52 protein-coding genes and 1 pseudogene are annotated in these 56,443 nt (G+C 67.6%); 15 read left to right on the plus strand and 38 right to left on the minus strand.

What is annotated here, in order from left to right; translation table 11 throughout:
* Both WFK61_RS00005 and WFK61_RS00010 read right to left on the minus strand, forming a co-directional pair.
* The coding region (locus tag WFK61_RS00005; RefSeq protein ID WP_336810077.1) for an ATP-binding cassette domain-containing protein at positions 1-297 on the minus strand (297 nt) is incomplete at its 3' end.
* 91 nt (positions 298-388) lie between these two features.
* A complete protein-coding gene (locus WFK61_RS00010) occupies positions 389-1,579 on the minus strand; it encodes an extracellular solute-binding protein (protein WP_336809395.1) in 1,191 nt (396 codons plus the stop codon).
* Between the two features lie 161 nt (positions 1,580-1,740).
* On the opposite strand from WFK61_RS00010, the gene WFK61_RS00015 reads away from it, so the two are divergent.
* Together WFK61_RS00015 and uxuA are read left to right on the plus strand one after the other, a co-directional pair.
* Positions 1,741-2,436, plus strand: coding sequence for a GntR family transcriptional regulator (locus WFK61_RS00015; protein ID WP_336809397.1), 696 nt, complete (start codon positions 1,741-1,743; stop codon positions 2,434-2,436).
* Positions 2,437-2,482: 46 nt separating this feature from the next.
* Positions 2,483-3,679, plus strand: a complete 1,197-nt coding sequence (gene uxuA, locus WFK61_RS00020; protein ID WP_336809399.1) for a mannonate dehydratase — start codon at positions 2,483-2,485, stop codon at positions 3,677-3,679.
* A gap of 58 nt (positions 3,680-3,737) precedes the next feature.
* Here uxuA and WFK61_RS00025 read toward each other — a convergent pair whose 3' ends face one another.
* The 8 genes from WFK61_RS00025 to WFK61_RS00060 all read right to left on the minus strand — a co-directional run bounded on the left by WFK61_RS00025 (position 3,738) and on the right by WFK61_RS00060 (position 9,227).
* Positions 3,738-4,439: an urease accessory protein UreE gene (locus WFK61_RS00025; protein WP_336809400.1), complete on the minus strand. Its 702-nt coding sequence runs from the start codon at positions 4,437-4,439 to the stop codon at positions 3,738-3,740.
* A gap of 110 nt (positions 4,440-4,549) precedes the next feature.
* Complete coding sequence (locus WFK61_RS00030) at positions 4,550-5,578, minus strand: ABC transporter substrate-binding protein (RefSeq protein ID WP_442896247.1); 1,029 nt, start codon at positions 5,576-5,578, stop codon at positions 4,550-4,552.
* A gap of 73 nt (positions 5,579-5,651) precedes the next feature.
* Positions 5,652-6,539, minus strand: coding sequence for a DUF1003 domain-containing protein (locus tag WFK61_RS00035; RefSeq protein ID WP_336809404.1), 888 nt, complete (start codon positions 6,537-6,539; stop codon positions 5,652-5,654).
* Positions 6,540-6,719: 180 nt separating this feature from the next.
* Positions 6,720-7,052 (minus strand): hypothetical protein, encoded by a 333-nt coding sequence (locus WFK61_RS00040; RefSeq protein ID WP_336809406.1) that lies wholly within the window; start codon positions 7,050-7,052, stop codon positions 6,720-6,722.
* Between the two features lie 103 nt (positions 7,053-7,155).
* On the minus strand, positions 7,156-8,070 hold the full coding sequence (locus WFK61_RS00045) for a PfkB family carbohydrate kinase (RefSeq protein ID WP_336809408.1): 915 nt from the start codon (positions 8,068-8,070) through the stop codon (positions 7,156-7,158).
* A complete protein-coding gene (locus WFK61_RS00050) occupies positions 8,060-8,470 on the minus strand; it encodes a type II toxin-antitoxin system VapC family toxin (RefSeq protein WP_336809410.1) in 411 nt (136 codons plus the stop codon). Before WFK61_RS00050 ends, WFK61_RS00045 begins: the two co-directional genes overlap by 11 nt.
* Positions 8,471-8,728, minus strand: coding sequence for a type II toxin-antitoxin system VapB family antitoxin (locus WFK61_RS00055; protein ID WP_336809412.1), 258 nt, complete (start codon positions 8,726-8,728; stop codon positions 8,471-8,473).
* A gap of 49 nt (positions 8,729-8,777) precedes the next feature.
* Positions 8,778-9,227, minus strand: a complete 450-nt coding sequence (locus WFK61_RS00060) for a VOC family protein (protein WP_336810078.1) — start codon at positions 9,225-9,227, stop codon at positions 8,778-8,780.
* 104 nt (positions 9,228-9,331) lie between these two features.
* Here WFK61_RS00060 and WFK61_RS00065 point away from each other — a divergent pair, with 104 nt between their 5' ends.
* The 3 genes from WFK61_RS00065 to WFK61_RS00075 all read left to right on the plus strand — a co-directional run bounded on the left by WFK61_RS00065 (position 9,332) and on the right by WFK61_RS00075 (position 16,164).
* Positions 9,332-10,780 (plus strand): cation diffusion facilitator family transporter, encoded by a 1,449-nt coding sequence (locus WFK61_RS00065; RefSeq protein WP_336809413.1) that lies wholly within the window; start codon positions 9,332-9,334, stop codon positions 10,778-10,780.
* 79 nt (positions 10,781-10,859) lie between these two features.
* Complete coding sequence (gene pepN, locus WFK61_RS00070; RefSeq protein WP_336809414.1) at positions 10,860-13,505, plus strand: aminopeptidase N; 2,646 nt, start codon at positions 10,860-10,862, stop codon at positions 13,503-13,505.
* 364 nt (positions 13,506-13,869) lie between these two features.
* Positions 13,870-16,164, plus strand: a complete 2,295-nt coding sequence (locus WFK61_RS00075; RefSeq protein ID WP_336809416.1) for a PAS domain-containing sensor histidine kinase — start codon at positions 13,870-13,872, stop codon at positions 16,162-16,164.
* 3 nt (positions 16,165-16,167) lie between these two features.
* Here the strand turns inward: WFK61_RS00075 and WFK61_RS00080 are convergent, their stop codons facing one another.
* The 13 genes and pseudogenes from WFK61_RS00080 to WFK61_RS00140 all read right to left on the minus strand — a co-directional run.
* Positions 16,168-19,122: a bifunctional [glutamine synthetase] adenylyltransferase/[glutamine synthetase]-adenylyl-L-tyrosine phosphorylase gene (locus WFK61_RS00080; protein WP_336809417.1), complete on the minus strand. Its 2,955-nt coding sequence runs from the start codon at positions 19,120-19,122 to the stop codon at positions 16,168-16,170.
* Between the two features lie 197 nt (positions 19,123-19,319).
* Positions 19,320-20,822: a sensor histidine kinase gene (locus WFK61_RS00085; protein ID WP_336809419.1), complete on the minus strand. Its 1,503-nt coding sequence runs from the start codon at positions 20,820-20,822 to the stop codon at positions 19,320-19,322.
* Positions 20,806-21,489, minus strand: a complete 684-nt coding sequence (locus tag WFK61_RS00090; RefSeq protein WP_336809421.1) for a response regulator transcription factor — start codon at positions 21,487-21,489, stop codon at positions 20,806-20,808. Before WFK61_RS00090 ends, WFK61_RS00085 begins: the two co-directional genes overlap by 17 nt.
* 173 nt (positions 21,490-21,662) lie before the next feature.
* Positions 21,663-22,835 (minus strand): trypsin-like peptidase domain-containing protein, encoded by a 1,173-nt coding sequence (locus WFK61_RS00095; protein WP_442896240.1) that lies wholly within the window; start codon positions 22,833-22,835, stop codon positions 21,663-21,665.
* Between the two features lie 115 nt (positions 22,836-22,950).
* Complete coding sequence (locus tag WFK61_RS00100) at positions 22,951-23,421, minus strand: cytochrome c-type biogenesis protein (RefSeq protein WP_336809423.1); 471 nt, start codon at positions 23,419-23,421, stop codon at positions 22,951-22,953.
* Between the two features lie 5 nt (positions 23,422-23,426).
* Entirely contained in the window at positions 23,427-25,403 is a 1,977-nt protein-coding gene (locus tag WFK61_RS00105) for a heme lyase CcmF/NrfE family subunit (RefSeq protein WP_336809425.1), read from the minus strand.
* Positions 25,404-25,410: 7 nt separating this feature from the next.
* A complete protein-coding gene (ccmE, locus tag WFK61_RS00110; protein WP_336809427.1) occupies positions 25,411-25,926 on the minus strand; it encodes a cytochrome c maturation protein CcmE in 516 nt (171 codons plus the stop codon).
* A complete protein-coding gene (gene ccmI / locus WFK61_RS00115; RefSeq protein WP_336809429.1) occupies positions 25,923-27,026 on the minus strand; it encodes a c-type cytochrome biogenesis protein CcmI in 1,104 nt (367 codons plus the stop codon). The genes ccmE and ccmI overlap by 4 nt, the downstream gene beginning before the upstream one ends.
* Before the next feature lie 67 nt (positions 27,027-27,093).
* On the minus strand, positions 27,094-28,473 hold the full coding sequence (locus tag WFK61_RS00120; RefSeq protein ID WP_336809431.1) for a sensor histidine kinase: 1,380 nt from the start codon (positions 28,471-28,473) through the stop codon (positions 27,094-27,096).
* A gap of 9 nt (positions 28,474-28,482) precedes the next feature.
* Entirely contained in the window at positions 28,483-29,151 is a 669-nt protein-coding gene (locus WFK61_RS00125) for a response regulator transcription factor (protein ID WP_336809433.1), read from the minus strand.
* Positions 29,152-29,188: 37 nt separating this feature from the next.
* Positions 29,189-29,512, minus strand: coding sequence for a PepSY domain-containing protein (locus tag WFK61_RS00130; protein ID WP_336809435.1), 324 nt, complete (start codon positions 29,510-29,512; stop codon positions 29,189-29,191).
* 63 nt (positions 29,513-29,575) lie between these two features.
* Complete coding sequence (locus WFK61_RS00135) at positions 29,576-32,140, minus strand: baseplate multidomain protein megatron (RefSeq protein WP_336809437.1); 2,565 nt, start codon at positions 32,138-32,140, stop codon at positions 29,576-29,578.
* A 34-nt stretch (positions 32,141-32,174) separates the two neighbouring features.
* Positions 32,175-32,645: pseudogene (locus WFK61_RS00140) on the minus strand (head-tail connector protein); the annotation flags it as partial.
* Between the two features lie 99 nt (positions 32,646-32,744).
* Here WFK61_RS00140 and WFK61_RS00145 point away from each other — a divergent pair.
* Together WFK61_RS00145 and WFK61_RS00150 are read left to right on the plus strand one after the other, a co-directional pair.
* Positions 32,745-33,521 carry a S1 family peptidase gene (locus WFK61_RS00145; RefSeq protein ID WP_336809438.1) on the plus strand — a complete coding sequence of 259 codons (777 nt, stop codon included), beginning with the start codon at positions 32,745-32,747 and terminating at the stop codon, positions 33,519-33,521.
* A gap of 63 nt (positions 33,522-33,584) precedes the next feature.
* Positions 33,585-34,430: a S1 family peptidase gene (locus WFK61_RS00150; RefSeq protein WP_336809440.1), complete on the plus strand. Its 846-nt coding sequence runs from the start codon at positions 33,585-33,587 to the stop codon at positions 34,428-34,430.
* Positions 34,431-34,436: 6 nt separating this feature from the next.
* Here WFK61_RS00150 and WFK61_RS00155 read toward each other — a convergent pair whose 3' ends face one another.
* The 9 genes from WFK61_RS00155 to WFK61_RS00195 form a co-directional block, all read right to left on the minus strand.
* Positions 34,437-35,681, minus strand: a complete 1,245-nt coding sequence (locus WFK61_RS00155) for a phage major capsid protein (protein WP_336809442.1) — start codon at positions 35,679-35,681, stop codon at positions 34,437-34,439.
* A 23-nt stretch (positions 35,682-35,704) separates the two neighbouring features.
* Positions 35,705-36,205, minus strand: coding sequence for an HK97 family phage prohead protease (locus tag WFK61_RS00160; protein WP_336809444.1), 501 nt, complete (start codon positions 36,203-36,205; stop codon positions 35,705-35,707).
* Positions 36,202-36,381, minus strand: coding sequence for a hypothetical protein (locus WFK61_RS00165; RefSeq protein WP_336809446.1), 180 nt, complete (start codon positions 36,379-36,381; stop codon positions 36,202-36,204). The genes WFK61_RS00160 and WFK61_RS00165 overlap by 4 nt, the downstream gene beginning before the upstream one ends.
* On the minus strand, positions 36,378-36,578 hold the full coding sequence (locus tag WFK61_RS00170; RefSeq protein WP_336809448.1) for a hypothetical protein: 201 nt from the start codon (positions 36,576-36,578) through the stop codon (positions 36,378-36,380). The genes WFK61_RS00165 and WFK61_RS00170 overlap by 4 nt, the downstream gene beginning before the upstream one ends.
* On the minus strand, positions 36,575-37,756 hold the full coding sequence (locus WFK61_RS00175; RefSeq protein ID WP_336809450.1) for a phage portal protein: 1,182 nt from the start codon (positions 37,754-37,756) through the stop codon (positions 36,575-36,577). The genes WFK61_RS00170 and WFK61_RS00175 overlap by 4 nt, the downstream gene beginning before the upstream one ends.
* Before the next feature lie 37 nt (positions 37,757-37,793).
* Complete coding sequence (locus tag WFK61_RS00180; RefSeq protein WP_336809452.1) at positions 37,794-39,056, minus strand: DNA-packaging protein; 1,263 nt, start codon at positions 39,054-39,056, stop codon at positions 37,794-37,796.
* Positions 39,034-39,432, minus strand: a complete 399-nt coding sequence (locus WFK61_RS00185) for a hypothetical protein (protein ID WP_336809454.1) — start codon at positions 39,430-39,432, stop codon at positions 39,034-39,036. Before WFK61_RS00185 ends, WFK61_RS00180 begins: the two co-directional genes overlap by 23 nt.
* 157 nt (positions 39,433-39,589) lie before the next feature.
* Complete coding sequence (locus WFK61_RS00190) at positions 39,590-40,171, minus strand: LOG family protein (protein WP_336809456.1); 582 nt, start codon at positions 40,169-40,171, stop codon at positions 39,590-39,592.
* Positions 40,168-41,550, minus strand: a complete 1,383-nt coding sequence (locus tag WFK61_RS00195; protein ID WP_336809458.1) for a M20/M25/M40 family metallo-hydrolase — start codon at positions 41,548-41,550, stop codon at positions 40,168-40,170. The genes WFK61_RS00190 and WFK61_RS00195 overlap by 4 nt, the downstream gene beginning before the upstream one ends.
* 193 nt (positions 41,551-41,743) lie before the next feature.
* Here WFK61_RS00195 and WFK61_RS00200 point away from each other — a divergent pair, with 193 nt between their 5' ends.
* Positions 41,744-43,087, plus strand: a complete 1,344-nt coding sequence (locus WFK61_RS00200) for an Nramp family divalent metal transporter (protein ID WP_336809460.1) — start codon at positions 41,744-41,746, stop codon at positions 43,085-43,087.
* Positions 43,088-43,217: 130 nt separating this feature from the next.
* Here WFK61_RS00200 and WFK61_RS00205 read toward each other — a convergent pair whose 3' ends face one another.
* Positions 43,218-44,759, minus strand: coding sequence for a helicase HerA-like domain-containing protein (locus tag WFK61_RS00205; RefSeq protein ID WP_336809462.1), 1,542 nt, complete (start codon positions 44,757-44,759; stop codon positions 43,218-43,220).
* A 155-nt stretch (positions 44,760-44,914) separates the two neighbouring features.
* On the opposite strand from WFK61_RS00205, the gene WFK61_RS00210 reads away from it, so the two are divergent.
* The 4 genes from WFK61_RS00210 (at position 44,915) to scpA (ending at position 50,442) form a co-directional block, all read left to right on the plus strand.
* Entirely contained in the window at positions 44,915-45,301 is a 387-nt protein-coding gene (locus tag WFK61_RS00210) for a DUF2267 domain-containing protein (protein ID WP_336809463.1), read from the plus strand.
* 166 nt (positions 45,302-45,467) lie between these two features.
* Entirely contained in the window at positions 45,468-47,441 is a 1,974-nt protein-coding gene (locus WFK61_RS00215; RefSeq protein ID WP_336809465.1) for a methylmalonyl-CoA mutase subunit beta, read from the plus strand.
* A gap of 14 nt (positions 47,442-47,455) precedes the next feature.
* Positions 47,456-48,280: a bifunctional hydroxymethylpyrimidine kinase/phosphomethylpyrimidine kinase gene (thiD, locus tag WFK61_RS00220; protein WP_336809467.1), complete on the plus strand. Its 825-nt coding sequence runs from the start codon at positions 47,456-47,458 to the stop codon at positions 48,278-48,280.
* Positions 48,277-50,442, plus strand: a complete 2,166-nt coding sequence (gene scpA, locus WFK61_RS00225; RefSeq protein WP_336809469.1) for a methylmalonyl-CoA mutase — start codon at positions 48,277-48,279, stop codon at positions 50,440-50,442. Before thiD ends, scpA begins: the two co-directional genes overlap by 4 nt.
* A 62-nt stretch (positions 50,443-50,504) precedes the next feature.
* On the opposite strand, the gene WFK61_RS00230 is transcribed toward scpA, so the two are convergent.
* The 5 genes from WFK61_RS00230 to WFK61_RS00250 form a co-directional block, all read right to left on the minus strand.
* Complete coding sequence (locus WFK61_RS00230; RefSeq protein WP_336809471.1) at positions 50,505-50,774, minus strand: hypothetical protein; 270 nt, start codon at positions 50,772-50,774, stop codon at positions 50,505-50,507.
* Between the two features lie 97 nt (positions 50,775-50,871).
* Positions 50,872-51,660, minus strand: a complete 789-nt coding sequence (locus tag WFK61_RS00235) for an ABC transporter permease (protein ID WP_336809473.1) — start codon at positions 51,658-51,660, stop codon at positions 50,872-50,874.
* Positions 51,657-52,559: an ABC transporter permease subunit gene (locus WFK61_RS00240; protein ID WP_336809475.1), complete on the minus strand. Its 903-nt coding sequence runs from the start codon at positions 52,557-52,559 to the stop codon at positions 51,657-51,659. The genes WFK61_RS00235 and WFK61_RS00240 overlap by 4 nt, the downstream gene beginning before the upstream one ends.
* Positions 52,556-53,725 (minus strand): ABC transporter ATP-binding protein, encoded by a 1,170-nt coding sequence (locus WFK61_RS00245; RefSeq protein ID WP_336810079.1) that lies wholly within the window; start codon positions 53,723-53,725, stop codon positions 52,556-52,558. Before WFK61_RS00245 ends, WFK61_RS00240 begins: the two co-directional genes overlap by 4 nt.
* Positions 53,726-53,751: 26 nt before the next feature.
* Positions 53,752-54,864: a polyamine ABC transporter substrate-binding protein gene (locus tag WFK61_RS00250; RefSeq protein ID WP_336809477.1), complete on the minus strand. Its 1,113-nt coding sequence runs from the start codon at positions 54,862-54,864 to the stop codon at positions 53,752-53,754.
* A gap of 146 nt (positions 54,865-55,010) precedes the next feature.
* On the opposite strand from WFK61_RS00250, the gene WFK61_RS00255 reads away from it, so the two are divergent.
* From WFK61_RS00255 to WFK61_RS00265, 3 genes are all read left to right on the plus strand, one after another.
* Positions 55,011-55,766, plus strand: a complete 756-nt coding sequence (locus tag WFK61_RS00255) for a DUF3750 domain-containing protein (RefSeq protein ID WP_336810080.1) — start codon at positions 55,011-55,013, stop codon at positions 55,764-55,766.
* A gap of 73 nt (positions 55,767-55,839) precedes the next feature.
* On the plus strand, positions 55,840-56,061 hold the full coding sequence (locus tag WFK61_RS00260; protein WP_336809479.1) for an antitoxin MazE family protein: 222 nt from the start codon (positions 55,840-55,842) through the stop codon (positions 56,059-56,061).
* A complete protein-coding gene (locus WFK61_RS00265; protein ID WP_336809481.1) occupies positions 56,058-56,381 on the plus strand; it encodes a type II toxin-antitoxin system PemK/MazF family toxin in 324 nt (107 codons plus the stop codon). The genes WFK61_RS00260 and WFK61_RS00265 overlap by 4 nt, the downstream gene beginning before the upstream one ends.
* Positions 56,382-56,443: the final 62 nt, after the last annotated feature.

Raw genomic sequence — 56,443 nt, forward strand, 5'->3', positions numbered from 1 at the left:
CTTGTTCACGCTCATATGCGGGAAGAGCGCATAGCTCTGGAAGACCATGCCGAAGCCGCGCTCTTCCGGACGCAGCGGGTCGATGCGCTTGTCGTCGAGCCAGATGCCGCCGCCGGTCGCAGGCAGCAGGCCCGCGATCAGGTTCAGCGTCGTCGACTTGCCACAACCCGAAGGGCCCAGCAGCGCGATGAACTCGCCCTTGCCGATCGTCAGCGAGACGTCCTTGAGCGCGTTATGGGTGCCGAAGTCACGGCTCAGACGGTCGAGCCGAAGCTCGCGGAACGAGGCTGCGTTAATGGTCATGGCTTCCGGATGAAACTGAGAAACGGGATCTGAACAGCAGGCGGCGGGCCTCGGACCAAGCCAAGGCCCGCCGCTGCAATCGCAGTTACTTCTTCTTCGCGCCGCCGACCTGCTCGTCCCAGATGCGGAAGGCGATCACCATCTTGTCGGGGTTGAGCGGAGTTTCCATCGGGTTGTCGGCGATCAGCTTCTCGTATTCGGGCCGGCCGAACTCGGCGATCGCCTTCTGGCTGGAGGCCGGGGCCATCGAGAGCGGCACGTCCTTCACCGCCGGGCCCGGATAGAAGTAGCCCTCGTCATAGGTGAAGGCCTGCTGAGCGGGCGTCAGCATGTGGCGGATCAGGTCGAGCAGCACGTTGAGCTTCTCGTCCGAGACGCCCTTCGGGATCATCATGTACTGGGCGTCGGTGACCCAGTGGAAGCCCTTGAGCGCCTGGATCTTGGCTTCCTTCGGCACGATGCCGAGCACGCGCGGGTTGATGTCCCAGCCGGTGGTCGAGACGATGATGTCGCGCGAGCCGTCGCCGAGCTCCTTCATCGTCTGGCCGGTGCCGCCCGGATAGTACTCGATGTTCTCGCCGAGCTCCTTGAGATAGGCCCAGGTCTTGTCCCAACCCTTCTCCGGATCCTTCGGGTCCTTGTCGCCGAGGAGATAGGGCAGGCCCATGATCCAGGTGCGGCCGGGGCCGGAATTGGCCGGGCGGCCGTAGAAGAAGCGGTTCTTGTTCTGCTTGGTCCAGGCCAGCAGCTCTTCCGCCGTGGTCGGCACCTGCTTGACGCGGTCCGGCATGTATTCGAGCAGCGGACCGGAAGGGTAATAGACCATCGCCATGGCCTGGCCCTGCCCGAGATTATGCATGGCGAGCGCCGGCTTGAGGTAGATGTCCTCCGGCTTCGGCAGTTCGGCCTGCAGGCGCGGCAGCAGGTCGACCCAGAGCTTCTGGTCGATGCCGGCCGAAAGCACGTCGAGACCGCCGATGACCATGTCGATGTCGAGGCGGCCGGCATTCTGCTGGGCCTTGATCTTCGCCGGCAATTCCGGCGCCGGGGCCTTGGTGAAGACCATGCGCGAGACGGCCTTGGGATTGGCCTTCGGATAATTCTCCAGCGGCGTCTGGACGAGGGCGAGCGCCCCGCCGACATCGATGATGCTGATCGTCAACGGCGAGGCCGGCAGCTTGAGCTGCTGCGCGAAGACGCCGGGCGCATGCGCAGCGACGCCGAGACCGGCAACGCCACCGATGAAATGACGCCGATTGATGCTGTCGTGAGCCATGATTTCTCCTCCAGATGTGGATGCCCGCTTACGAGCTTTATTATGATGCGCAGGCCCGACCGCCCCGATCCGGCCCCTGCCCCTCGCACCGGGAACCTGCCAAGTTGACGCAGCCCCCGGTTGATCAGTATCCTAGTATACTAGTCGTCGAGAGCTTGGCAATGGCCCACCCTGCAACCCGTCACAGCACGGACCAGATCTACAGCGTCCTGCGCAGCGATGTGATCAGCGGCGCGCTGAAACCGCGCGAATCGATGTCGGAAGCGCGGATGGCTCTGCGCTTCGGCGTCAGCCGCACACCTGTGCGCGAGGCGTTCAAGCGGCTGGTCGACGAGGGCTTCCTCGTCGCCGTGCCGCAGGTCGGCACCTTCGTCGCGCCGATCGACCTCGCAGCCGTCCATGACAGCCAGTTCGTGCGCGAGACGCTGGAATGCCGCACCGTGGTGCTGGCCGCCCAGCGCATCGGCGATGCCGATTGCCGCCGGCTCGCCGCCCAGATCGAGGAACAGGCGGAGGCCGTCAGGCGCGGAGAGCGCTCCGAGATCTTCCGCCTCGACGAGGTGTTCCATGCCGAGATCTCGCGCATCGCCGGCCACCGCGCCGTCTGGAGCATGATCGAGGGCGTGAAGGCCCAGATGGACCGGGTGCGCTGTCTCTCGCTGGAGACGCCGTCTTGGTCCGAGGTGATCCTGAACGAGCACAGGATCATCGCCGCCTGCATCATGAAGCATGACGCCAAAGGCGCGGAGGCCGCGATGCGCGCGCATCTGCGCACCGTCTTCGCGACGATCGACACGATCGCGAAGGACCATGCGGACGCCTTCGACGATTCCCGCCTCGTTCCCGAATCCACCTGACGCCCGTTCTCCGCGCAGCGACATTTCTCACAAGGATAACAAGACCATGGAACAATGCTGGCGCTGGTTCGGGCCGGACGATGTCGTGACTCTGGCGCAGGCCCGGCAGGCCGGCGCGACCGGCATCGTCAACTCGCTGCACCAGATCCCCTACGGCGTCGTCTGGAGCGTCGAGGAGATCGAGAAGCGCCAGGCCATCGTCCGCGCCGACAAGAGCCTCGGCCTCGAATGGAAGGTGGTCGAGAGCCTGCCGATCCACGAGAGCGTCAAGATCGGCGAAGGCGACCTTGAAACCGTCTTCGAGAACTACCGCCAGTCGATGCGCAACCTCGCCGCGTGCGGCCTTGAGGTGATCTGCTACAATTTCATGCCGGTGCTGGACTGGACCCGCACCGAACTCGCCCACAAGCTGCCCGGCGGCGGCACCGCGCTACGCTTCAACCTGCACGAATATGTCGCGCTCGACCATTTCATGCTGAAGCGCAAGGGCGCCGACGAGGGCCATTCCGCCGAGGTGATGGACAAGGCCAGGGCCTGGTTCGAGAAGTCCTCGCAGGCCGATCGCGACCGCCTGCTCTCCAGCGTCATGGCCGGCCTGCCCGGCGCCTTCGACCGCTACGACCTGCCCGGCCTCGCCCGCATCCTCGAGCGCTATGCCGGCATGACCCATGACAAGCTGCGCGCCAACCTGAAGCGCTTCCTGGAGGCGATCATCCCGACCGCCGAAGAAGTCGGCATCCGCATGTGCATCCATCCGGACGACCCGCCGCGCTCGCTGTTCGGCCTGCCGCGCATCTGCTCGACCGAGGACGACATCGCCTACATCCTCGGCTCGGTCGAATCCCCCGCGAACGGCCTGACGCTGTGCTCGGGCTCGCTCGGCGCCAATCCGAAGAACGACGTGCCCGGCATCGCCCGGCGCTTCGCCGACAAGATCTGGTTCGCGCATCTGCGCAACGTCGCCAAGGACCCGGACGGCTCGTTCATGGAGGCCGAGCATCTCGGCGGCGATACCGACATGGTCGCGCTGGTCGATGCGCTGATGGCCGAGGAGCAGCGCCGCAAGGCCGCTGGCCATCCGCATTGGCAGATCCCGATGCGGCCGGACCACGGCCACGAACTGCTCGACGATGTCGGCAAGGGCAGCTTCCCCGGCTACCCGGCCGTCGGGCGCCTGCGTGGACTCGCGGAGTTGCGTGGCGTGATGACCGCGCTGGCGCAGGTCAAGGGCTACGCGGCCTGAGACGTAAAAAGGCGGGCCTTAGGCCCGCCTTTGCAACCGCTCTGTAGCGCTCTCTGCCTCAATGATCGTGGGAGTGGCCCTTGTGGCCATGCGCGGCGCCATGGCCGTGGCCATGGTCGTGGTGACCATGACCGTGATGGTCGTGATCGTGGCCGCAACCACAGCCCTCGCCATGGGCATGCTTGTGACCGTGCTCGTGCTTGTGGCCATGCGCGTGATCATGGCCGTGGTGATCATGATGATGGCCGTGGTCATGGCCATGATGACCGTGATGGTCATGACCATGGTCGTGATGATCGTGCCCGCAGCCGCAATCGTCGCCATGGGCGTGGTGATGGACTTCCGCCTCCGGCTGGAACGGGCGCTCGACCACCGTCATCGAGCAGCCCTGCCCGCGCACCAACTCGCCAAGGGCTGCATCATTCGGAATGTAGAGAGCCTCAGCCGTCATCTCGGCCGGGACATGATGGCCGCCGAGATGCCAGGCGAGGCGCACCAGCCGCAGCGGGTTCTCGGCGCGGATTTCCAGCAGGCTTTCCGGCGCGGCCTTGATCTGGACCAGCGTGCCGTCTTCGAGCTTCAGGGCATCGCCATCGTTCAGCACCGCCGCCTTGTCGAGCGAGATCGCGAATTCCAGCCCGCCCGCGGCGCGAACGCTCACGCCGTTGATCGCGCGATCGCGGTGGCCCAGCGGCAGCGTATCGACGACGCGCTCGGCCTTGACGGCGGCCTTGCGGAGAACGGAGGTGGCGCGAAGCATCGGCGGCGATCCCATGGCTTGAGGCTCAGGCACCACGCGCCCGAGCCCGGATCGCAGCTTAGTAGCACAAACCGGCGGCCGCGCTACCAAGCCTGGATGTCACAGGGGCCTCAGCGCGGCAGCGCCTTGACCTCGGTGTCGAACTTCTTGAGCAGGCGCGAGCGCTCGGCCGGCGAACCCCAGCGCGGGGTGTCGTAGTCGATCAGCTTCATCTCGGCGAATTTCGGCGCATCCGGCGAAAGCAGCGAATTCTTGTTCGACGGGATCGAGTTGATCTTCAGCTTCGCATTGATGTTCTGGGCATCGGGCGAAAGCGTGAAATCGACGAACTTGCGCGCGGCTTCAGGGTTCTTGCCGCCCTTGATGATCGAGACCGAGCCGGTCTCGTAGCCGGTGCCCTCGCAGGGGGCGAAGGTCTCGATCGGCGCACCCTGCAGCTTCTGCGTCAGCATGTCGTGGATGAAGGCGATGCCGACCGCCGTCTCGCCGAGCGCCGCGGCCTTGACCGGGGCGATGCCGGACTTGGTGTACTGGCTGATGTTCTTGTGCAGGCTCTTGAGATACTCGAAGCCCTTCTCCTCGCCGAGGCGCTGCACCGTGGTCGCCAGGAAGACATAGGCCGTGCCCGAGGAACTGGGATCGGCGATCTGGACCTCGTCGCGCAGCTTGGGGTCGAGCAGGTCGGCCCAGCATTTCGGCGCGGCGATGCCCTTCTTCTTCAGGACTTCGGTGTTGTAGCCGACTCCGAGCGCGCCGAGATAGATGCCGTTGGTGCGGAATTTCGACTGCTCGGCATGGCGCTGCGCCCAATCGTGCAATTCCGGCAGCTTCGGCGATTTGTACTCATCGAGCAGGCCTTCGTCGGCCGCCTGGAGATGCGGCTCGCCCGGCCCACCCCACCAGACGTCACCGCGCGGGTTGCTCGCCTCGGCCTTGACCTGCGCATAGACCTCGCCGGTGCTCTTGCGGACCATCGAGACCTTGATGCCGGTCGCCTTCTCGAACATCGCCGCGCCCTCGCGGCACTGCTCCTCGAGGATCGAGCAATAGACCGTGACCTGGCCCTGAGCGAAGGCCGGGGCCGTGAAAGCCAGGCCGACGAAGAGCGCGCCAACCGGCGCAAAGCGCGAAGAAACCATCATCATCCTCCCGATCGGATTCGTTTGCCGACGAAAAGACCGGTGGGAGGATTGGGAGTCAAGCGAAGGGCGGCTAGGCCTCGCCCTCCGGCTTGTCGGGCACGGGAGCTGCCACCGCCTCGGCCGGCTTCGCGCGTTTCTTCTTGGCGACGGGCTTCTTGCGCCGCTTCGCCCGCACCTTCGGCAACTGCGCCTCCTGCAGCATCTCGAGCTGGACCTGCTGGATCTCGGCCAGACGCTGCCATTGCCGGGTGACGAGATGGTCCATCTTCTCGTGCAGATGCCGGATTTCGAGCTCGGCCTTCAGGTTGACCTGATAGTCGTTGAGCGAGCGCAGGCGATCCTTCGATTCCTGCCGCTTCTGGCTCATCATGATGATCGGCGCCTGCACCGCCGCGATGCAGGACAGCACGAGGTTCAGCAGGATGAAGGGATAGGGGTCGAAGGCCTTGACCTCGCCCATCAGGCCGTTGATCCCCATCCAGACGACCAGCACGAGGCCGAAGCTGATCAGGAACGCCCAGGAGCCGCCGAAGCTCGCGAGATTGTCCGAAAAGCGCTCGCCGAGCGTGCGATGCTCCTCGAAATCGTCCTCGGTGTTCTCGGCGATGGTCTCCTGCCGGGCGATGCTTTCGGCGACCTCGCGGTCGAGGTCCGAGTATTCGCCGTGCTCCTCGCGCAGGATTTCCTCGACATAGCGTGTGCGGTAGCGCGCGAGTTCCTTCAGGCTGATCAGCGCGTGGTCGGGCAGATCGGGGAAATCGTTGCGGATATGGTCGGCGAGCGCCGGGCGCAGCGTGCCGATCTCGATCAGGTTCTTGCGCGCCAGCTCCTGCCCGCTGATGGCGCAGATTCCGCGCTTCTTGCTGGCCGCGCCGGCGAGGCTCGCCGGACCGGCCAGGGTCGCGAGAGCGGCCGACGGCGCCTCCGCAACCCGATCATCATCCTGTTCCTGTGTCATTCCCTGCCCGTCATTGCGTCTTTAGCCTTGCGCAGATTGCACCTGATCCCCGGGCCGATACCAGCACCCGAAAAAGCCCGGCCGATGGCAGCCTTCCGAAACGAGATCGCCCGGCGAGGCGGCTGCCTCTCCGGGCTCATGGTCGTCACGGGGCCGCACACGGCCCGTTCGGGCTAGGCCTCAGCCTTTCGGCTTCTCGTCCTTGTCGGCTTCGTCCGAATCCTCGTCATCCTCTTCGGATTCGTCGGCCTCGTCGCCCTCATCCTCGTCGTCTTCCTCGTCCTCTTCGTCGAGGTCGAGATATTCGTAGCCGAAGACGATCTCGCCGGTCTCCGGATCGAAGGCGCTGGCAGACGCATCCTCGAAGGCCTCGATCAGCAATTCGGCGTCCTCGGCCCCCTCGACATCGAAGCGGCGCACGGCCTCCTCGCCATCGGCCCGCAGGACGAGCTCGATCGCCCAACCCTTGCCCGTGGTGTCATAGATGCATTTCAGACCCTGGATCGCCAGCATGATGCTCTCTCCTGAGCGCGGCAGCGCGCGCCGGGTCAGATGCCCGACGCGCGTGACGACTGCGCGACGCTCGAAAGACAGAGGTTAGATAGCGATCGACCCGCTAGCCGCCGGCCTGCGCGAGGAAGCGCTCGACTTCGTCGCGCTGCGGCGCGCCGCTGCGGCCGCCGAAGCGGGTGCATTTGATCGCGGCCGCCGCCGAGGCGAAGCGGATCGCGGCCGGCTCGGTCTGCCCTTCGGCCAGGGCCAGCGCGAAGGCGCCATGCCAGACATCGCCGGCGCCCAGCGTATCGACCGTCTCGACGACGAAGGCCGGGCTGTGCCTGACCTCGCCGCCCTCGACGAAGAGCACGCCCTCCTTGCCGAGCGTGACCGCGAGCCAGGTCGGGACCCCGGACGCAATCTTGGCGAGGCCGATGCGCGGATCCTCCTCGCCGGAAATCTCGCGCAGGGCCTGCTGGCTGAAGGCAACATGGCTCGCCGTATCGACGAGATCGGGATGCGGCGGCTTGCGGTCGCCGTCGAGCACGCCGGGCACGCCGGCGGCGCGGGCGAGCTTGAGAGCAGCGAGCGCCCCCTCTCCCCAGCGCGTATCGGCAAGCACGGCGCCAGCGCCCGCTGGAAGCGCGGCCGGCAGCCAGGCGACATCCTCCGGCATGGCCGGATCGGAATAGGAGATCACCATGCGCTCGCCTTCGGCATCGACCAGAATCGCCGAAACGGGCGAGCGCAGCCCGGCGACGCGACGGGCGAAGCCGGCATCGACACCTTCCGATTCGAGATCGGCGACGATCTGGTCGCCGGTCAGGTCATCGGCGAGGCGCGTCGCCAGCCAGCAGGCGCCGCCGAGGCGCGCGATCGCGGCCGAGGCATTGCCGGCGCAACCGCCACCGACGACGGCGAGCCCGCGCGAGCGGTATTTCTCGCCGCGCGTCGGCATGGTCTCGACGCTGTAGACATAGTCCAGCGTCGCGATGCCCAGGCAGAAGACGCCGGCACTGGCAGGTTCACGAGCCAAAGCGCTGCCCTTCGATATCCGTATGGACGAAATCATCGCCCTTGTAGGCGAGCTTCAGGCCGGCACTGCGGGCGGAAGCATAGGCGAAACAGTCGCCCATGTTGAGGCGGGCAGAGTGGCCGGAGAGATAATGATATCGAGCAGCACACAGGCTGGCCAAGCGACCCGTTTCTGTATCGATGGGCCGTATTTCGACTTGAAGCGATGTCAGAAAATCCATTGCCGCATCATAGGCTTCATCGAAGCCGATCTTGCGTAGCCGTGCGATGCGGGACGACGCTTCGAACACCGCTAGCGGTGACGTCGCCAGCCTCTCGCTTTCGAGGATGGCTGAGTGGATCGCCTCAGCTTCTATCTCACCAGCAAGCACCGCGACCAATACCGAAGCATCGAGAAACATTCAGAGTTCGCCAGACTCACGATCGAAGAATTCCTTATGCGTCATTCCGTCGTCCACGACCGGATGATCGGCAAAGCGCTCGCGGACGCGTCTGAAGGCCTCGTCGACCTGCCGGCGCCGCTCCTCGCGGCGCTTCAACTCGCGCTCGACGGCCATGCCGATCGCTGCCTGCAAGCTGATGCCGTCCCGCTCCGCAAGCTCGCGGACCATGCGATCGATCTTCGGATCGCGGACGAGAATGCCCATCGCAGCCTCCATGATATCATCCAATGATATCATGGAGGCTATCACTGGACAAACGCGGAGCTCACCAGCTCCCGGTGTTCTGCATGCTCGCCCACGGCTCGGCCGGGGCCTTCGGCTCGCCCTTCTGGAGCAGTTCGATCGAGATGTTGTCGGGCGAGCGGATGAAGGCCATGTTGCCGTCGCGCGGCGGGCGGTTGATGGTGACGCCGGCCTTCATCAGCTTGTCGCAGGTCGCGTAGATGTCATCGACCTCATAGGCGAGATGGCCGAAGTTGCGCCCGCCGGTGTAGTTCTCCGGGTCCCAGTTATAGGTCAGCTCCAACGTCGGGCGGCCGCGCGAGGCGCCGGCCTTGGCCTCCGCCAGATCGTCGGAAGCCGCGAGGAAGACCAGCGTGAAACGGCCCTTCTCGTTCTCGATGCGGCGGGTTTCGACCAGCCCGAACTTGTTGACGTAGAAATCGAGCGCCTGATCCAGGTCGGTCACGCGCACCATGGTGTGGAGATAACGCATCATGTTTCCTCGTTGAGGGGCGGCAGGGTTGATCCGTTTCCTAAATCAGGCAAGAGCATCGGCGCTCCAGACAAACTCGCCAAGCCATCTGAACAGGACGCGCCATGACGACAACGCAAGACGGGCCGGCGACGGCACCGGCCGTGCGCGCCACGCCCGCCCAGATCGCGCAGATCAAGCAGCGCGCCGCGATCATCTCGGTGATGGCGACGATCCTCCTCACCGCGGCGAAGATCGTCGGCGCCATCATCTCCGGCTCGCTCGCCCTGCTCACCGACGCCCTGCAGGGGCTGGTCGATGTCGGCTCGACGCTGTTCACCTGGTTCGCCGTCCGCGCCTCCGACAAGCCGGCCGACGACGAACATCACTACGGCCATGGCAAGGTCGAGGCGCTGGCTGCGCTGGTCGAGACCGCGATCCTGTTCACGCTCGCCGGCGCGATCCTCTGGGAGGCCGGCAACCGGCTCTGGACCAATGTCATCGAGCACGTCCAGGTGACGCCGCTCGTCATCGGCGTGCTCGTACTCTCGATGATCGTCGACGCGATCCGCTGGCGTTCGCTGACCAAGGTCGCCCGGGAGACCGGCAGCGAGGCGCTGGCCGGCGAAGCCACGCATTTCTCGGCTGATTTCGTCGGCTCCGGGCTGGTACTCGTCGGCCTCATCGGCGTCTGGTACGGCTTCGAGCGCGCCGACACCGCCGCCGCCTTCGCGATCGCCGCCTATACCGCTTTCTCGGCCTATCGCCTTGCCCGGCGCGTGCTGGACACGCTGATGGACACGGCGCCCGAGGGCGTCAGCGACAAGCTGCGCGAGGTCGCGCGCGGCGCGCCCGGCGTGGTCGGCGTCAACTGGCTCAGGGTGCGCCCGGCCGGAGGGCGCGTCCATGGCGAGATCGGCATCAGCGTCTCGCGCACCCTGCCGCTCGACCGCGTCGTCGCGATCAAGGCCCAGCTCGGCGAGGCGCTTCTGAAAGCCGAGCCCGGCGCCGAGATCACGATCACGGCCGATCCCGTGCAGGTCGATGACGAGACCGCGCTGGAGCGCGTGCTGCTGATCGCGCTCAAGCTCAAGATCCCGGTGCACCACGTCACCGTCCATTCGATCGGCGACAAGCTCTCGGTCAGCCTCGACATGGAAGTCGACCAGAGCCTGCCGCTCGGCGAGGCGCACGAGATCGCCACCCGGCTGGAAAGCGCGATCCGGGCCGAGTTCGGCGGCGAGACCGAGGTCGAGACCCATATCGAGCCGATGGAGACCGGCCAGCCCTCCGGCCATAACGCCGCCTGGGAAACGGTCGAGGATATCGGCAAGGCGCTCGCGGGCGAGGCCGCGAAGGTCGCCGGCCCGATCCACGACATCCACAGCGTGCGCGTGCGCCAGACGGCCAAGGGGCTGGTGGTCAACTACCATTGCCGCGTCGATCCGACGCTGGACGTCGCCGCCGTGCATCATGCCGTCGATGCGATCGAGCGCGCGGTGCGCCTCGCCCGGCCGCAGGTCTGCCGGCTGGTGAGCCATGCGGAGCCGGCGGTTCCGGCAGGAGCAAACTGACCGGACGCGCAAGCGAGGCTTCCGGCCTCGTCCGGCAAAGGCTACACACGCAACCCTGACCTTCGCCATCAGGGATTCCATGCGTACCGACGACGCCCCGCTGATCCGCCTCGAGGATTACCGCCCCAGCGACTGGCTGATCGACACGGTCGATCTCGACGTCGGCTTGCATCCGCAGAAGACGCGGGTACGCGCCCTGCTGGCGCTCAGACCCAACCCGGATGGGCAATCCGGCGCGCCGCTGAAGCTCGACGGCGACGAACTCGTGCTGAAGTCGCTGGCCATCGACGGCAAACTGCTCGACGCCAGCGCCTATATGGCGACGCCGCAGGCGCTGACGATCCCGAACCCGCCGCCGCATGACTTCACGCTGACGATCGAGACCGAGCTCGACCCCTCCGCCAATACCAAGCTGATGGGGCTCTATCGCTCGTCGAAGGTCTATTGCACGCAGTGCGAGGCCGACGGCTTCCGCCGCATCACCTATTTCCTCGACCGGCCGGACGTGATGAGCGTCTACACGGTCAGGCTCGAAGCGGCGAAGGCCGAGGCACCTGTCTTGCTCTCCAACGGCAACCTCGTCGCGGCAGCCGAACTGCCCGGCGGCGACCGGCATTTCGCCGTCTGGCACGATCCGCACCCCAAGCCCGCCTATCTCTTCGCGCTGGTCGGCGGGGCGCTCGACCATGTCCGGCAGGATTACGTCACCGCCGACGGCCACAAGGTCGAGCTCGCCGTCTATGTCGAGCCGGGCAAGGCGGAGCGCGCCGGCTGGGCGCTGGATTCACTGGTGCGCTGCATGCGCTGGGACGAGCAGGTCTTCGGCCGCAACTACGATCTCGACGTGTTCAACGTTGTCGCCGTGTCCGATTTCAACATGGGGGCGATGGAGAACAAGGGCCTCAACATCTTCAACGACAAATACGTCCTCGCCGATCCGCAGACGGCGACCGATGGTGACTACGCCTCGATCGAGGCGATCATCGCGCATGAGTATTTCCATAACTGGACCGGCAACCGCATCACCTGCCGTGACTGGTTCCAGCTCTGCCTGAAGGAAGGCCTCACCGTCTTCCGCGACCAGGAATTCTCCGCCGACGAACGCTCGCGCCCGGTGAAGCGCATCGCCGATGTCCGCACCCTGCGCTCGACGCAATTCTCGGAGGATGCCGGCCCCCTCGCCCATCCGGTGCGGCCGCGCGCCTACAAGGAAATCAACAACTTCTACACGCCGACGGTCTACGAGAAGGGCGCAGAGGTCATCCGCATGCTCAAGGTTCTGATCGGCGACGACGCCTTCAAGCGCGGCATGGACCTCTATTTCGAGCGCTGCGACGGGACGGCCGCGACGATCGAGGAGTTCCTCGCCTGCTTCACTGAGACCTCCGGGCAGAACCTCGACCATTTCGCGAGGTGGTACGAGCAGGCGGGCACGCCGACCATCGTCGCATCCGGCCACTACGACGCCGCGGCGAAACGCTACACGCTCGACCTGGCGCAGAGCACGCCGCCGACGCCCGGCCAGTCCGAAAAGCAGCCCGTCGTCCTGCCGATCAAGCTCGGCCTCGTCGGCGCGAAGGGCGACCTGCCGCTGAAGACGGCTTCGAACGCCTATGCCGGCGAGGGGCTCGTCGTGCTCGACCAGCCCTCGCTGTCCGTGACCTTCGAGGATGTCGCGGAAGCGCCGATCCCCTCGCTGATGCGCGGCTTCTCCGCCCCGGCGCGGCTCGATCTCGATCTTTCGGATGCCGACCTGCTGCGGCTGTTCTCGGCCGATAGCGATTCCTTCAATCGCTGGCAGTCGCTCCAGAGCGTCGCCACCCGCGTGCTCGTGGCCGCCGGCAAGCCCGGCGCCGATGCCGGAGCGCTGACCGTGACCGCCGGCAAGCTCGGCGAGGCTCTGCAAGTCTTCCTCAAGAGCGATGCCCTTGCCGACCCGGCCTTCGCCGCGCAGGTGCTGCGCCTGCCCGCTCCAGCCGACATCGCCCGCGAGATCGGCCGGGACGTCGATCCCGATGCGATCTTCGCCGCCCACCGCAAACTGTCGGGCGCGATCGGCGCGGCCCTGCTTGGCGATCTACCGGGCCTGCGCGGGGCTTTGGCAGCGAGCGGCACCTATCGCCCCGATGCGGCCTCGGCCGGACGACGGGCGCTGCGCAACGAATTGCTCGGGCTCGCGGCGCTTGCCGCGCCGCATGACGCCGCCGATCTCTGCGAGGAGCAGTTCGCAGCCGGCGACAACCTGACCGATCGCCTCGCCGCGCTGGCTGCGATGACGCTGATCCCGGGCGAGCGCCGCGAGGCCCTGATCGCGCGCTTCGCCGAAACCTATGCGAGCGAGCCGCTCGTGCTCGACAAATGGCTGATGGCTCAGGCGCTGATCGCCGAGCCCGGCACGCTGGAGCGCGTCAAGAAGCTGATGCAGCACCCTGCCTTCTCGCTCGGCAATCCGAACCGCGTGCGGGCTCTGATCGGCGGCTTCGCGGCAAACCTGACCCAGTTCAACCGGGCTGACGGCGCGGGCTACGATTTCGTCGCCGATATCGTCGTGGCGCTCGACAAGACCAATCCGCAGGTCGCCTCGCGCCTGCTCGGCTCGTTCAAGAGCTGGCGCATGCTGGAGCCCGGCCGCAAACGCCTCGCACAGGAGGCCCTGAGCACCGTCGCGCGGCTGCCGAACCTGTCGCGGGACGTCGCCGACATCGCCGAAAGAGCGCTCGCCTGAGCGGTTGATAACGAACGACAGCCCTCATCCTGAGGAGCAGCCGCAGGCTGCGTTTCGAAGGATGCTTCAGGAGGCTCCGGAACGATCTGGAACGTCCTTCGAGACGCCGCTTCGCGGCTCCTCAGGATGAGGGCTCACAAGGCGCTCCGGGATGGTTAATGGCGACCTGTCCGAAACGTTAACGTTTCATTACCCGCGCAAGATTCATCGCCATAAGCATTACAACCTAAAGGAGAATTCGACACTCCTGACTCAACTCAGGGCTAGACAAACCGAGTCGCCCGGATTCAACTGACAGTGATTCGCGGGGATGCGGCACGTCTCCCGATCTTACTGACGGTAAAGTTCCGAAGGGGGACCGGGCATGTCGCGTGCCAACGCGGGCTGCGCACCTGTGCGCGCCGATACGATTCTGGGTGTAGCGCGCTCGCTGACGCACCCGTTGTATCATCGCTTCGAAAGCTTCGAGCCCACCTTCCGCACCGCCATCCCGGCGCTTGTCGGGCTGTTCCTGATCATCCTCGGCGCCGGCGCGCTGATCCAGACCTCGGCGATGCGCGAAGACGCCCTCGTCGACGCGACCGGCGACATGGATCTGGTCTCGGCGCTGGTCGCCCGCGAGCTCGACGCCGCCACGCTGGCCGGCAAGGAGCCGGCCGCCGTGCTGGCCGCCCTCACCGCCCGCCATCTCGCTGCCCATGGCCGCATCGTCCATGTCAGCGGCGCCGATGGCCGCATCATCGCCAGCGAGCCGGCGATCGGCCAGACGCAACGCACGTTGGTCGACTTCCTCGGCCCGACCCAGCCGCTGACCATCTTCGGCGACCGCGCCGGGGTGATGCGCATCACCCTGCCGAACGGTGCCGATGTCTTCGCCAGCGTGCGCAACCTCGCCGCCCCGCTCGGGCAGGTCGCCGTGCTCCAGCCGGTCTCCCACGCCCTCTCGACCTGGCAGTTGCGCCGTTCCGGCCTGATCCTGCTGTTCGGCGCCGCCGGCCTCGTGCTCGGCGTCACCACGCTCGCCTTCATGGTCCAGTCGAAGCGGGCGAGCGCCGCCGACCAGGACTGCGACTGCGTCCGCGAGCGCATCGACACCGCCCTCAATCGCGGCCATTGCGGCCTCTGGGACTGGGACCTCGCCCGCGGCCGGATCTACTGGTCGGATTCGATGTATGCCCTGCTCGGCTATGACCGCACCGGCGAGTACATGTCCTTCGGCGAGGTCTCGAGCTTCATCAACCAGGACGATGTCGACCTCTATGCGCTGGCCGACGCGATCAGCCGCGGCGAGGCCGACCATCTCGACCGCGAGTTCCGCGTCCGCTCCGCTTCCGGCGAATGGATCTGGCTCAAGGCCCGCGCCGAGCTGGTGATCGACCGCCGCACCCGCTCGCGCCATCTCGTCGGCATCGTCGTCGACATCTCCGAGCAGCGCCGCATGGCCGAGCGCACCGCCACCGCCGATGCCCGCCTGCGCGACGCCGTCGAGGCGATCTCGGAAGCCTTCGTGCTCTGGGATGCCGACAACCGCCTCGTGCTCTGCAACGCCAAGTACCAGCAGCTCCACCAGCTCCCGCCCGAGGCCCTGCAATCCGGCGCGTCCTATGACGAGATCATGGAGCGCTCCGCCCAGCCACAGATCGACCGCGAGCCGATGCGCGTGCAGCGCGGCGCGGCCGGCGCATCCTACGAGGCCCGCCTTTCGGACGGCCGCTGGCTGCAGATCAACGGCCGCCGCACCAAGGATGGCGGCTCGGTCTCGGTCGGCACCGACATCACCAAGCTCAAGCAGCAGGAAGAGCGGCTGACCCAGTCCGAGCACCAGCTCCTGATGCATGTCACCGACCTCAAGGCTTCCCGCCAGAAGCTCGAAGCCCAGGCCCAGCAGCTCGCCGATCTCGCCGAGCGCTATCTCGAGCAGAAGGCCTCCGCCGAGAGCGCCAACCGCGCCAAGTCCGAATTCCTCGCCAATATGAGCCATGAGCTGCGCACGCCGCTCAACGCCATCATCGGCTTCTCCGAGATCATGGAGAACGGCATGTTCGGCCCGCTCGGCGAGAAATACACCGATTATGTCCGCGACATCCGCTCCAGCGGCGGCTACCTCCTGAGCATCATCGACGACATCCTCGACATGTCGCGCATCGAATCCGGCCGGATGCGGCTGGAGAAGACCGAGATCGCGCTGGGGCCCGTGCTCGACCAGGCGCTGCAGAAGGTCCAGCCGGAGGTGGAGCGCAAGCAGCTCGTACTCGCCATCGAAGGCCCGCTCGACACCCATCTCGAAGCCGACCCGCACGCGCTCTACCAGATCCTCGGCAACCTCCTCGACAACGCTGCCAAGTTCACGCCGGAAGGCGGGCGGATCGCGGTCCGTACCCGCCATGTCCCCGGCGCGCTCAACATCTTCATCGAGGATACCGGCATCGGCATCCCCAAGGAGAAGATCGACCGCGTCGGCCGGCCGTTCGAGCAGGTCGAAGGCGATCTGGTGCGCAGCTACAAGGGCTCGGGGCTCGGCCTCGCCATCGCCCGCTCGCTCACCGAGATGCATGGCGGCTCGCTGCGCCTGCGCTCGGCGATGGGCGCCGGTACCATCGTCATGGTCCACCTGCCGCTCGACGGCGGCGCCAACCGCGTCACCGCGCAGGCTGCGTAAGATTCAGCCGGCCTTCGCCTGGGACAGGATGCGGGTGAAAATCGCCCGCACAGCGCCCCGGACCTCGTCCAGCTCCGCCTTCAGCACCTTCGCATCCGGACGGCCGACCGCCGTCGCGATGCGGCGCAGCACCCGGGGCGGCACGGCCTTGGGATCGAAAGCCTCCTCGACGGTGAAGCGCTGCCAGAGCTGGACATCGCCGATCAGGCGATGAGCTTCCAGCAAAGTCGAGGCGTCCCCGTCCGAAAGAAGGCCCGCCGCCTTGGCCGCCACGAAGACCGAGGCCGTGTCGTTGACGATCAGGCCGGGATACCCGCTGGCATAGGCCAACAGCAGGAACTGGGCGAGAAAATCGAGATCGGTGATGCCGCCGGCCGCTAGCTTCAGGTCCCACGGGTCTTTCTCGCCCTTCTCCTTGGCGATCAGCGCGCGCATCTCGGCGACTGCAGCCGCGACCTTGGCGGGCTCGCGCTTGCGCGAGAGGATCGCGCGGATCGAGGCTTCCGCCCGCCTGGCCAGTCCGGGATCGCCGGCGACGACGCGGGCGCGGGTCAGCGCCATCTCCTCCCAGATCTCGGCCTCTCCGGAATGATAGGCCTCGAAGCCGGCGAACTGGGTCGCGGCCGGGCTCTTGTTGCCGGTCGGGCGCAGGCGCATGTCGACCTGATAGAGCGTGCCGCGCCGCGTCGGCACGGTCAGCGCCGCGACGAGGCGCTGGGTGAAGCGGACATGCCAGGTGACGGGGTCGAGGCTCCTGGCGCCGTCGCTCGAGCCGGCCTCCTCCGGGCGGTCGTAGAGCAGGATCAGATCGAGATCGGACGAGGGCGTCAGCTCGCCCGCGCCGAGCCGGCCAAGGCCAAGCACCACGGTCTCCGCCCCCTCGATCGCGCCGTGATCGTCGACGAAGGACCGGCGCGTATCGGCGAAGGCGACACGCAGGCAGGCTTCCGCCACCGCGCAATAGGCCTGCCCCGCCCCTTGCGCCGGATAGACGCCGGAGAGCAGGCGGGCGCCGACCAGGAAATTCTCCTGCCGGGCGGCATCGCGCAGGCGGTCGAGCCCATCCTCGACGCTGGGCGGGGGCGAGCCGACATAGTTGCGGATGCGGCGCTCCAGCACTTCGACATCGAGCACCGCTTGTCCGAAGGCGGGATCGATGACGCCGTCGAGCACATGCGGGTGCAGGGCCGCGACCTTGGCGAGGCGCGGCGCGCTGCCGAGGATCTCGGCGAAGAGCGTCAGCAGGGAATCATGCGAGCGCAGCAGCGTCAGCAGCTCGACCGCAGCCGGCATGCGGACGAAAGCGTTGTCGAGATGGGCGAGCGCCCCGTCGGGGTCGGCCGTGCGGCCAAGGGCGACGAGCAAGGCCGGCGTCAGTTCCGTGAGAACCTCGCGGGCACGCGCGCTGGTGACAGCGGCGCGGCGGCCGAAATGCCAGCCGCGCACCGTCTCCGCCGCGGTCGCGCCATCGCGGAAGCCGAGCTTGCCGAGCGTCTCGATCGTCTCGGGGTCGGCTTCCGAACCGGTGAAGCTCAGCGTTCCCGCTTCGGAGGCGAGGCTCGGCCCCTCTTCGAAAAGCAGAGCGTAATGGCCCTCGACGCGCCTGGCATGGGCCGTCAGCGCCTTGCCGAAAGCGGCCGTCGAGGGATAGCCGCAAAAGCGGGAGAAGGCTTCGAGCTCGCCTGCCGCCTTGGGCAGCGTCTGCGTCTGCTCGTCGGCCTGCATCTGCAGGCGGTGCTCGATGGTGCGCAGCCAGCGATAGGATTCGGAGAGTTCGTCGCGGGCTTGCGGTGTGATCCAGCCCTCGGTCGTCAATTCGCCGAGCATCTCCAGCGTGCGCGGGCCGCGAAGCGCCGGGCGGCGCCCGCCGAAGACGAGCTGCTGTGTCTGGACGAAGAACTCGATCTCACGGATGCCGCCGCGGCCGAGCTTCACGTTATGGCCGGCGACCGCGATGGTCTCGTGGCCCTTCACGGTCTGGATCTGACGCTTCATCGCGTGGATATCGGCGATGGTCGCGAAGTCGAAATACTTGCGCCAGATGAAGGGGGCGAGGTCCTTGAGGAAGCGCCGGCCCAGTTCGATATCGCCCGCGATGGGCCGCGCCTTGATCATGGCGGCGCGTTCCCAGTTCTGGCCGACCGTCTCGTAATAGGAATAGGCCGAGGGCAGCGAGACCGCGACATGGGTCGAGGCAGGGTCCGGCCGCAGGCGCAGGTCGACGCGGAAGACATAGCCGTCCGGCGTGCGCTCCTGAATGATGCGCGCGATCTGCTGGGTCAGCTTGACGAAGAAGCTTGTGGGCTCGCCGACGCCGGCGGCTTCAGCCGCCTCCGGGTCGAAGAAGACGACGATGTCGATATCCGAGGAATAGTTCAGCTCTCCGGCACCGTGCTTGCCGAGCGCCAGCACGACGAGGCCCGAGCCGAGGCCGGGATCGGCGGGGTCGGCGAGGTTGATCCGGCCGAGATCGGCCGCCTGACGCAGGACATGGTTGGTGGCGAGACGCGTCGCCGTGTCGGCGGTCGCGGTGAGAGCGGCCGTCACGGTCTCGACATCCCAGGCGCCGCCGATATCGGCGAGCGCGATCAGGAGCGCCATGGAGCGGCGGAAGCGACGCAGTTCCCGCATCAGGTCGGGTGTCTCGCACTCGGCAGCGGCGAAAGCCGCGATATCACCAAGCAACGCGTCGCGGCGGGCTTCAGGCGCTTGGGTCAAGGCAGCAAGCAAGCCGGCTGGATCGAAACGCATGATCTGCGTCAGGAAAGGCGAATGGGCGAGAATGCCCGCGACCAGCGCTGCGCTCGGCGGGTGCTCCGCCAGATGCGCCTGGAGCACCCCGGCCGCTTCCTCGTCATGGAGGCGTTCGATCAGCTCGCGCTTCAGCAGCGCCTCGGCCTTGGCCTTCGCCGGCAGGACCGGCGCAGCCTCGAGCCTGTCACAGAGCCGTCCGGTCATCTTGCGCCTCCCACAACTCAGCAAGCTTGATGGGTGCTGCCGAGTTCGCAGGGAAACACATCGTCATCCCGGACAAGCCGCGGAAGCGGCGCCGATCCGGGATCCATCGTAGAGCACAGCGCCCTAGGATGGATCCCGGAGCTCCGCTTCGCTCCGTCCGGGATGACGATGTGTTTCCCTGCGAAACCGGCAGGCCTTCAAAGCGAGGCCACGCCAGCAGGGTTTGGCGCCGCTGTCGAGGCGGCGGGCTCCGTCAGGGCCGGCATGTCCACAGGCTTCGGGCTCCCCGCCGGCAGGAGAATGACCACGCGCAGGCCCGGCTCGTTATCCTCCAGCCTGATCTGGCCACCGTGCAGGCGCACCACGCCCGCCGCCAGCGAGAGGCCGAGGCCGAAGCCCGGCTTGCTGCGGCTGGCATCGAGCCGCACGAAGCGATCGAGCACGCGGCCGCGATCGGCCTCCGGAATGCCGGGTCCATGATCGGCGACGGAGAGCTCGACCTGATCGCCGATCTGCCGGGCCGAGACCGCAACCGTGCCGTCGCCGCCCTGCTCGGAACCGCCATATTTCAGGGCGTTGTCGATCAGGTTGTTGAGGGCCTGCCCGATCAGCTCGCGATTGCCATGCACCTTCAGGCCCGGCTCGACCGTGCAGGCGAGCGACAGGCCGGCCTCTTCGGCCAGGGGTTCGTAGAGTTCGGCGAGGCCCGAGACGACCTCGGAGAGGTCGAGCTCGCTCATGTTCTCGCTGATGCGGCCGGCCTCCAGCCGCGCGATCATCAGGAGCGCGTTGAAGACGCGGATCAGGTTGTCCGCCTCCTCGATCGCGCCATCGAGCGCGGCCCGCAATTCATCCGGCGACTTCGCCGTGCGCAGCGCCTCTTCGGCGCGGTTGCGCAGGCGGGTCAGCGGCGTCTTGAGGTCATGGGCGATGTTGTCGGTGACCTGCTGCATGCCGGCCATCAGCTCGCCGATCCGGTCGAGCATGGCGTTGAGGTTGAGCGCCAGCCGGTCGAGCTCGTCGCCCGTACCGGTGATGGCGAGCCGGCCTTTCAGGTCGCCCGCCATGATGCCATGCGCGGTCTCGGTCATGCCGTCGATGCGCTTTAGCACGCGCCGCGCCACGAACCAGCTGGCGAAGCAGCCGAGGACGAAGACCAGAGCCAGCGACCAACCGGCAGCACGGCGGATGACGATGCCGAGCCTGTCGCGCTCCTCAAGATCGCGGCCGACGAGAAGGCGGAAGCCGGCCGGCAGCATGTAGACCCGCACGAGCGCGCGGCTCGGCGTGTCGACGGTCTCGCTGGAGCGCGCATACTCGATCTCGCTCTCGCCGGTGCGGTCGAGCGTGCCGGGCGGGATCGCCTCGACATTGCCGGCGATGCGCTCGCCGACCGGCGTGGTGACGAGATAGAGCGAGGCACCCGGCGCCCGCGAGCGGCGCTCGATGATGTTGACGAGGCGGCGGATGCCGCCCTGACGCTGCTGCTCGGCCAGGCCCTGGATCTCGGCATCGATGGTCGAGCGGATCTGGTCGGTCAGCAGGCGCTGCGCATTCCAGGCGACATAGCCGAGCGCGAACGCCGCAAAGAGCGCGAAGATGACGAGATAGGCCGCCGTCAGCTTGAAGGCGGTCGTGCGGAACAGCGTCGGCAGGAAGCGCTGGCGCTTGTGCGGGGAGGCGTCAGCGCGCGCTATCACGGACCATGTATCCGGCGCCGCGGATGGTGTGGATCATCGGCTGCTCGAAGCCCTTGTCGACCTTGGCGCGCAGGCGGCTGACATGCACGTCGATGACATTGGTCTGGGGATCGAAGTGATAGTCCCAGACGTTCTCCAGCAGCATGGTGCGGGTCACGACCTGGCCGGCATGCTTCATCAGATATTCGAGCAGGCGGAATTCGCGCGGCTGCAGCACGATCTCCTGGCTCTCGCGGGTGACGCGATGGGCGAGCCGGTCCAGCACCAGTTCGCCGACGCGATAGGTCGTCGGCTCCGAGGCGGGCGCACTGCGCCGGCGAGCCAGCACCTCGACACGAGCCAGAAGCTCCGAGAAGGCATAGGGCTTGGGGAGATAGTCGTCGCCGCCGGCACGCAGGCCCTTCACCCGGTCGTCGACCTGGGCAAGCGCGGAGAGGATCAGCGCGGGGGTGTCGTCCTTCTGCTCGCGCAGCGAGCGGATCAGGGAGAGCCCGTCGAGGCGCGGCAGCATGCGGTCGATGACCAGCACGTCATAGCCGCCGCCTTCGGCCATGGCATAGCCTTCCAGCCCGTCCGCGGCATGGTCGGCGACATGGCCGACCTCGCGGAAAGCCTTGGTCAGATAGGCCGCAGCCTCGGCATCATCTTCGACAATCAGGAGTCGCATGGATCAACCCTAGCCTATCAAACGCGAGAACGGCAGGCCGGATGATACGCATCCGGCCTGCCGCCGCGACGGCAAGGTCCCTCGGCTGGGGCGACAGGAAACCGAAGGGACCCTGCTCAGCATCGGACCGGAAAGCAGGGCAGCTTTCCGGGGAAGCCCGATGCACTTCCGGTTCAGGCCGCCGGCTGGCGGCCGACCTCGAAGGTCACGTCCCGCGACTTACCTTCGCGGAAGAGCGTGATCGTGGCCTTGGCGCCCGGCGCGAAGGTCGCGATCTTGCGCGACAGCTCGCGGGCGTCCTTGATCGCCTCGCCGTTGACCGCGGTGATGGTGTCGCCGCGGCGGATGCCGGCCTTGGCGGCGGGGCCGTTGCCCTGCGCCTCGGCGACGAGCGCGCCCTTGGCCTCCTTCAGGCCGATGGCGTCGGCCATCTCGGTCGTGACCGGCTGGATCTGCACGCCGATGAAGCCGCGCGCCACCGTGCCGTCCTTCTTCAGCGACTCGACCACCTGCTTGACGGTGGAGGCCGGGATCGCGAAGGCGATGCCGACATTGCCGCCGGAGGGCGAGAAGATCGCGGTGTTGACGCCGACGACCTCACCCTTCTGGTTGAAGGTCGGGCCGCCCGAGTTGCCGCGGTTGATCGGCGCGTCGATCTGGATGAAGTCGTCATAGGGGCCCGAGCCGATGTCGCGGCCCTGGGCCGAGACGATGCCGGCCGTGACCGTGCCGCCAAGACCGAACGGATTGCCGATCGCCAGCACCCAGTCACCGATGCGCGCCTTGCCGTCGGCAAGCTGCACGAAGGCGTAGTCGCCGGCATCCTTGACCTTCAGCAGGGCCAGATCGGTGCGCGGGTCGGTGCCGACCACCTTGGCATCCAGCGTCTTGCCGGAGTCGGTGACGAGCTGGACCTCGACGGCGTTCTCGACGACGTGATTGTTGGTCACGACATAGCCGTCCTGGCTGACGAAGAAGCCCGAGCCCTGGGACATGCCCTGGCGCGGCTGCGGCTTGCTCGGGGCAGCGCCCTCGCCACGCTCGCGGAAGAAGCGGCGCAGCTGCGGCGGCAGGTCATCGAGATTCTGCTCGTCGCCGGCAGCAGCGGTCTGCGTCTTGACGCGGACGGAGACGACGGCCGGCTTCACCTTCTCGACGAGGTCGGCGAAGGAGGGCAGCGTGGTCTGGGCGCCCGAGAGCTGGATCGGCTGGGCGACGGCATTGTGGTTCTGCATCAGGGCGCTGTCGGCAATGCCGGCGGCGAGGCCGATGCCGAGGATGGCGGTGCCCGCCAGGAGCGCGCCGCGCTTCAGGATGGACTTACGGGTGTCGTTCTGTGTCGTCATGGTATGAACCTCGTGGAGCGACAGGGCGCTTTCCCCTGCTCGTGACGAGAACCATGACGCCGGCCGCCTTACGCGGCTTTGGCCTGAAGATGACGCTTTCGTAAGGTTGCGGGGTTCAGCCCTGCTCGTCCCGCATCAGCCTGTCGATGCGGCTGCGCTCCTCGTCGGTCAGCGGCGCGGTGGCGGCGACCTCATCATTCATCCGTTGCCGCCCGCGCCGCCAGACGAAGGCGACACCGGCGAGCAGAATGAGGAAGGGCGCGCCCCAGAGCAGCAGCGTCTGCGCGTTGAGCGGTGGGCGCAGCAGGACGAAATCGCCGTAGCGAGCGACGACGAAATCGACCACCGCCTTGTCGTCATCGCCGGCGACGATGCGCTCCCGGACGAGGATGCGCAGGTCGCGGGCGAGCGGCGCGTCGGAATCATCGATCGACTGATTCTGACAGACGAGACAACGCAGGCCGCCGGAAATGTTGCGCGCCCGCTGCTCCAGCGCCGCATTGGGCAGGATCTCGTCGGGCTGCACGGCTTGCACCGCCGGTGCCGCCAGCAGCATCAGGCCAAGGATGAGCGCGATCCGCCGCATCGACCTTACTCCGCCGGCTGCACGGCGGCGACAGGCGCGGCGCGCTTGGGCGCCGCCAGCCGGAAGCGCCGGTCGGTCAGCGAAAGCCCGCCGCCGAGCGCCATGACGAGCGAGCCGATCCAGATCAGCAGGATCAGCGGCTTGTCGTAGAGACGCACCGCGACACCGCCATCCTGCGCCTCGCCGAGGCTGACATAGGCCTGGCTCAGGCCGTCCGTGCGGATGCCGGCCTCCGTCGTCGGCATGGACCGGGCCGTATAGACGCGCTTGGAGGCCTCGACCGGTGCGAGCTCGCGATCGCCCGAGAAGACCCGGAAACGCGCGACCTCGGCCCGGAAATTCGGCCCGGTGCGCGGCGACATGCCTTCCAGCACGATGGTGTAGCGGCCGCTGGTCAGGCGCTCGCCGGGCTTCAGGACGGTGATCGCCTCGGTGCTCCAGGCCTGGGCGGCGATGCCGATGATGCTCAGGCCGATGCCGGCATGGGCCAGAGCCGTGCCCCAGGCCGAGCGCGGCAGACCGCGTGCCCGCGACAGCATCGCCCGCCAGCCGCTGGCGCGCGTCACGATGCGCTCGCCGAGATCGAAACCGGCGGCGAGGACGAGGAAGACGCCGAGGCCCACGCCGAGCGGCGCCAGCACCGGCCCGCCGCGGGTGAAGAAAAACAGGGCGAGCGCCGCCAGAACCGCGAGCCCGAAGGCCATGGCATTGCGCTGCGCCGCGCCGAGCAGGTCGCCACGCTTCCACGCCAGCGACTGGCCGAGCGGCAGGATCAGCAGCAGCGGCACCATCACCGGCACGAAGGTCGCGTTGTAGAAGGGCGGGCCGACCGAGATCTTGTCGCCGGTCACCATCTCCAGCAGCAGCGGATAGAGCGTGCCCACGAAGACGGTGGCGCAGGCCGTCGCCAGGAAGATGTTGTTGACGACGAGCGCGCTCTCCCGGGACACCGGCGCGAACAGGCCGCCCTGCCGCAGCAAGGGCGCGCGCCAGGCGAAGAGCGCCAGCGAGCCGCCGACGAAGAAGATCAGGATCAGGAGGATGAAGAGACCGCGCGCCGGATCGGTGGCGAAGGAATGGACCGAGGTCAGCACGCCCGAGCGGACGATGAAGGTGCCGAGCAGCGAAAGCGAGAAAGTCAGGATCGCGAGCAGGATCGTCCAGACCTTCAGCGCGTCGCGCTTCTCCATCACCACGGTCGAGTGGACCAGGGCCGTGCCGGCGAGCCAGGGCATGAAGGAGGCGTTCTCGACCGGGTCCCAGAACCACCAGCCGCCCCAGCCGAGTTCGTAATAGGCCCAGTAGGAGCCCATCGCGATCCCGAGCGTCAGGAAGGTCCAGGCCAGCAGCGTCCAGGGCCGGACGGCGCGCGCCCACATCGCGTCGATGCGCCCGTCGATCAGGGCCGCGACCGCGAAGGCATAGGTGATCGAGAAGCCGACATAGCCGACATAGAGCAGCGGCGGGTGGATCGCGAGGCCGAGATCCTGCAAGATCGGGTTGAGATCCTGCCCTTCGGCCGGCACCGGCGACAATCGCTGGAACGGGTTCGAGGTCAGCAGGGTGAAGGCGAGGAAGGCGACCGCGACGAGCCCCTGCGCGGCGAGCGCGCCTGCCCGCAGGCGCGGCGGCAGCGAGCGACGCGACAATGCGACGAGCGCCCCGAACAGCGTCAGGATCAGCACCCAGAGCAGCATCGAGCCTTCGTGGTTGCCCCAGACGGAGGTCAGTTTGTAGATCAGCGGCTGTGCCGAATGGGAATTGGCGACGACGTTGCCGACCGAGAAATCGGAGCGGACATAGGACGCAACCAGAGCCGCGAAGGACAGAGCGACCAGCGCGAACGAAACCAGCGCCGCGCTGCTGCCGACCGAGGCCAGGGTCCGGTCCTGCCGGAACACGCCCCAGAACGGCACCACCGCCTGGATCACGGAAACGCCGAGCGCGAGCGCCAGCGCGTAATGGCCGATCTCGACGATCATGTCAGGCTCACGGCTTTGCCGGCGCAGCGGCAGGAGCGCCGGCACCGCCCGGCTGCCAATGCCCCTGCTTCTTCAACGTGTCGGCGACTTCGCGCGGCATATAGGTCTCGTCATGCTTGGCCAGCACCGAATCCGCCCTGAAGCGTCCGGCGCCTTCGAAGACGCCTTCGGTGACCACGCCCTGCCCTTCCCGGAAGAGATCGGGCAGGAGGCCGTCATAGCCGACCTTGATCGAGGTCCTGCCGTCGGTCACCGCGAAGGTGACGCGCTTGCCGTCGCTGCGCCGGACCGATCCGACCTCGACCAGCCCGCCCAGGCGCATGCGGGTGCCCGGCAGCACGCCCTTCTCGGTGATCTCGGTCGGGCCGTAGAAGAAGACGATGGTGTCGCGCATCGCGAAGAGGACGAGGCCGGCCGCCAGGGCCAACACGGCACCGGCCGCCGCGATCAGCGTCAGCCTGCGCTGCTTGCGGGTGAAGCGGCGTTTCGCCGGGAGCGGCCGCGTCGGCTGGGCAATCGTCATGGCGCGGCCTCCTTCAAGGCCAATTCATCGGCGAGAGCGTCGATGGCCGCAAGCGCGTCCTTGTCATCGGCCAGCCGCTCGCGAGCGGTCTTCACGGCCTGCATCGCCGCAGGCTTGTCGCCGAGGACGGTGCGGGCGCGGATCAGGCGGCTCCATTCGGGCAGGCTGCCACCGCCGGCGCTCAGGCGCTCGGCCAGCCCATCGACCATCGCCTTGATCGCCTGCTGACGCTCGGCCTCGGGCAGGGCAGCGACCGCCTTGCGGCCGGCATCGGCCTGCATGCGTTCCAGCCGGGCGCGAACGGCGCCGGTCCAGTCGGCATCGGCGGGGGCTTCGGAGAGGAGCTGGGCAAGCGCGGCCTGCGCGCCTTCGCCATCGCCGTCCTGTTCCTTGGCGAGAGCAAGGTAATAGCGGGCCCGCGGGCTTTTCGGATCGAGTTTGACGGCTTCGGCGAAGGCTTCGCGTGCCGCGGCGGTGACGACACCACCGGCTTCCATGATGCGGGCCTCGCCCAGGCCGGCCAGCAGATCGGCATCGGGCTTCCCGAAGCGGACGGCTGCGGCAAAGGCTTTCGCGGCCTCCTCGTAGCGGCCCTGGCGCAGATAGATCGGCGCGAGCAGCGACCAGCCCTTCGCATCGCCCGGATTGGCGGCGAGATGAGCCTCCATGCGCGCGAGGATGATCGCGAAATCCTGCTGGGGGCCGGCCTTTTCAAGCCGCGCCGCCAGCGGCTGGTCGGGCAGGTTCGGCGAGCCGTAGAGGCCGTAGATCAGCAGCGCGAGCAGCGGCACGACCGAGAGCATCAAGGCGGAGCTCGCCCGGCGGCGGCGCAGCGACGGCTCGGTTTCGCCCGCAGCTCCGGCTTCATCGCCGGCAGCGCGCAGAAGGCGGCGGCCGGCTTCGGTACGCGCGGCCTGCGCCTCCTCCTCGCCGATCAGTTTGCGGGCGAGATCGCGGTCGATCTCCTTGAGCTGAGAGCGATAGAGGCTGCGGGCATCGGCCGTATCGCCGAATCCTTCCGTACGGCCATGGCTCAGCGGCCGGAGCAAGGCGAAGATCGCCGCTCCCGTCATGGCTGCAAAGATGGCCCAGATCATCATGCGCGGTTCTTAGCCAATCATCGGCTCGGGTTCATGGTGACAAAGGGTCACGCGCCCAGGAATTTTTCTAAACCGAAGGCAGCTCGAGGCGCGCCCTCAATCCGCCGAGCGGTGAGCGATGCAGGGTCAGGCCGCCGCCATAGAGCTTGGCGATGTCGACCACGATCGAGAGGCCAAGTCCCGAGCCCGGCGTGGTCTCGTCGAGCCGGCGCCCTCGCTTCAGAACCTCGGCCATCGCCTCCTCCGGCAGGCCCGGGCCGTCATCGTCGATCAGGAGCGCGACCCGCTCGGTATCCGGCGCCTTCTCGCTGGCAAGCGAGACCTCGACGGTCGAGGACGCCCATTTGAAGGCGTTGTCGAGGAGGTTGCCGAGCATCTCCTCCAGATCCTGCTTCTCGCCGCGGAAGCGCAGGCCGGGCGCGATCATATGCGAACCCGAGATGCCCTTGCCCTGCGATATCTTGGTGAAGGTGCGCAGCAACGCATCGAGAGAGGGCGCGATTTCGGTCACGCCGCCGAGCGCGCCCGACAGAGCCGCCGCCCGCGCCCGGTCGAGATAATACTGGACCTGGTCGCGCATGATCGCGGCCTGTGCACGGACGGTCTGCGGCAATTGGCCGTCGCCGCTCGTGTCGGCCTCGTTCATCATGACGCTGAGCGGCGTCTTCAGCGCATGGGCGAGATTGCCGACCTGCGTGCGGGCGCGGTCGAGGATTTCGTGATTGGCGTCGATGAGCTGGTTGAGCTCGCTGGCGAGCGGCGCGAGGTCGGGCGGATACTGCCCGACGATCCGCGGATTCTCGCCGGTCCGCACCGTGCCGACGGCAGAGCGCAGGCGCACCAGCGGGCGCAGGCCGAAGCGAACCTGCACGAGCGTCGACGCGACCAGGGCGATGCCGAGCAGCAGGAAGGTCATCGCCAGCGCGAAGCGGAAGTCCCGTATGTCTCCCTCGATCTCGTCGGCTGGAGCCGCGACAGCGACGGTGAAGCGCCCGTCCTCGCCGACATCGATCTCGCGTTCCAGAATGCGCAGGAGCCGGTCGTCAGGGCCGGAGACATAGCTTTCGCGCAGGCCCCGGCTGTTCGGCGTGATCGACTGGTCGAGCAGCTTGGGGAGTTGCCCGCCGACCAGCGAGCGCGAGGCGCGGACATTCGGCCGCTCGCCGTCGAGCCTCGTGATCTGCCAGTACCAGCCGGTCAGCGGCAGGTCGAAACGCGGTTCGCCAAGATCGCCGATCGTCTGGCGCTCGGTCTCGGGCGGCGCGGCAAGGTCGGCGACCAGCTGCTTGATATAGACCGAGAGCCGCTCGTCGAAGCCGCGCTCGGCCGAGCGGCGATAGAAAGTGGTGAGGCCGACGCCGGCCAGCACGAGGATGAGCACGCAACAGACGGCTGCGGAGAAGAAGAGCCGCGTTCCCAGCGAATAGCGATGGGATTTAAGCAGCATCTCCCGCGATCAGACCTTTTCCGGGGCGGCGGCGATGTAGCCGAGGCCCCGGACGGTCTCGATGATGTCGACGCCGAGCTTCTTGCGCAGCCGCCCGACGAAGACCTCGATCGTGTTGGAATCGCGATCGAAATCCTGATCGTAGAGATGCTCGACCAGCTCGGTGCGCGACACCACCCGGCCCTGATGATGCATCAGGTAGGAGAGCAGCCGGTATTCGTGCGACGTGAGCTTGACCGGGTTGCCGTCGACGACGACGCGGCTCGCCCGCGTATCGAGCCGGACAGGCCCGCAGACCAGCTCCGAGGTGGCATGGCCGGCGGCGCGGCGCAGCAACGCCCGGACGCGCGCCAGCAGTTCCTCGACATGGAAGGGCTTGACGACATAGTCGTCGGCGCCGGCGTCGAAGCCGGAGACCTTGTCGCTCCAGCGATCGCGCGCGGTCAGGATCAGCACCGGCATAGTCTTGCCGGCGCGGCGCCAGCCCTGCAGCACGGCAACGCCATCGACCTTCGGCAGGCCGAGGTCGAGAATCACCGCATCATAGGGCTCGGTCTCGCCGAGATAGAGGCCTTCCTCTCCATCGAAAGCCTTGTCGACGGCATAACCGGCGTTCTCGAGCGCGGTCACGATCTGGCGGTTGAGGTCCTTGTCGTCCTCGACGACGAGCAATCTCACGGTAGGGTCGCTCCAGTTGGGGAAGCCGCGACGGCTGTCAGCGGATGGTGGCGATCTTGCCGGATTGTCCTTCCAGCGTCACCCGCGCAACGCGGCCGTCGCGCTTCAGCGTCGTCACCACATAGACGAAATCCTCGCCCTGTCGACAGAGCCTGATGCGAACGACCTCGCCCGGGGCGGCGTGGCGGGCATGGCGCGAGGCCTCGGCCGGCTGGATGACGCGCCCCTCGGCGACGGCATCACGCGTTTCTTCGGAGGACAGGCAAGAGATCGGCGTCGCATCGTCGACGCGGATCACCGGCATCGGCGAGGAGGCGATGAGCGCAAAGGCAAGGATCGTTTCGACCGGCATCATCGACATGGGCTAATCCCATCCGCGTGAATGCGCCATGAATGCATAGCCCCGTTCACAACTCACAGTAGATCAACGCACCGAAATCAGTCCACGCCATTCACGGCCAGGGCCGACCACGGCGCTGAGCTGCCGAAGCGAAAGCCCGATCTCCTGTTGCTCGGAACCGAAATCGGCGAGTTCCTGTGCGGCCAGATAGGTCCATTCCGGCGCGTTCACGATTTCGGTACGCAGCACCGTCTCGCCGTCGAGGATGCCAATTTCATAGCGCTCTGCCTCTTCTCCAAGCGGCACTTCGACCAGGTCCCAGGAATCGCCGTCGATTCGCGTCCGCCTGATCCAGTCCACGACGATACCGGCCCCTGCCCGCGCCGCCTTCGGGCGGACCGGTGAGAACGGGACGAGCGCGTCCCCGGCGATCGGAACCGAAAACTCGACCATCGTCGCATCGCCGACATCGTCGCGGGCCGGGCCGACGCGGTAGCGCCGAGTCCGGCCGAGATCGGCAAGGTTCGTGGTCAGCGCAACGGCCGCGCCATCCAGCACCACGACGCGCGAGCCGACCGGGAGAACCCGTGCAGCGACGGCTTCGCTGCCCCCGATACCGCGAATCAGGCCGGACAGGCGGAACTGCTGCGGACCCGTCAGCTCGACCTGCGAGACCGTGACGATCTCGAGCGCGCCGTCCGCTCCGACCAGCGCCAGTGCATTCGCGCCCGCCAGCGCCGCCTCCGGGGAGACCGAGGACAGCACGCCACCGCGCAGCCGGACCTCCAGCACGGCGCGACGGTCCGTCCGCCAGAGCGGTCCCGGCGGCAGCACCATCAGGGTCTCGCCGACGATCGACGGCGCCTCGACGAGCCCGTCGAGATCGAACAGCCCGGCCTCGTTGGCCCGCCAGATCGCGAGTCCACCCGGCCAGGGCGCAGCGAAAGCCGCCAGCGAGAGCAAGGGCGGCGGCTGCACGGTGACGACCGGCAGGGCGAGCGGCACGGCCAAAGGACGGCCGGGCAGCGCCGGAGGGGTTCGCGGCGGACGCGTGCCGCCGCCCGCTCCCGCGGAAACATAGACCGCCGGCTCGACCGCGCGGGCGCTGATCCGGCGCGTCGGACCGTCGGCGATGCGGGTGACGCGAAACAGGCGGCTACCCGTGTCGACCGGAACGGACAGCACATCGCCGGGCTCGATCGCGATGCAGCGTGGCGACAGCTCGCATTCGAGGGTCTCGCGCCCGGCCCAAGCCTCCTGAAGGCGTTGATCCGCCAGGCGCCGTCCCTCGGCAGAACGGGTCACGATCGCGGTTTCGACCGCGACCTCGCGCCGGGCAGCGCCGGCCAGACGGCGCGAACGCGCAGCCGCGCTGCGATAATCGGCCTCGCTGTCGCTGAAGCCGAGGCGCAGTTCGAGCGGCAGCTCGGTCTCCTGGCTGCGCCGCAGCGTGAACGGCTCGCCATCGCGGTCGGGAACGAGGTCATCCGTGCCAAGCAGGCGCGAGACCTTGCCGCCCCTGCCCTCGAAACGCAGCATGCCCGCGCTCATGACCGGATCGAAGCCGAAGCTCTGAGCCAACGGCTCCAGCGCCTGGCGCGCCGTCAGCGGACGGTCGAGCACATAGCCGTCGACGAAGCCATCGACCGTGGTTCGCTCGGCTGGCGGTAGGCCGAAATCGGCGAGCAGCTTCGCGACGAGTCGATCGACCGGCGCGCCTTCCAGACGCCCGTTCAGCGAATGTCCGGTCTCGAAACTCGCCCCGTCGGCCCAGGTATCGGAGAGATCCGGAAAGGCCGGGAAGGGCCGCGTATCCCAGTTCCAGACGAAGATCCGACCGGGATCGACCATACGGATGCCGCTGACCGGATGGACCGGGTTGCGCGCGGCATCGAATCCTGCCCGCGCCGGATCGAAGCCCGAGATGATCGCCTCCAGCGCTCGCGCCTGCACGAGATCGTCGCGCGTGCCGCTCGAAAACGGCGGAAAGCCGCCCTCGTCCGATTTTGGATCGGGGAACATGTTGGGCGCATTGGCGCCCTTGTCGACGGCCGGCACGCCGACCTCGGTCAGCCAGATCGGCTTCGCGCCCGGCACGAACGGCGTCGCTGTCGTCTCGATGCCGCCGCTGCGGCGAATATGGGCCTGGCTCCACCAACCCCACAGGTCCTTCGGCCGGTAGATCCAGGGCTTGCCATAGATGCCGTCCGTGATCGGCAGCCGTAACTGCGACGCCCTGCCGGCATCGTCGGCATAATACCAGTCATAGGCTTCGCCGGTGGTGAGGCGCTGGCGCAGATAGGAGAGATCGGCCGGCCCCCGCGCGATCGTAGCATCGGCATGGCTGCCGGAATCACGCCAGTCCGAGAGCGGCGGATAGAAATCGATGCCGATCGCGCCGATGGCGGGCGAAGCCCAGAGCGGATCGAGCGGAAAATCGATCGTGTTCCCGCCGTCGCGGACATCCGCGCCATATTCGGTCCAGTCGGCCGCATAGGTCAGAACGGAACCCGGCAGCATGGTCTTGACGTCCTGAGCGATGGCCACGAGCTCGTTGACCATCGGGTAGCCCGCCGCGCCGCGCAGATGCGTCAGCCCCACCATTTCGGAGCCGACGACGAAAGGCTTGCGCATCGCGGCCGGCGACATCGCCGCGCTGCTCGAACCAGCGAGCGGCAAGGCGCAGAACAGCCTGTCTCAACGGAGCCGGGACGGCTGCAACGGTCGCGCCATAACCGGCGACGATGTCGATCTCGATCGCGCCATGGGCACGGCCGATCTCGGGCAGCTCGCCGGTCAGGCGAATGACCGGCGGATCGGCAGTCTTGTCCAGGGTCAGGGATGCGGCTGCGACAGCCTGAGCCGATCCCAGCAGGTCGTAGACGCGCGCCGCCTCGATCAGCAGCAGCGGCGAGAGCGGCAGGCGGATCTCGCCGCCCGCTGGCCAACGGTCGAGCACGATGCGCCAGGGCTGCTCGATCAGGCAGCGACCCGATGCCGCCTCGATCATCAGCCTTGCGGCCGTGATCAGGGTGGCAAGCAAGCTGTCCTCGTCGGTCTGGTCGAGGCGCAGGAACTGGCGGGCTTCTGCAAGCGTCACCGGCTCCATCGCCGGCGGGCCGAGGGCAAGCGGCGTCATGGACGCTCCCTTCATTCGTTCGATTTCAGGGGTTCGACCGCGAAGCCGCGGCCGAGAGGGTTCATCTGCGGCGTCGGGCGCGCTATTCAGCGCTCTCTCGGAGAGGAGCACCCGATGCACATCGCCAACCGGATCGCCGCCATCGGCCTCGCCTGCGCCGCCGCAAGCTTCGGGAGCGCCCCGGCGCGAGCCGTCGTGGCCGGACAGGAGGGCGGGCCGGATGCCGGCTCGACGCTGATGGTGCTGAACGCCCGCGGCGGGGTCTGCACCGGCATCATCCTGTCGGCGCGCGCCATCCTGACCGCAGCGCATTGCGCCGCCGGCGGAGCGGAACTGCGCGTTCACTGGCGCCAGGGCGGCGAGCCTGTCCTCGTCGTGCCGTCATCGGTCGCGATTCACCCGGAATTCGATGCCGGCGCGATCCGCAGCCGCCGCCGCACGATCGACCTCGCGCTGGTTCGGCTGTCAGAGTCTCTGCCCACCCGGTTCAGCGTGGCCACTCTCGTCGACGGTTCGCTGCCGCGCGCCGGCAGCAGCGTGACGCTCGCCGGCTATGGCGTCTCCCGCGAGGGCGAGGCCCGCAGCACAGGCACCTATCGCTCGGCTGCTCTGACGACCGTCGAGCCCTACGGCCCCGGCCGCATCCTGCTCTGGGCGGCCGATTCCACCGGCGGCGGCAAGCGCCCCGGCGCCGGAGCCTGCCAGGGCGATTCCGGCGGGCCTATCTTCGGCGATGACGGCGTCGTCGCCGTCACGAGCTGGTCGACCGGCCCTTCCGGGCGCCAATGCGGGTTGCTCAGCCAGGGCGTCCTGGTCGCGCCGCAACGCGGCTGGATCGATTCCACCCTGTCGAAATGGGGCGAAAGCGCGCGCTGGACACGCGGCCGCTGACGGAGGGGCTGGACTGTGGCGCGCCACAGCCTAGATTGATCGGCCAGTCCATTGGTTCGTTTCATGATCTCGCGCTCGTCCCTCGCCCTTGCCTGTTTCCTGATCGCCGGTGCCGCTCAGCCGGCGCTAGCCGTGGTCGGCGGCGTCGATTCGCGCGACGCGCTCGGCGCCCGCGCCTCGACCGTCCGGATCGAAACGAGCCGCGGCGAGCTCTGCTCGGGCGCGGTGATCGCCCCCGAGATCGTGCTCACCGCGGCCCATTGTCTGATGGGCGGCGGCTCGATCAGCGTGGTCAGCCTCGACACCCGCTTCAGGGCGCGCCGCCAGATGGTGGTCGCGGTCCTGCCGCATCCGAGCTTCGTGCCGGGCACGACGCCGCGCACCCAGCCCGGCACGGACCTCGCCTTGCTGCGCCTGGCCCAGCCCCTCCCCGGCGATATCGAGCCTTTGACGCTGGGCAGCGGCCTCTGGCAGGGCGAAACCGTCACCATGGCCGGCTACGGGCTTTCGGCGGAGAACAACAAGCGCACGGCCCGGCGCCTGCGTGAGACGCAGCTCGTCAATGCCGGCAACTACACCACACAGAACACCGTCAAGGTCGCGGTCGATGCCGAGAACCGCGGCGAGACGCCGGGCGCCGGCGCCTGCCGCGGCGATTCCGGCGGGCCGGTGCTGCGCGGCAGCGGGGCCCGCTCGCGCGACCTCGTCGGCATCGTCAGCTGGTCGAGCGGCCCGCTGAAGACGCAGGTGAAGCGCATCTGCGGCGGCTTCACCGCGATCACCCCGATCAGCGACTATCGCAGCTGGATCGCCGAGGGCACCGCGCGGCTGCGGGCGCTCGGCAGCGAGGCGCCGGCCGAGCAGGCAGCCGAGCCCCGCGCCGCCTTCAGCTGGTGGTTTTCGCGCTGAGCGGATTTACACCGCGAACTTCAGCCCCTTGATCGCGGCAAAGTCCTGCACGCCGCCGCCGACCCGCTTGGTCGTGTAGAACAGCACGTAGGGCTTGGCGGAATAGGGGTCGCGCAGGATGCGGACGCCAGCCCGGTCGACCACGAGATAGCCGCGCCGGAAATCGCCGAAGGCGATCGAAACCGCGTTGTTGGCGACATTCGGCATATCCTCCGCCTCGACCAGCGGAAAGCCGAGCAGCGTCGCCGGCGCGCCGGCCGAGGCCGGAGGCGCCCAAAGGTAGTTGCCCGTGGAGTCCTTGAATTTGCGGACGGCGGCCTGCGTCTTGCGGTTCATGACGAAAGAGGCGTTCTGGCGGAAGCCTGCCTTCAGCGCATAGACGAGATCGACGAGCACGTCGGAGGGGTTCGAGGCCGGAAAGGCCCCGGCGACGCCGGTGTTGAGCACGCCGATATTGCCCCAGCTCCAGCTGGCATCGGCGACCGTGGGATAGGCCAGGAAACCCTTGGGCTTGTCGACGCCGTCGCCATTCACGAAGGCCGCGCCCTCCTGCTCGGCGAAGGCGCTCTCGACCTCCTCGGCGATCCACTGGTCGATATCGACGATGGCGTCGTCGAGCAGCGTCTGGGTCGCCGCCGGCATGGCGTAGAGTTCCATGGCCGGGAAGGACAGTTCGGCCAGGGTCGGCGAAGCGCCCTGCGGCCGGGCCGCCGTCTCCGCCACCCAGCCGGAGGCCGGGCCGGTCGTCGAGAACGCTTTCTTGTAGGTGCCCGACGAGATGGTGCGGACGGTGGCGAGCGCGCGGATCGGCGAGACATTGGCCAGGCGGCGCAGGATCTCGCCCTCGACGGTCGCCGGTGCGAGATAGCCGCCATCCGGCCCGGAGCCGGCGGAGAGCGCCTTGGATTCCAGCCGCTTCAGGCCGCCGGCCTCGCCGGTGCGGACATAGGAGGCGAAAGCCGCCTTGTGCTCGACCGTCAGCGGATCGCGCGGGCCGTCCTGGCCGAGCGCCGGGCGGGCGCGCTCCAGCGTCAACCGATCGATGCGGCGCATGGTGTCGTCGAGCGCCGCATCCATGCGGATGAGCTTCTCCTCGGTCAGCGGGTCGGCGCCCTGCCGCGCTTCGAGGCCGGCAAGGCGCTCCTCGTTGGTCGCGCGGTAGTTCTCCAGCGTGTAGCGCAGGTCCTCGAAAGCCAGCGCGAGATCGCCGCCGGCGGCCTTGGTCTCGGGCGCGGTATTGAGATGGCTCATGGTCTCTCCTCGGGGGTGATGGGTCAAATGAAGGCGGAGGGCCTGGTCGCCTTCACAGCGGCGATCCGGGCCTGCGGCAGCATCGGGAAGGTCACGATCGAGACTTCCCAGAGATCGATGCGTTCGAGCCGGCGCAGGCCGGTTCGCGGTTCGGTGCGGGCCTTCTCGTGGCGAAAGCCGATCGACAGCCCGTCGATCGCGCCGTCGCGCATCAGCGCGTGAAGCTCCCGGGCACGGGCGACGGCCAGCGACAGCCGGCCGCGCACGAACAGGCCGCGGCTATCCTCGATCAGGCTCGACCAGCGTCCGATCGGCTCGGCCGGATCGTGCTGCCAGAGCATCTTCACGCCACCCGGCCCGCGCCGTTGCAGGCTCTCGCGGAAGGCGCCGGGTTCGATGATGTCCTTGCCGAGATCGGGAATGCGGAACAGGCTGGCATAGCCCTCGAAGACGCCGTCCAGCCCGATCCGGGCGGGCTGAAGCGGCAGCAGCTTGGATTCGAGCGAGGCGCGGGCCGGTATCATCGCTCGCCCTCCGCCCCGTCCCGGCCACCCTTCGTCCGTTCGTCCTCCAGCTTGGCGAGCTGGCGGACGAAGCGGCTGAAGGTCTCGACGGGCGCGCCGCTGCGTGACGCCCTGCCCGCGCGGGCAGGCGCGGGAGCCTTGGGCGGCGGCTTGACCGCGCCGTTTCTGCCTTTCATGGAGAATCCCTCTCGTGGCGTGCGTTGAAGCGGTTGAGCTCGCGAACGAAATCATCGAAGCGGCGATTGGCGGCGGTGAGTTCGCGCAGGACGAGCCAGGCCAGCCCCGAGGCGCTCGCCGCCCAGAGCAGCAGGCCGAGATGGCCGACATCGGCGCGGCCGACGAAGGCCGCGACGACCTGTTCGAGCATGTTCATGGACCCTCCTTCCCGGAGGCACGCCGGCCATAACCGACGGCCTCACGCTTCTCGTCCTCGTCGAGGAAGGTAGCGGCGCCGAGCCGGCGCCAGAGCGATTCCCGCTCGTCGGACAGCGCCTCGATGGCGTCGAGATCGGGCTCCAGCGTGAGTTCGTCGCCGAAGGCCGGGCCAAGCCATTGCGCCAGCGACTGCGCCGTGCGGCGCACCAGCGGGATGACCGTCTGGCGCCAGAGTGCGCGATTGGCCTCGGCAAAATTGGCGTGGGTGTTGTCCCCGGGCAGGCCGAGCAGCAGCGGCGGCACACCGAAGGCGAGCGCGATCTCGCGAGCCGCGACGCCCTTGGCGGCGACGAAATCCAGCTCCGCCGGCGTCAGCGAAAGCGGCTTCCAGTCCAGCCCGCCTTCGAGCAGCAGCGGCCGGCCGGCATTACGGGCGCCCTGGAACGAGTCTTCCAACTCCTGCTTGAGCCGTTCGAACTGTGCCTCGGTCAGCGCCGCGCCTTCCGGCCCGTCATAGACCAGGGCACCGGAAGGCCGCGCGGCGTTGTCGAGCAGGGCCTTGTGCCAGCTGCCCGCGGCATTGTGGATGTCGAGCGAGACCGCCGCGGCCTCGATCGGCGACAGGCCGTAATGGTCGTCGACGGGGTGGAACAGCGTGAGGTGCAGGATCGGCGGCAGGCCGCCCTCGTCCTGCCGGAAGCGCACCGTGTCGCCGCCGACCGTGTAGTCATAGGCCTCGGGCCAGCCGTCGCGGCCGGGAACAACGCGCATCCGGTCGGGCCGGAGCGCATAGAGTTCGCGCGGCTCGCGACCAGCGCTCACCGCCTCGACATAGGCATTGCCGGCGACGAGCAGATGCCCGACCAGCATCTCGCGGAAGGCGATGCCGCCCTGGCGCGGATTGGGCCGCTCGATCAGCGCGAGCGCCGGATGCTCCGGCACCTCGCGCGAACCGACCTTGGCGACGAGCGGCGTCTGGGCCGCGGCTTCCGCAATCAGGCGGATGCAGCGATGCACGACCGGATTGCGCTCATAGCCCTCCCGCGAGAGCGCGACATAGTCGCGAGGCGTCCAGACGGCGCGCCCGGCCTCGTGCAGCGCGATCAGCGGCCCGACGCGCGAGCGCTTCTGGCCCGGCGCGGTTCGGCCGCGCAGGCTGCGAAGAAAATCGAACATGGATGTCTCGCTGTTGGAGCTTGAAGGAAGCGAAGGGCTAAATTCCCCGCACCCGTGGCCGGGCCTTCGGTGCCAGCATCAGGTGGGTCAGCGCCCATACGAGCGCGTCGAGCCGGTCCGGCGAGCGACCGGTTTCGAGACCGAGCGGGCCGAAGGCGCACATCTCGTCCTCGAGTTCCGGAAAGGCCCCGGCGTGGCGCACCCGACCCTGCGCATAGAGCGCGGCGACCGGCTCGGCGCGAAGATATTTGCCGCGCGTCGCCCTGACGGAGACCACGGGAACGCCGGCATCGACCTCGCGGATGATGCTTTCGACCATCTCGCCTCCCTGGTTGACCTCGACGACCAGCGCATCCGCCTCATGTCGGCGGTAGAGCGCGACCGCCCTCTCCGCCCATTCCTGTGGGCGGGCACCGGCCAAGGTCGCATCCTCCAGCACATGGCCGATGCCGCCATGGTCGACACCGGCGACGACGAGCCCGCAGCGGTCCGCCCGTTGCGAAGAGGTGGCGGGCGGATCGACCGCGACCGCGATGCGAGCCAGCGCCGGCTTCTCGCGCTCGCGGGCCGCCTCGATCATCGCCCGCGTCCAGAGCGCGTCCGGGCTCTCCTCGACGATCTCGCCGTCGAGTTCCTGCCGGCCGAGGCGCGTGCCGCCATAGGTCTGCGTGACCGTGCGCACGAACTCGGCAGCGAGGTTGTAGCGGTTGTCCTGCGTCCGCGCCCGGCTCACCGCGACATGTGGCTCGATCAGCAGGCGCTTCACCAATGGCAGCGGGCGTGGCGTGGTCGTCACGACCTGACGGGGATGGTCGCCGAGGCGCAGGCCGAATTGCAGCATGTCCCAACTCTCTTGAAGGTTCGGCCATTTCGCCAGTTCGTCGGACCAGGCGGCGCCGAATTGCGGGCCGCGCAGGCCTTCCGGGTCTTCCGCTGTGAAAACCTGTGCGATTGCGCCGTTCGACCATTGCAGGCGGCGCAGCGAGGGCTGCCAGACCGGGCGCTCCCAGCGATTATGGACCGAGAGCAGCCCGGAGACGCCCTCGATCATCACGTCGCGGACCTGTGCTTGCGTCTCGCCGACGAGGGCGATCCGCTCCGTCGGCATCTCCGCGAAAGGCGGGTGGCCCAGCGCCATGCCCTTGACCCATTCGGCGCCGGTGCGGGTCTTGCCGGCGCCCCGCCCGCCCAGCACCAGCCAGATCGGCTTCAGCGGCTCGGGCGGCAATTGATCGGGCCGCGCCCAGATTTCCCAGGTGCTGCGAATGATCTCGACGTCATCCGGCGTCGCCGTCGGCATCAGCTTCCTGAGAATTCTCACCCGCATCCTGAGCGGCCAGCGCTTCAAGACGTCGAGCAAGATCCTGACGGAGCTGTGCGACATGTCGCAGATCGTCGGCGGAAGGGTCATCCGTGCGCTTGTCCTTCCTCGTGGCCGGGGGCTCCTCGATCGCGACCAGCTCGCGCACGGTGCGGGCGAGCACGGCGAGCGCCTTGGCGTCGGCCTCGCTCGCGGTCGTGCCCTTCGGCAGGTCGGCGAGATGTTCCTCATGGGTGTCGATCTGGCGCTTGGCGGCGCGCCAGAGCTGCCCAACCACCGCCTTGCGCGAGATCGTCTTCCGTTTCGACTTCGGTCCAGCAGCCGGCTGCGGCGTTGTCTCGTCCTCTTCGGCCATCGCGTCCTTCCCGATGACAGGCACGAAAAAGCCGCCGGCTGGAGAGCGCGGCGGCTTCGTTCGGGCAGATTTCGTGAGCGTTCCTGATCTCTACCCGATCAGCGCCACGATGTCAAGGACAAAATTCCTACAACCCTGAGGGGCAACCGCCGAAGCCTCAGGCCTGCTCCTTCTCGATCCATTTATAGGTCGCAGCCGGCACATAGTTTTGCATGCGGTCGAGCAGCGTCGCCGGCTCGGTATCGGTCATCGCCATCGCCCGGTGGTTCTGCTTGAGGAAGCCGGCTTCGACGGTGCGGTCGAGGAAGGTCGCCAGCGGATCGTAGAAGCCGGCGACATTGAGCAGGCCGAGCGGCTTGGCGTGGATGCCGAGCTGGCCCCAGGTCCAGATCTCGAACAGTTCCTCGAAGGTGCCGATGCCGCCGGGCATGGCGATGAAGCCGTCCGAGAGCTCGGCCATGCGCGCCTTGCGGGTGTGCATGGTGTCGACGACCTCGAGCCGGGTCAGCCCGACATGGCCGACCTCCTTGTCCTTCAGCGCCTTGGGGATGACGCCGTGGACCTCGCCGCCAGCCTCCATCGCCGCATTGGCGACGATGCCCATCAGGCCGACCGCGCCGCCGCCATAGACCAGCGTCAATCCGCGCCGGGCGATCTCGGCGCCCATGGCGCGGGCACCCGCCGCATAGACGGGATCATTGCCGGGATTGGAGCCGCAGAAAACACAGACAGATTTCATGAACCGAGAGCTTGCAAGATGCGGGCCCAGGAGCGCTGGCCCTTGTGGAAGGAGGACAGGTCGTATTTCTCGTTCGGCGAATGGACCCGATCGTCGTCGAGGCCGAAGCCGACGAAGAGCGTGTCGATGCCGAGCGTGCGCTTGAAATCGCCGCCGACGGGGATCGAGCCACCGCTGCCGATCGACACGACGCGGCCGCCCCACTCATCGGCGAGCGCGACGCGCGCCTTCTGGAGCACCGGCGAATCCACCGGTACGGCCAGCGCCGGCGAGCCGGAATGGCTGATGAATTCGGCGATCACGTCCTCCGGCAGGCGCTCGCGGATGAACTGGTGGAAGGCGGCGGCGATCTTCGCCGGGTCCTGATCGCCGACGAGGCGGAACGAGACCTTGGCCGAGGCCTGGCCCGGAATGACCGTCTTGCTGCCCTCGCCGGTATAGCCGCCCCAGATGCCGTTGACGTCGCAGGTCGGGCGCGACTGGATCTGCTCGATCAGCATCCGGCCCTTCTCGCCAATGGAGTGCTTCAAGCCCACCTGGCCGAGGAATTCCTTCTCCGTCAGGTTCAGGTCGGCCCATTCGGCCTTTTGGGCGTTGGTCGGCTCATGCACGCCCTCGTAGAAGCCGGGAATGGTGATGCGGCCGGTCTCGTCGTGAATCTCGCCGAGGATGCGCGCGAGGATATGGATCGGGTTCGCGGCCGCGCCGCCGAACAGGCCGGAATGCAGGTCGCGATCGGCGGCCGTCAGCGTGACTTCCTGATAGACCATGCCGCGCAGGGTCGAGGTGATCAGCGGGGTCTCGCGGTCCCACATGCCGGTGTCGCAGACCAGCGCGTAATCGGCCTTCAGCTCGGCGGCATTGGCCTTGATATAGCCCGGCAGGTTGACCGAGCCCGACTCCTCCTCGCCCTCGACGAGGATGGTGAGGCCGATCGGCAGGTCCCCGGTCTCGGCCAGCGTGGCGCGCACGGCCTCGATGAAGGTCATCACCTGGCCCTTGTCGTCGCAGGCGCCGCGCGCCGAGATGATCTTGCGGCCGGGCTCCAGCTCGCGGACGACCGGCTTGAACGGGTCGGTCTCCCAGAGGCTGACGGGGTCGACCGGCTGGACGTCGTAATGGCCGTAGAACAGCGCATGCGGCGCGCCGGGCTTCGGGCGATGGGCGAGGACGACTGGATGTCCGCCGGTCTCGCGCAATTCAGCCTTGAAGCCGAGCCCTTCCAGATCGGCCCGCAGCCACTCGGCGGCGGCGCGGGTCTGAGCGTTGAAGGCCGGATCGGTGCCGATCGAGGGAATCTCAAGCCACGAAGAGAGACGGTCGAGCGAGGCGTCGAGCCCGTCGTCGAGACGGGCGAGAATGGCGGGAAGCTTGGTCATGGCGGCCATCGAATGCGATTCAGATGACGTCATCATGGCAAGCCCAGGTGCCAGCGTCAGCTTCTATTCACGCATGGCGGGCAGGCTCCGCCGGCCCGTCACAGGCCTAATTGCCAACCGTTTGCAATTGCATTGACATGCCCATGCGGAGCCGCTACCCCTTATTGCGATCAAGTTGCAGCAAGGCATCGTCATGTCGCAAAGCGCCCCCGAATCCTCGTCGATTTGGCTTCGATCGCGCGGCGAACCCTCGCTGACGGATGTCTTCCGCACCATCAAGGTGACGCCGACCTCGTCGAACTGGCGCAAGTTCCTCGCCTTCTTCGGGCCGGGCTATCTCGTCGCCGTGGGCTACATGGACCCCGGCAACTGGGCGACCTCGCTGGCCGGTGGCGCCCAGTACGGCTACACGCTGCTCGTCGTCGCGCTGGTCTCCAACCTGATGGCGATCATCCTGCAGTCGCTCTGCGCGCGGCTCGCCATCGCCTCCGGGCGCGACCTCGCCCAGGCCTGCCGCGACGCCTATCCTCCCTATATGGCCTGGCCGCTCTGGCTGCTCGCCGAATTGGCGATCTGCGCGACCGACCTCGCCGAGGTGATCGGCACCGCGATCGGCCTCAACCTGCTCTTCGGCATCCCGCTCGAGATCGGCGTGCTAATCACCGCCTTCGACGTCTTCGTCATCCTCTGGCTGCAGACGCGCGGCTTCCGCTGGATCGAGGCGTTCATCATCACGCTGCTCGGCGTCATCGCGGTGTGCTTCGGCATCCAGATCGCTCTGGCCGATCCGAACTGGGGCGAGGTCATCCGCGGCTTCGCGCCGACGACCGAGATCGTGACCAACCCCAACATGCTCTACATCGCGCTCGGCATCATCGGCGCGACGGTGATGCCGCATAACCTCTACCTGCATTCCGGCATCGTGCAGACCCGCGCCTATGGCGAGACGCTGCCGGAAAAGCGCGAGGCGCTGAAATTCGCGACGATCGACTCCACCGTCGCGCTCTGCTTCGCGCTCTTCATCAACGCGTCGATCCTGATCCTCGCCGCCGCCACCTTCCACAAGGCCGGCCATACCGACGTCGCCGAGCTCGGCCGGGCACAGGAGCTGCTGCAGCCGCTGCTCGGCGCCTCGATCGCGCCCTCGCTCTTCGCCATCGCCCTGCTCTGCTGCGGCCTGAATTCGACGGTGACCGCGACCATGGCCGGCCAGATCGTGATGGAGGGCTTCCTGCGTATCCGCCTTCCGGCCTGGATGCGGCGGCTGGTAACGCGCCTCGTCGCCATCATCCCGGCAATCGCCGTCACGCTGATTTATGGCGAGGGGCAGACAGGGAAGCTCCTGATCCTGAGCCAGGTCGTCCTCAGCCTGCAATTGCCCTTCGCGGTGGTACCGCTGGTGATGTTCACCGCCTCGAAGCAGAAGATGGGTGAACTCGTCGCGCCACGCTGGCTCAGCCTGACCGCAGCCATCATCGCCGCGATCATCATCGCGCTGAACCTCAAGCTGCTCTACGACTTCGCGACGGGCGCGTGAGGGGCGATAGCACCGCTTGCACCAACAGACGTCATGCTCGCCCTTGTGGCGAGCATCCACGTCTTGAACACCACCCTCGATCAGCGAAGACGTGGATGGTCGGGACAAGCCCGACCATGACGGAAAGCGCTCAGCGCTTTCCGCCCGACATCGAGCCGAGAATACCGCGCAGGATCGCCGTGCCGACCTGCCGGCCGATCGAGGTCGCGGCCGAGCGCGCGGCCGAGGTGATGATCTTCTCGGCCATGCTCTGCGGCAGCGGGCCGCCGCGCGAGCCCGGCCCGGTCTTCGGGCGCTGCTGGGGGGTGCCACCGCCGAGCCAGCCGCCGATCGTGTCGAGAATGCCACCGCCGCCATCCGCAGAGGCTTCGACCGGCGAGCCGTCCGGATTGAGGTTCTTGCGCGCCAGCAGAATCTCATAGGCCGACTCGCGGTCGACCATGGTCTCGTACTTGCCCTTCTCGGGCGAGGCGTTGATCGCCTGCTGGCGCTGCTGCGGCGAGCACGGGCCGACCTGCGCCATCGGCGGCGCGATCAGGGCGCGCTCGACCATTTCCGGCGAGCCCTTGCCTTCGAGCATCGAGATCAGCGCCTCGCCGACGGCGAGCTGGCTGATCGCCTCCTCGGTCTTGATCTTCGGGTTCTGGCGGAAGGTCTCGGCAGCGGCGCGCACCGCCTTCTGGTCGCGCGGGGTGAAGGCGCGCAGCGCGTGCTGGACGCGGTTGCCGAGCTGGGCCAGCACCGTATCGGGGATGTCGAGCGGGTTCTGCGTGACGAAATAGACGCCGACGCCCTTCGAGCGGATCAGGCGCACGACCTGCTCGACCGCCGTCAGCAGCGCCTTGGGCGCGCCGTTGAAGAGCAGATGCGCCTCGTCGAAGAAGAAGACGAGCTTCGGCTTGTCGAGATCGCCGACCTCCGGCAGCTGCTCGAACAGCTCCGAGAGCAGCCAGAGCAGGAAGGTCGCGTAGAGCCGCGGATTGTTCATCAGCTTGTCGGCGGCGAGGATGTTGACGATGCCGCGGCCGTCGCGATCGGTCTTCATCAGGTCGTTGATGTCGAGCGCCGGCTCGCCGAAGAAGAGATCGCCCTTCTGGTTCTCCAATACGAGCAAGGCGCGCTGGATGGTGCCGACCGTTGTCGCGCTGACATTGCCGTATTTCGTCGTCAGTTCCTTTGCATTGTCCGCGATGAAGGTCAGGATCGCGCGCAGGTCCTTGAGGTCGAGCAGCAGCAGCTTCTGCTCGTCGGCGATGCGGAAGGCGATGTTGAGCACGCCCTCCTGCGTATCGTTGAGATCGAGCAGGCGGGCGAGCAGCAGCGGGCCCATCTCGGAGATGGTGGCACGGACCGGATGGCCCTGCTCGCCGAACACGTCCCAGAACACCGTGGTGAACTGGTCCGGCTCGTATTTCAGGCCGAGTTCCTTGGCCCGGTTGACGAAGGGCGGCTTGGAATCGCCGGGCGCGACGATGCCGGAGAGATCGCCCTTGATATCGGCCGCGAAGACCGGAACGCCGTTGCGGGCGAAGCCCTCGGCCATGACCTGCAGCGTCACGGTCTTGCCGGTGCCGGTCGCGCCGGTCACCAGCCCATGGCGATTGGCGAGCTTGAGCAGGAGATTTTCAGGCTTGCCGCTCTTGCCGATCAGAATCGCGCCGTCATTCGCCATTGAATTCGCCCATTCGTTCCTGAAGCTTCGGAAAGGGGTGTAACCAAACGACGCAGAAGGCGGAAGCCCGGGGCCGTTGGAAATCAGATCGTAAACATGTAAACTATTTTTCGAAGGCTTCGTGGCGAAGCCGTTTGGCGAGGGGTTTAAAGTCCATGGAAGAGTTGCTCACGCGCGTGGCCGCGGTTGCCGGCATCAATGAAGAGCTCGCCCGCAAGGCGGTCGGCATCATCCTCGCGTTCCTGCAGAAGGAAGGCCCGGCAGCCGAGATCGGCCAGCTGATGGCGGCTCTGCCGGGCGCGCAGGCTCTGGCCGATGCCGAAGGCGGCGCAAAGGGCGGCATGCTCGGCGCGATCGGCGGCCTGATGGGCGGCGGCGGCGGCGTGATGGCGCTCGGCGGCCAACTGATGGGCGCCGGCCTCTCCATGGGCCAGATCCAGAGCGTCTCGAAGGAGATGTTCGCCGTGGGTCGCGAAAAGGCCGGTGAGGACGCGATGGGCGCCATCGTCGGCGCGATCCCGGGTCTCGGCCAGTTCGTCTGATCCCAGTCGCATTCTTCAACGCCGCAGCGCTATCTCAGGATAGCGCTGCGGCGTTTTTGCATTCTCGCACCCGTCTTGCGACGAAGTAGGGATGGCGGTGCGCGCGCGCCCATGGCAATCAGCGCTCCACGGCTGCACACTGTGCAGAAGAGGAGCATCGGCGCGCATGAACTCGGCTGCCCCATCCGACCTTCCCTATCTCGACGCCTTCGCGGCGCCGTCGCATGACGCGTGGCGCCTGGCGGTCGACAAGGTTCTGAAGGGCGCCGATTTCGAGAAGAAGCTCGTCGGCCGCACTGCCGACGGCATTCGCATCGAGCCGCTCTACCCGGCTGCCGCAGCACCTCAGCGGGCCCTGCGTGCCGAGACCGGGCGCTGGCATGTCGCGGGCCGTCTCGATCATCCCCAGCCGGCCGAGGCCCGGGCGCTCGCCCTCGCCGATCTCGAAGGCGGTGCCGATACGCTCACCATCAGCTTCGCCGGAGCGCTGGCGGCGCGCGGCTACGGCCTTGTCGCCGACGATGTCGCGACGCTCGACGCCGCGCTCCAGGGCGTGATGCTGGACCTGATCCATCTGCGCCTCGATCCCGCCCCCCAGGGCCGCATCAATGCCCTGCTGCTGGCCGCCCTGATCGAGAAGCGTGGCCATGCGGCGAGCGAGATTTCCGTCTCCTTCGGGCTCGATCCGATCGGCGTCTTCGCCAGCCGCGGCTCTCTTGCAGCCCCCTGGCCCGAGCTTGGCCGTAGGCTCGCAGCGACGATCCGCACGCTCAAGGAGCGCGGCTTCGCCGGGCCGTTCATCGAGATCGACAGCCGGCCCTATCACGAGGCCGGCGCCAGCGAGGCGCAGGAGCTGGGCGCAGTGCTCGCCACGGCGGTCGCCTATCTGCGTGCGCTCGAAGCGCAGGGCCTGTCGCTGTCGGAAGCGCGCGATGCGCTGGCCTTCACGCTGGTCGCGGATACCGACGAGTTCCTGACGGTGGCTAAGTTCCGCGCTGCGCGGCTGCTCTGGAACCGCATCCAGCAGGCTTGCGGCCTGACGGCGAAGCCGGCCCGCATCCACGCCGAGACGGCGTGGCGCTCGCTGACGAAGCGCGATCCCAACGTCAACCTGCTGCGCGGCACGGTCGCGGCCTTCGCGGCCGGCGTCGGCGGCGCCGATTCGATAGCCGTCCAGCCTTTCACCGCCGCGCTCGGCCTGCCCGATGGCTTCGCGCGCCGCGTCGCCCGCAACACCCAGCTGATCCTGCTCGAAGAGAGCAATCTCTGGCGCGTCGCCGACCCCGCCGCCGGCGCGGGTGGCTTCGAGACGCTGACGCAGACGCTCTGCGAACAGGGCTGGCAGGCCTTCCAGGAGATCGAAAGGCAGCGCAGCGGCGATCTCGGCGGCATCGTCGCATCACTGGTCGACGGCCATCTCCAGAAGGCGCTCGCCGGGCAACGTGCCGCCCGGGCCAAGGCCGTGGCAACGCGCCGCGAGCCGATCACCGGCACCAGCGAGTTCCCGAATATCCGCGAGGAAACGGCGAAGGTTCTCCCGGTCGCCGCAGTCAAGCTCGACGGCAAACGCGTGCAGGGCAGCCTCGCCGAACGTAACCAGGGCGAGATCATCCGCTCCTTCGTCGGCGGCGCCGGCCGGGCCGATGCGCTGGCTGCCCCCGCCGCCGGCCTGCGCGCGGAGCCCCTGCCCTCGCTCCGGCTGTCGGAACCGTTCGAGGCCTTGCGCGACAAGGCCGATGCCCAGCCGCAGCGCCCGGTCGTCTTCCTGGCGACGCTCGGCCCGATTGCCGATTTCACCGCCCGCGCCGGCTTTGCCCGCAACCTGTTCGAGGCCGGCGGCCTCGCGGCGCCCAGCGGCGACGGCTTCGCCAAAGACGGCGCCACCGATCTCGACGCTCTCGTCGGCGCCTACCGCACCTCGGCCGCGAAGCTCGCCTGCCTGTGCGGTTCCGATGCCGCCTATGCCGCCGAAGGCCCGGCAGCCGCAGAGGCCCTCACCAAGGCCGGCGCCACCGTCTGGCTCGCCGGCCGCCCGGCCGAGACCGAGGCCCTGAACAAGGCCGGTGTGACCTCGTTCATCTATATGGGCTGCGACGTCGTCGAGACACTGACGCAAGCGCAAGCCGTCGCAGGCGCCTGACCGGAGATACGCGTTTGACTGCCATCGCCCTCACCATCGCCGGTTCGGATTCGAGCGGCGGCGCCGGCATCCAGGCCGATCTCAAGACCTTCGCGGCCCATCAGGTCTATGGCGCCAGCGTTATCGTCGCGCTGACCGCGCAGAACACGAAGGGCGTCAGCGCCATCCACGCCGTACCGCGCGATTTCGTCGCCCAGCAGATGGATGCCGTCTTCGAGGATCTCGATGTCGGTGCGGTCAAGATCGGCATGCTGGCCACGGCCGAGTTGATCGAGACGGTCGCCGCTGGCCTTAAGCGTCATGGCGCGAAGAACGTGGTGCTCGATCCGGTGATGATCGCCGCCTCCGGCGCCCGGCTCCTGGAAAGCGCGGCGGTCGAGGCGATCCGCACCCATCTTTTCCCGCTCGCGACCCTGATCACGCCGAACCTGCCGGAGGCCGCTGCCCTGCTCGGCACCAGCATGGCCGAAACCGACCAGGCGATGGATGAGCAGGCCGAGAAGCTCGCTGCGCTCGGCGCGGCCAATGTGCTGGTCAAGGGCGGGCACGGCACCGGCGAGATCAGCAGCGACCTCCTGCTGCTGGCAGGCGGGACGCGCCAGCGTTTCAACGCGCCGCGCCTCGCGACACGCAACACGCATGGCACCGGCTGCACCTTGTCTTCCGCCATCGCCGCCAATCTGGCCAAGGGGCTGGCGCTGCCGGAAGCCGTTGGCCACGCCAAGACCTATATCTCCGCTGCCATCGCCGCGGCCGACCAGGTTGCGGTTGGCCACGGCCACGGACCGGTGCATCATTTCCACCATTGGTGGGATAGGACCGACGGGAGTCAATCATGACCGCGATCCCGGATTTCACGAAGCTCGCCTTTGCCGCAGGGGCTCGCCCTGCCGCCAGCGCCTTGCCCACGGGCGAGAATTGGCAGACGCCCGAGGACATCCCGGTCAAGCCGGTCTACACCGCGGCCGACCGTGACGGCCTGCCCTTCGTCGAGACGCTGCCCGGCATCGCGCCCTATCTGCGCGGCCCCTACCCGACGATGTATGTCAACCAGCCCTGGACGATCCGGCAATATGCCGGCTTCTCCACGGCCGAGGATTCGAACGCCTTCTACAGGCGCAACCTCGCCGCCGGGCAGAAGGGCCTCTCGGTCGCCTTCGACCTCGCCACCCATCGCGGCTACGATTCCGACCATCCGCGCGTCGCCGGCGATGTCGGCATGGCCGGCGTCGCGATCGACTCGATCTACGACATGCGCACGCTGTTCTCCGGCATCCCGCTCGACCAGATGAGCGTGTCGATGACGATGAACGGCGCCGTCCTGCCGGTGCTGGCGCTTTATATCGTCGCGGCGGAAGAACAGGGCGTGTCGCAGGCCAAGCTCTCCGGGACCATCCAGAACGACATCCTCAAGGAGTTCATGGTCCGCAACACCTATATCTACCCGCCCTCGCCCTCGATGCGGATCATCGGCGACATCTTCGCCTTCACCTCGGCGAACATGCCGAAGTTCAACTCGATCTCGATCTCCGGCTATCACATGCAGGAAGCCGGGGCGACGCAGGACCTTGAGCTCGGCTACACGCTGGCAGACGGCGTCGAATATATCCGCGCCGGCCAGCGGGCTGGCCTCTCCGTCGATGTCTTCGCGCCGCGCCTGTCCTTCTTCTGGGCGATCGGCATGAACTTCTTCATGGAAGTCGCCAAGATGCGCGCCGCCCGGCTGATCTGGGCGAAGCTCGTCAAGGATTTCGGAGCGCAGAACGAGAAATCCCTCCCCTTACGCACCCACTGCCAGACCTCCGGCTGGTCGCTGACGGCGCAGGATGTGTTCAACAACGTCCCGCGCACGATGATCGAGGCGATGGCGGCGACTCAAGGCCATACCCAGTCGCTGCACACCAATGCGCTGGACGAGGCGCTGGCCCTGCCGACCGATTTCTCGGCCCGCATCGCCCGCAACACCCAGATCCTGCTGCAGCAGGAGAGCGGCACGACCCGGATCATCGATCCCTGGGGCGGCTCCTACTATGTCGAGCGGCTCACCGCGGAACTGGCCGAGAAGGCCTGGGGCCATATCCAGGAGGTCGAGAAGCTCGGCGGCATGGCCAAGGCGATCGAGGCCGGCATCCCGAAGCTGCGCATCGAGGAGGCCGCCGCCAAGACGCAGGCCCGCATCGACGGCGGCCAGCAGGCGATCATCGGCGTCAACTGCTACAAGCCCGACAACGAGGCCACGATCGACGTGCTCAAGGTCGACAATGCCGCGGTGCGCGCCCAGCAGCTCGACAAGCTCAGGCGCCTCAAGGCCGAGCGCAGCGAGACCGAGGTGCAGGCCGCGCTGACGGCGCTGACCAACGGAGCGGCCGGCAATGGCAACCTGCTCGATCTCGCGGTGAAGGCAGCCCGCGCCAAGGCCACCGTCGGCGAGATTTCCATGGCGATGGAGCAGGTCTTCGGGCGCCACCGGGCCGAGATCAAGGCGATCTCGGGCGTCTACAAGCGGGAGGTCGGCGAGATGAACCCAGCCGTGACGCGCGTCCAGCTGATGTGCGAGGCCTTCGAGGAAGCCGATGGGCGGCGCCCGCGCATCCTCGTCGCCAAGATGGGGCAGGATGGGCACGATCGCGGCCAGAAGGTCATCGCCTCGGCCTTCGCCGATCTCGGCTTCGACGTCGATATCGGTCCCCTCTTTGCGACGCCGGACGAGGCGGCACGGCAGGCGGTCGAGAACGACGTCCATATCGTCGGCGTCTCGTCGCTCGCGGCGGGGCATCTGACGCTGGTGCCGGAATTGAAGGCGGCGCTCGCCAAGGCCGGCCGGCCCGACATCATGATCGTGGTCGGCGGCGTCATCCCGCCGCAGGATTTCGACGCGCTGATCGAGGCCGGCGCCTCGGCGATCTTCCCGCCCGGCACCGTCATCGCGGACGCCGCCGAGAAGCTGCTGCAGGAACTGAACGAGCGCCTCGGCTACGCCCAGCGGACGGCCGCGGAATAAAAGAAGGCGGGCGCTGCCAGCCGGCAGCGCCCGCCCCATGATCACGACCGACGTGGCGACACTTACCGCCAGCCGTAACCATAGCCGTAGCGCGGCGGAGGCGGCCGCGAGCCATAACCGTCATAGTAGCGATGCCAGCGGCGCTGGCCCCAGAAGCCGTGGACGGCAGGCGGCGTCGGGCGCCAGCCATAGCCGTAGGCCGGGCGATCATAGGAGCGCTCATAGCCGCCGAAGGCCTGGGCCTCGCCTGCCCCGGCGAAGGCCGAGCCTGCGAGCACGGCACCGCTGAGCGCGAGCGCTGCCAAACCGATCCGGGCGCGATTGCCAAACATGGTCTCATGTCCTGTTCCGGCAGGGATCGCCCTGCCACGGATCGGACATTCGCAGGTTCTGGCTGAACGGGCTTTGAGGGCGCCGTTCAGCCGCCGTTTAACTGCCGGCCAGTTGCTCGCGCTTCAAAAGCAGCGAAGCCGCGATCACGACGACGGCCACGGCACCGATCATGATCGTGCAGGCGGCATTGATCTCGGGGGAGACACCGAGCTTGACCGCCGAATAGAGCCGCATCGGCAGCGTCGTCGCGCCTGGCCCGGTCGTGAAGCTCGCGATGACGAGATCGTCGAGCGAGAGCGTGAAGGCCAGCATCCAGGCCGCCGCCACTGCTGGCCAGATCAGCGGCAAGGTCACGGTCCAGAAGGTGACGAAGGGCGTGGCGCCGAGATCCTGCGCGGCTTCCTCCAAAGAGCGGTCGAAGCCCGCCAGCCGCGATTGTACGACGATGCAGGCGAAGCCGAGGCTGAAGGTCGCGTGGGCGATCGTGACCGTCCAGAAGCCGCGCTCGACATCGGCCGCGACGAAGAGCAGCAGCAGCGACAGCCCCGTCACGACCTCGGGCATGACGAGCGGCGCCAGCACCATGCCTGAGAACAGGGTGCGCCCCATGAAGCGACCGTGGCGCGCCAGAGCCAGCGCCGCCAGCGTACCGAGCACGGTCGCCAGCGTCGCCGAGACGAAGCCGAGGCGCACCGAGAGCCAGGCAGCGTCGAGCAGCGGCCCATTCTGCAGCAGCGCGCCATACCAATGCGTCGAGAAGCCGCCCCATACCGTGACCAGCCGCGAGGCGTTGAAGGAGTAGGCGATCAGCGTCAGGATCGGCAGGTAGAGGAAGGCGAAGCCGACGATCAGCGCGAGGATCAATCCGGGGCCGAGCCGGCTCATGCCGCCATCTCCCGGCTCAGGCGGGCGCGCTGGAGCAGGACGAGCGGCAGCACAAGCACCACGAGCAGCACGACCGCCACCGCCGAAGCCAGAGGCCAGTCGCGGTTCGAGAAGAATTCGCTCCACAGCACCTTGCCGATCATCACCGTATCGGGGCCGCCGAGCAGATCGGGAATGACGAATTCGCCGACCGCCGGGATGAAGACCAGCGCCGAGCCGGCCAGGATGCCCGGCAGCGAGAGCGGCAGGGTCACCGTCAGGAAGGCCGTGATCGGCGTGGCGCCAAGGTCGGCAGCCGCCTCGAGCAGGCCGCGGTCGAGCTTCTCCAGCGTTGCGAAAAGCGGCAGCACCATGAAGGGCAGGTAGGAATAGACCATGCCGAGCAGCACGGCCGTCTCGGTATTGAGCAGGCGCAGGGGCTCGCCCTCGAAGCCGAGCAGGCCAAGCGCCGCATCGAGCAACCCTTCCGGCCTGAGGATGCCGATCCAGGCGTAAACGCGGATCAGGAAGGAGGTCCAGAACGGCAGGATGACGAAGACCAGCAGCAGGCCGCGCCAGCGCGCGGGCGCCGAGGCCATGGCGTAAGCGAGCGGATAGCCGATCGCGAGCGCGAAGACGGTCGTCAGCGCCGCGACGCGCAGGGAATAGAGATAGCTCTGCCAGTAGAGCGCGTCGTCGCCGAGCAGGCTGAAATTCGCGAGGTCGAGCTGCGAGAGGAATTCGCCGAGCTGAGCGAGGCCCTCCCAATGCGGCGCATAAGGCGGCAAGGCCGTCGCGGCCTGCGAGAAGGCCATGCGCAGCACGATGGCGAAGGGGGTCAGGAAGAACAGCGCGAGCCAGAGATAGGGCACGGCCACGACGAGACGCCGCAGCCGCTGCATTGAGGCGACCGCGCTCATGGCGGCAGCACCACGCCGGCCTCGACATCCCAGGAAAGCCAGACCTTGTCGTCCCAGGCGAAGGGCCGCGCCATCCGGCGCGTGCGGTTGGCGAGCGCGACCTTGATGAGCTGGCCGCCTTTTCCCTGTTCGTCTTGGCCGCCGAGCATCACCTGGATCATGGTGAAGTCGCCGAGATAGCCGATATCCCAGATCTCGCCCGCGACCTTGTTGACGGTCTGGTCCGGCTCGTCATGGCCGATCTCGATCTTCTCCGGTCGGATGCCGACGACGAGCGGCTCACCCGGCTTCAGGGCCGGCGCCTCCTCGTCAAGCTCGACGGTGCCGACATGCGGCATCTCGGCCCGGACCAGCTCGCCCTCGACGGCTGCGATCCGGCCTTCGAAGATATTGATGTCGCCGACGAATTCCGCGACATGGCGATTGGCCGGGGCCTCGTAGATCACGTCGGGCGGGCCGATCTGGACGAGCTTGCCATGGTCCATCACCGCCATGCGGTCGGCCATGGTCATGGCCTCGTCCTGGTCGTGAGTGACGACCATGAAGGTGAGGCCAAGCTCGCTCTGCAGGTCCATCAGTTCGAACTGGGTCTGCTCGCGCAGCTTCTTGTCGAGCGCCGCCATCGGCTCGTCGAGCAGCAGCAGCTTCGGCCGCTTGGCCAGCGAACGGGCGAGCGCGACGCGCTGGCGCTGGCCGCCGGAGAGCTGGTGCGGCTTGCGCCCGCCGAAGCCGGAGAGCTTCACCAGCGCCAGCATCTCCTCGACGCGCCGGTCGATCTCGGCGCGCGGCAGCCCCTCGCGCTTCAGCCCGTAAGCGATGTTGCCGGCCACGCTGAGATGCGGGAACAGCGCATAGGACTGGAACATCATGTTGATCGGCCGCAGATGCGGCGGGATGCCGGTGATGTCCTGCCCGTCGAGCAGAATCGTGCCCGCATCAGGCGTCTCGAAGCCGGCAAGCATGCGCATCAGCGTGGTCTTGCCACAGCCGGACGGTCCGAGCAGCGCGAAGAACTCTCTGGGATAGAGTGCAAGCGAGAGATCGCCCACGGCGGTGACGTCGCCGAAGCGCTTGGTCACGCCCCGGAACTCGACCAGCGGCTTCGCCGCCGGGTCGTTCCAGGGCTGGAAAGCCCGGCGCACGCTGCCGGGCGAGGTCTTCTTCATGGCGCCCGCGACCTGTCCGGAGCCGGTCACTTGCCGGTCTTCACGCGCGTCCACAGCCGGTTCACCAGCCGCTGGGCCTTCTGGTCGTAGGGCGTGATCGTGTAGAGCCGCGCCATCACCGCGTCCGAGGGGTAGATGCCGGGATTGTCCCGCACCGCCGCCGAGAGGAACGGCTTCGAGGCGATATTGCCATTGGCGTACTGGATGAAGTCCGAGTTCTTCGCCGCCATCTCCGGCTTGTTGACGAAGTCGATGAACTTCAGGGCCGCCTCGACATTGCCGGCATCCTTCGGGATCACGAGGGAGTCGAACCACATCAGCGCGCCTTCCTTCGGGATCGAATAGGCGATCTGGACGCCGTTCTTGGCTTCCTCGGCGCGCTTCTTGGCCTGCAGGATGTCGCCGGAATAGCCGACGGCGAGGCAGATATCGCCGTTCGCCAGCGCGTTGATATATTCCGAGGAGTGGAACTTCTGGATATGCGGGCGGATCTTGCGCAGGAGCTCGCCGGCCTTGTTCAGATCGGCCTCGTTTTTCGAGTCGGGATCGAGCCCGAGATAGCGCAACGCGGCCGGGAACATCTCCTCGACCGCATCGAGCACATGGACGCCGCAATTCGAGAGCTTCTTCAGCGTCTCCGGCTCGAAGACGATCTTCCAGCTGTCGATCACCGCGTCGGGGCCGAGGCGCTCCTTGATCTTGGCGGTGTTGTAGCCGATCCCCGTGGTGCCCCACATGTAGTTCACGGCATATTTGTTGCCGGCATCGTATTTCGACAGCCGCGTCTGGATTTCCGGCCAGAGATTCTTGAGGTTCGGCGCCTTGTCCTTGTCGACCGGCTGATAGAGGCCGAGCGGGATATGGCGCGGCAGGAAGGAGGCGGTGACGACGATCAGGTCGTAGCCGGTCTTGCCGGCGAGAAGCTTGGTCTCGACCGTCTCCATCTGGTCGAAGGTGTCGTAGACGACGGTGATGCCGGTTTCCTTCTTGAAAGCTTCGAGCACCTCCGGATCGACATAGTCGGACCAGTTGAAGATACGCAGCTGCTTGTCCTGCGCGGCCACCGGCGCGGCCAGAAGTCCCAATCCGATCGCGCAAGCGGCAATCGCCTCGGTCAGTCGCTTCGTCGCCCTACCCAATCCGCCCCTCCATCGTGTTGGCGCGCGCACGCTACCAGCTTTCCCCCCGGCATCAACCGCGATCGGGCGCGACCGAACGCCCGCGCACAGGCAAGCTGCGCCTGACGCAAGCGTGAACGGCGGCAGCCTTGCCGGCCCCCGTCCTCATGCACATACCGTACCGCATGCGCCTGTTCCGCCCCTTCCTGCTGTTCTTCGCGATCGCCTTCCTGCTGCCGCTCGCGAGCCATGCGGGCTGGTGGTATTGGCAGACGCATGCGCCGGACTGGCGGCGTGCCGACTGGACGAGCGCGAAGCTCCTGCCGGCAGCTTCCGTCGAGCCTGAAGCGACCGTGCACGTCTTCGCCGCGCGCGTCGGGCGCTGGCGCGGCATCTTCGCCCATCATTCCTGGGTCGTGGTGAAGGAGCGTGGCGCCAGCGCCTATACCCGTTTCGACGTCGTCGGCTGGGGGGCGCCGGTCCGGGTCAACCATCGCGACGCCGATGGCCGCTGGTTCGGTAACCTACCGGAGCCCGTCGCCGAAATACGCGGCGAGGCAGCCGAACAGCTGATCCCGCGCATCCGTGCGGCGGTCGCTGCTTACGCCTATTCCAGCCCCGGCAGCTACCTCGCCTGGCCCGGGCCGAATTCGAACAGCTTCGTCCAGCACGTGCTGGCGGAAGTACCCGAGCTGCATCAGGCGCTGCCGCCAACGGCATTGGGCAAGGACTGGCGCGCCGACGGCCTCTTCGCCGGGCTGACCGCCAGCCGCACCGGCATCCAGGCCTCGCTCTATGGTCTTGCGGGTGTGACCGTGGGCTGGGTCGAGGGCATCGAGATCAACCTGCTCGGCCTCGTCGCCGGCCTCGACCTGCGCAGCCCGGCGCTGAAGCTGCCGGGCTGGGGGCGGGTCGGGGTTTAGGCCTGCAGCGCCCGGCAACCTTGTACAACAAGGCGGAGAGCGTTACATGTAACGCTCATCAGGAATAAGCTGAATGGCCAGTTCGACAGCCAGACGCGTCCAGAAGCGCCGCGACGCCCTGCGGGCGGCCGGATTGCGGCCGGTACAGATCTGGGTTCCCGATACGCGGCGGCCGGGGTTCAGCGAGGAATGCCGCCGTCAAGCCCGCCTCGTCGCTGTCAGCGACAGTGCCGACCGGGAATTGGATGCGTTCCTCGACGCCGCGCTGGACGACCTGGACCGCGCCCCTGAATGAAGCGCGGCGACCTCGTCACCGTCGCGATCGCGGGAGATTTCGGCAAGCCTCGCCCTGCCCTGGTCGTTCAGGCCGATCCGTTCGATCTGACGGCGACGGTGACTCTGCTGCTGATTTCCAGCGATCTAGTCGATGCGCCGCTGATCCGGCTGACGGTCGAGCCTAACTCCATCAACGGCCTGCGCCTTGCCTCCCAGATCATGGTCGACAAGGCGATGACCGTGCGCCGCGACAGGATCGGGCAGGTTTTCGGCCGCCTCGATCCCGAGATGATGATCGCGGTGAATCGGTCGCTGGCGCTGTTCCTCGGGCTCAGCTGAAGCCGGTCGTCATTCTCGGGCGAAGCAGAGCTTCGACCCGAGAATCTCAGGACGTGAAGACA

This window comes from Allobosea sp. MMO-172, from assembly GCF_037147855.1.
In the GTDB taxonomy this organism is placed as follows: Bacteria; Pseudomonadota; Alphaproteobacteria; order Rhizobiales; family Beijerinckiaceae; genus Allobosea.

Bases quoted from the DNA above. Each gene is read 5' to 3' on its own strand.
- WFK61_RS00055 (WP_336809412.1), bottom strand. From the start codon at position 8,728: ATGGAGGCTGCGATGGGCATTCTCGTCCGCGATCCGAAGATCGATCGC.
- pepN (WP_336809414.1), top strand. From the start codon at position 10,860: ATGCGTACCGACGACGCCCCGCTGATCCGCCTCGAGGATTACCGCCCC.
- WFK61_RS00015 (WP_336809397.1), top strand. From the start codon at position 1,741: ATGGCCCACCCTGCAACCCGTCACAGCACGGACCAGATCTACAGCGTC.
- WFK61_RS00120 (WP_336809431.1), bottom strand. From the start codon at position 28,473: ATGCTGCTTAAATCCCATCGCTATTCGCTGGGAACGCGGCTCTTCTTC.
- WFK61_RS00100 (WP_336809423.1), bottom strand. From the start codon at position 23,421: ATGCGGCGGATCGCGCTCATCCTTGGCCTGATGCTGCTGGCGGCACCG.
- WFK61_RS00095 (WP_442896240.1), bottom strand. From the start codon at position 22,835: ATGACGACACAGAACGACACCCGTAAGTCCATCCTGAAGCGCGGCGCG.
- WFK61_RS00105 (WP_336809425.1), bottom strand. From the start codon at position 25,403: ATGATCGTCGAGATCGGCCATTACGCGCTGGCGCTCGCGCTCGGCGTT.
- WFK61_RS00010 (WP_336809395.1), bottom strand. From the start codon at position 1,579: ATGGCTCACGACAGCATCAATCGGCGTCATTTCATCGGTGGCGTTGCC.
- WFK61_RS00175 (WP_336809450.1), bottom strand. From the start codon at position 37,756: ATGTTCGATTTTCTTCGCAGCCTGCGCGGCCGAACCGCGCCGGGCCAG.
- WFK61_RS00150 (WP_336809440.1), top strand. From the start codon at position 33,585: ATGATCTCGCGCTCGTCCCTCGCCCTTGCCTGTTTCCTGATCGCCGGT.
- WFK61_RS00200 (WP_336809460.1), top strand. From the start codon at position 41,744: ATGTCGCAAAGCGCCCCCGAATCCTCGTCGATTTGGCTTCGATCGCGC.
- WFK61_RS00135 (WP_336809437.1), bottom strand. From the start codon at position 32,140: ATGTCGCCGGCCGCGATGCGCAAGCCTTTCGTCGTCGGCTCCGAAATG.
- WFK61_RS00080 (WP_336809417.1), bottom strand. From the start codon at position 19,122: ATGACCGGACGGCTCTGTGACAGGCTCGAGGCTGCGCCGGTCCTGCCG.
- WFK61_RS00230 (WP_336809471.1), bottom strand. From the start codon at position 50,774: ATGTTTGGCAATCGCGCCCGGATCGGTTTGGCAGCGCTCGCGCTCAGC.
- WFK61_RS00190 (WP_336809456.1), bottom strand. From the start codon at position 40,171: ATGAAATCTGTCTGTGTTTTCTGCGGCTCCAATCCCGGCAATGATCCC.
- WFK61_RS00040 (WP_336809406.1), bottom strand. From the start codon at position 7,052: ATGCTGGCGATCCAGGGTCTGAAATGCATCTATGACACCACGGGCAAG.
- WFK61_RS00030 (WP_442896247.1), bottom strand. From the start codon at position 5,578: ATGGTTTCTTCGCGCTTTGCGCCGGTTGGCGCGCTCTTCGTCGGCCTG.
- WFK61_RS00205 (WP_336809462.1), bottom strand. From the start codon at position 44,759: ATGGCGAATGACGGCGCGATTCTGATCGGCAAGAGCGGCAAGCCTGAA.
- WFK61_RS00240 (WP_336809475.1), bottom strand. From the start codon at position 52,559: ATGAGCGCGGTCGCCTCAATGCAGCGGCTGCGGCGTCTCGTCGTGGCC.
- WFK61_RS00060 (WP_336810078.1), bottom strand. From the start codon at position 9,227: ATGCGTTATCTCCACACCATGGTGCGCGTGACCGACCTGGATCAGGCG.
- WFK61_RS00215 (WP_336809465.1), top strand. From the start codon at position 45,468: ATGAACTCGGCTGCCCCATCCGACCTTCCCTATCTCGACGCCTTCGCG.
- ccmI (WP_336809429.1), bottom strand. From the start codon at position 27,026: ATGATGATCTGGGCCATCTTTGCAGCCATGACGGGAGCGGCGATCTTC.
- WFK61_RS00160 (WP_336809444.1), bottom strand. From the start codon at position 36,205: ATGATACCGGCCCGCGCCTCGCTCGAATCCAAGCTGCTGCCGCTTCAG.
- WFK61_RS00195 (WP_336809458.1), bottom strand. From the start codon at position 41,550: ATGACCAAGCTTCCCGCCATTCTCGCCCGTCTCGACGACGGGCTCGAC.
- WFK61_RS00025 (WP_336809400.1), bottom strand. From the start codon at position 4,439: ATGCTTCGCGCCACCTCCGTTCTCCGCAAGGCCGCCGTCAAGGCCGAG.
- WFK61_RS00180 (WP_336809452.1), bottom strand. From the start codon at position 39,056: ATGCCGACGGCGACGCCGGATGACGTCGAGATCATTCGCAGCACCTGG.
- WFK61_RS00170 (WP_336809448.1), bottom strand. From the start codon at position 36,578: ATGAACATGCTCGAACAGGTCGTCGCGGCCTTCGTCGGCCGCGCCGAT.
- WFK61_RS00065 (WP_336809413.1), top strand. From the start codon at position 9,332: ATGACGACAACGCAAGACGGGCCGGCGACGGCACCGGCCGTGCGCGCC.
- ccmE (WP_336809427.1), bottom strand. From the start codon at position 25,926: ATGACGATTGCCCAGCCGACGCGGCCGCTCCCGGCGAAACGCCGCTTC.
- WFK61_RS00185 (WP_336809454.1), bottom strand. From the start codon at position 39,432: ATGGCCGAAGAGGACGAGACAACGCCGCAGCCGGCTGCTGGACCGAAG.
- WFK61_RS00035 (WP_336809404.1), bottom strand. From the start codon at position 6,539: ATGACACAGGAACAGGATGATGATCGGGTTGCGGAGGCGCCGTCGGCC.
- WFK61_RS00255 (WP_336810080.1), top strand. From the start codon at position 55,011: ATGCACATACCGTACCGCATGCGCCTGTTCCGCCCCTTCCTGCTGTTC.
- WFK61_RS00145 (WP_336809438.1), top strand. From the start codon at position 32,745: ATGCACATCGCCAACCGGATCGCCGCCATCGGCCTCGCCTGCGCCGCC.
- uxuA (WP_336809399.1), top strand. From the start codon at position 2,483: ATGGAACAATGCTGGCGCTGGTTCGGGCCGGACGATGTCGTGACTCTG.
- WFK61_RS00090 (WP_336809421.1), bottom strand. From the start codon at position 21,489: ATGCGACTCCTGATTGTCGAAGATGATGCCGAGGCTGCGGCCTATCTG.
- WFK61_RS00210 (WP_336809463.1), top strand. From the start codon at position 44,915: ATGGAAGAGTTGCTCACGCGCGTGGCCGCGGTTGCCGGCATCAATGAA.
- WFK61_RS00245 (WP_336810079.1), bottom strand. From the start codon at position 53,725: ATGAAGAAGACCTCGCCCGGCAGCGTGCGCCGGGCTTTCCAGCCCTGG.
- WFK61_RS00265 (WP_336809481.1), top strand. From the start codon at position 56,058: ATGAAGCGCGGCGACCTCGTCACCGTCGCGATCGCGGGAGATTTCGGC.
- WFK61_RS00155 (WP_336809442.1), bottom strand. From the start codon at position 35,681: ATGAGCCATCTCAATACCGCGCCCGAGACCAAGGCCGCCGGCGGCGAT.
- WFK61_RS00235 (WP_336809473.1), bottom strand. From the start codon at position 51,660: ATGAGCCGGCTCGGCCCCGGATTGATCCTCGCGCTGATCGTCGGCTTC.
- WFK61_RS00050 (WP_336809410.1), bottom strand. From the start codon at position 8,470: ATGTTTCTCGATGCTTCGGTATTGGTCGCGGTGCTTGCTGGTGAGATA.
- WFK61_RS00260 (WP_336809479.1), top strand. From the start codon at position 55,840: ATGGCCAGTTCGACAGCCAGACGCGTCCAGAAGCGCCGCGACGCCCTG.
- scpA (WP_336809469.1), top strand. From the start codon at position 48,277: ATGACCGCGATCCCGGATTTCACGAAGCTCGCCTTTGCCGCAGGGGCT.
- WFK61_RS00165 (WP_336809446.1), bottom strand. From the start codon at position 36,381: ATGAAAGGCAGAAACGGCGCGGTCAAGCCGCCGCCCAAGGCTCCCGCG.
- WFK61_RS00130 (WP_336809435.1), bottom strand. From the start codon at position 29,512: ATGTCGATGATGCCGGTCGAAACGATCCTTGCCTTTGCGCTCATCGCC.
- WFK61_RS00075 (WP_336809416.1), top strand. From the start codon at position 13,870: ATGTCGCGTGCCAACGCGGGCTGCGCACCTGTGCGCGCCGATACGATT.